Annotated in this window: 51 protein-coding genes (1 of these 51 only partly in view); 25 read left to right on the top strand and 26 right to left on the bottom strand. The window is 61.1% G+C overall.

Translation table 11 applies throughout. The features are described from left to right. Window positions 1-1,881, bottom strand: the 5' portion of a protein-coding gene (locus tag ACKLNA_RS08250; protein WP_408985596.1) for an EAL domain-containing protein. Its footprint begins 993 nt before the window's first position; 1,881 of the gene's 2,874 nt are visible here — the first part of the coding sequence; it begins with the start codon at window positions 1,879-1,881; its stop codon lies beyond the left edge, outside the window. 259 nt (window positions 1,882-2,140) lie between these two features. Here ACKLNA_RS08250 and uvrD point away from each other — a divergent pair, with 259 nt between their 5' ends. From uvrD to ACKLNA_RS08230, 4 genes are all read left to right on the top strand, one after another. Beyond that, on the top strand, window positions 2,141-4,324 hold the full coding sequence (gene uvrD, locus ACKLNA_RS08245) for a DNA helicase II (RefSeq protein ID WP_114886442.1): 2,184 nt from the start codon (window positions 2,141-2,143) through the stop codon (window positions 4,322-4,324). 71 nt (window positions 4,325-4,395) lie between these two features. Next, a complete protein-coding gene (locus ACKLNA_RS08240) occupies window positions 4,396-4,836 on the top strand; it encodes an EamA family transporter (protein ID WP_016984014.1) in 441 nt (146 codons plus the stop codon). 175 nt (window positions 4,837-5,011) lie between these two features. Then, window positions 5,012-5,887: a Tim44 domain-containing protein gene (locus ACKLNA_RS08235; protein ID WP_408985595.1), complete on the top strand. Its 876-nt coding sequence runs from the start codon at window positions 5,012-5,014 to the stop codon at window positions 5,885-5,887. A gap of 138 nt (window positions 5,888-6,025) precedes the next feature. After that, window positions 6,026-6,433: an SMI1/KNR4 family protein gene (locus ACKLNA_RS08230; protein ID WP_007995855.1), complete on the top strand. Its 408-nt coding sequence runs from the start codon at window positions 6,026-6,028 to the stop codon at window positions 6,431-6,433. 20 nt (window positions 6,434-6,453) lie between these two features. On the opposite strand, the gene ACKLNA_RS08225 is transcribed toward ACKLNA_RS08230, so the two are convergent. Further along, entirely contained in the window at window positions 6,454-8,217 is a 1,764-nt protein-coding gene (locus ACKLNA_RS08225; protein ID WP_085708788.1) for a cation:proton antiporter, read from the bottom strand. Window positions 8,218-8,500: 283 nt separating this feature from the next. Between ACKLNA_RS08225 and ACKLNA_RS08220 the strand changes: the two genes are divergently transcribed. After that, on the top strand, window positions 8,501-8,983 hold the full coding sequence (locus tag ACKLNA_RS08220) for an acyl-CoA thioesterase (RefSeq protein WP_003229693.1): 483 nt from the start codon (window positions 8,501-8,503) through the stop codon (window positions 8,981-8,983). A 102-nt stretch (window positions 8,984-9,085) separates the two neighbouring features. On the opposite strand, the gene pdxY is transcribed toward ACKLNA_RS08220, so the two are convergent. Further along, window positions 9,086-9,958 carry a pyridoxal kinase PdxY gene (gene pdxY / locus ACKLNA_RS08215; RefSeq protein ID WP_085708787.1) on the bottom strand — a complete coding sequence of 291 codons (873 nt, stop codon included), beginning with the start codon at window positions 9,956-9,958 and terminating at the stop codon, window positions 9,086-9,088. 117 nt (window positions 9,959-10,075) lie between these two features. On the opposite strand from pdxY, the gene ACKLNA_RS08210 reads away from it, so the two are divergent. Next, window positions 10,076-10,489, top strand: a complete 414-nt coding sequence (locus ACKLNA_RS08210) for a DUF3301 domain-containing protein (RefSeq protein ID WP_085708786.1) — start codon at window positions 10,076-10,078, stop codon at window positions 10,487-10,489. 1 nt (window position 10,490) lies between these two features. On the opposite strand, the gene ACKLNA_RS08205 is transcribed toward ACKLNA_RS08210, so the two are convergent. After that, entirely contained in the window at window positions 10,491-11,462 is a 972-nt protein-coding gene (locus ACKLNA_RS08205; RefSeq protein WP_408985594.1) for a CobW family GTP-binding protein, read from the bottom strand. A 25-nt stretch (window positions 11,463-11,487) separates the two neighbouring features. Here ACKLNA_RS08205 and ACKLNA_RS08200 point away from each other — a divergent pair, with 25 nt between their 5' ends. Next, complete coding sequence (locus ACKLNA_RS08200; protein WP_408985593.1) at window positions 11,488-11,844, top strand: NADH:ubiquinone oxidoreductase; 357 nt, start codon at window positions 11,488-11,490, stop codon at window positions 11,842-11,844. 4 nt (window positions 11,845-11,848) lie between these two features. On the opposite strand, the gene ACKLNA_RS08195 is transcribed toward ACKLNA_RS08200, so the two are convergent. Together ACKLNA_RS08195 and zigA are read right to left on the bottom strand one after the other, a co-directional pair. Next, window positions 11,849-12,499 carry a DUF1826 domain-containing protein gene (locus ACKLNA_RS08195; RefSeq protein ID WP_408985592.1) on the bottom strand — a complete coding sequence of 217 codons (651 nt, stop codon included), beginning with the start codon at window positions 12,497-12,499 and terminating at the stop codon, window positions 11,849-11,851. Continuing rightward, window positions 12,499-13,704 carry a zinc metallochaperone GTPase ZigA gene (gene zigA / locus ACKLNA_RS08190; RefSeq protein WP_408985591.1) on the bottom strand — a complete coding sequence of 402 codons (1,206 nt, stop codon included), beginning with the start codon at window positions 13,702-13,704 and terminating at the stop codon, window positions 12,499-12,501. The genes ACKLNA_RS08195 and zigA overlap by 1 nt, the downstream gene beginning before the upstream one ends. A gap of 224 nt (window positions 13,705-13,928) precedes the next feature. On the opposite strand from zigA, the gene ACKLNA_RS08185 reads away from it, so the two are divergent. Further along, window positions 13,929-14,303, top strand: coding sequence for a glutamine synthetase (locus tag ACKLNA_RS08185; RefSeq protein ID WP_408985590.1), 375 nt, complete (start codon window positions 13,929-13,931; stop codon window positions 14,301-14,303). Here ACKLNA_RS08185 and ACKLNA_RS08180 read toward each other — a convergent pair. After that, window positions 14,300-15,499 carry an N-acetylmuramoyl-L-alanine amidase gene (locus tag ACKLNA_RS08180; RefSeq protein ID WP_408985589.1) on the bottom strand — a complete coding sequence of 400 codons (1,200 nt, stop codon included), beginning with the start codon at window positions 15,497-15,499 and terminating at the stop codon, window positions 14,300-14,302. The genes ACKLNA_RS08185 and ACKLNA_RS08180 overlap by 4 nt on opposite strands. Before the next feature lie 84 nt (window positions 15,500-15,583). Between ACKLNA_RS08180 and folE2 the strand changes: the two genes are divergently transcribed. Genes folE2 through ACKLNA_RS08150 form a run of 6 tightly spaced genes read left to right on the top strand, consistent with a single transcriptional unit; the run spans window position 15,584 to window position 20,797 of the window. Continuing rightward, a complete protein-coding gene (gene folE2 / locus ACKLNA_RS08175; RefSeq protein WP_408985588.1) occupies window positions 15,584-16,480 on the top strand; it encodes a GTP cyclohydrolase FolE2 in 897 nt (298 codons plus the stop codon). After that, entirely contained in the window at window positions 16,477-17,145 is a 669-nt protein-coding gene (locus ACKLNA_RS08170) for a metal ABC transporter ATP-binding protein (protein ID WP_408985587.1), read from the top strand. The genes folE2 and ACKLNA_RS08170 overlap by 4 nt, the downstream gene beginning before the upstream one ends. Then, window positions 17,145-18,011 carry a metal ABC transporter permease gene (locus ACKLNA_RS08165; RefSeq protein ID WP_408985586.1) on the top strand — a complete coding sequence of 289 codons (867 nt, stop codon included), beginning with the start codon at window positions 17,145-17,147 and terminating at the stop codon, window positions 18,009-18,011. The genes ACKLNA_RS08170 and ACKLNA_RS08165 overlap by 1 nt, the downstream gene beginning before the upstream one ends. 11 nt (window positions 18,012-18,022) lie before the next feature. Next, window positions 18,023-18,898, top strand: a complete 876-nt coding sequence (locus tag ACKLNA_RS08160) for a metal ABC transporter substrate-binding protein (RefSeq protein ID WP_408985585.1) — start codon at window positions 18,023-18,025, stop codon at window positions 18,896-18,898. After that, complete coding sequence (locus ACKLNA_RS08155; protein ID WP_096817088.1) at window positions 18,895-19,455, top strand: carbonate dehydratase; 561 nt, start codon at window positions 18,895-18,897, stop codon at window positions 19,453-19,455. Before ACKLNA_RS08160 ends, ACKLNA_RS08155 begins: the two co-directional genes overlap by 4 nt. Window positions 19,456-19,459: 4 nt before the next feature. After that, the gene (locus ACKLNA_RS08150; protein WP_408985584.1) at window positions 19,460-20,797 is read left to right on the top strand and encodes a dihydroorotase; all 1,338 of its coding nucleotides are present in this window, start codon (window positions 19,460-19,462) and stop codon (window positions 20,795-20,797) included. A gap of 39 nt (window positions 20,798-20,836) precedes the next feature. Here ACKLNA_RS08150 and ACKLNA_RS08145 read toward each other — a convergent pair whose 3' ends face one another. Then, on the bottom strand, window positions 20,837-21,355 hold the full coding sequence (locus ACKLNA_RS08145) for a DUF3617 domain-containing protein (RefSeq protein WP_408985583.1): 519 nt from the start codon (window positions 21,353-21,355) through the stop codon (window positions 20,837-20,839). Window positions 21,356-21,501: 146 nt separating this feature from the next. Between ACKLNA_RS08145 and cls the strand changes: the two genes are divergently transcribed. Next, window positions 21,502-22,941, top strand: coding sequence for a cardiolipin synthase (cls, locus tag ACKLNA_RS08140; protein ID WP_408985582.1), 1,440 nt, complete (start codon window positions 21,502-21,504; stop codon window positions 22,939-22,941). Window position 22,942: 1 nt separating this feature from the next. Here cls and cfaB read toward each other — a convergent pair whose 3' ends face one another. The 5 genes from cfaB to hflK (ACKLNA_RS08115) form a co-directional block, all read right to left on the bottom strand. After that, window positions 22,943-24,130, bottom strand: coding sequence for a C17 cyclopropane fatty acid synthase CfaB (gene cfaB / locus ACKLNA_RS08135; protein WP_408985581.1), 1,188 nt, complete (start codon window positions 24,128-24,130; stop codon window positions 22,943-22,945). A gap of 177 nt (window positions 24,131-24,307) precedes the next feature. Continuing rightward, a complete protein-coding gene (locus ACKLNA_RS08130; protein WP_408985580.1) occupies window positions 24,308-26,215 on the bottom strand; it encodes a heavy metal translocating P-type ATPase in 1,908 nt (635 codons plus the stop codon). Further along, window positions 26,212-27,270 carry a protease modulator HflK gene (hflK, locus tag ACKLNA_RS08125; RefSeq protein ID WP_085708769.1) on the bottom strand — a complete coding sequence of 353 codons (1,059 nt, stop codon included), beginning with the start codon at window positions 27,268-27,270 and terminating at the stop codon, window positions 26,212-26,214. Before hflK (ACKLNA_RS08125) ends, ACKLNA_RS08130 begins: the two co-directional genes overlap by 4 nt. After that, complete coding sequence (gene hflC / locus ACKLNA_RS08120; RefSeq protein WP_408985579.1) at window positions 27,267-28,310, bottom strand: protease modulator HflC; 1,044 nt, start codon at window positions 28,308-28,310, stop codon at window positions 27,267-27,269. Before hflC ends, hflK (ACKLNA_RS08125) begins: the two co-directional genes overlap by 4 nt. Beyond that, on the bottom strand, window positions 28,307-30,265 hold the full coding sequence (gene hflK / locus ACKLNA_RS08115; protein WP_408985866.1) for a protease modulator HflK: 1,959 nt from the start codon (window positions 30,263-30,265) through the stop codon (window positions 28,307-28,309). The genes hflC and hflK (ACKLNA_RS08115) overlap by 4 nt, the downstream gene beginning before the upstream one ends. Window positions 30,266-30,459: 194 nt before the next feature. Here hflK (ACKLNA_RS08115) and lpdA point away from each other — a divergent pair, with 194 nt between their 5' ends. After that, entirely contained in the window at window positions 30,460-31,860 is a 1,401-nt protein-coding gene (gene lpdA, locus ACKLNA_RS08110) for a dihydrolipoyl dehydrogenase (RefSeq protein WP_408985578.1), read from the top strand. 7 nt (window positions 31,861-31,867) lie between these two features. Here the strand turns inward: lpdA and ACKLNA_RS08105 are convergent, their stop codons facing one another. Then, complete coding sequence (locus ACKLNA_RS08105) at window positions 31,868-32,341, bottom strand: Lrp/AsnC family transcriptional regulator (protein ID WP_007954205.1); 474 nt, start codon at window positions 32,339-32,341, stop codon at window positions 31,868-31,870. A gap of 144 nt (window positions 32,342-32,485) precedes the next feature. Between ACKLNA_RS08105 and ACKLNA_RS08100 the strand changes: the two genes are divergently transcribed. Further along, window positions 32,486-33,115, top strand: coding sequence for a LysE family translocator (locus ACKLNA_RS08100; RefSeq protein ID WP_408985577.1), 630 nt, complete (start codon window positions 32,486-32,488; stop codon window positions 33,113-33,115). On the opposite strand, the gene ACKLNA_RS08095 is transcribed toward ACKLNA_RS08100, so the two are convergent. Genes ACKLNA_RS08095 through ACKLNA_RS08065 form a run of 7 tightly spaced genes read right to left on the bottom strand, consistent with a single transcriptional unit; the run spans window position 33,112 to window position 42,225 of the window. Beyond that, on the bottom strand, window positions 33,112-35,247 hold the full coding sequence (locus ACKLNA_RS08095; protein ID WP_408985576.1) for a hypothetical protein: 2,136 nt from the start codon (window positions 35,245-35,247) through the stop codon (window positions 33,112-33,114). The genes ACKLNA_RS08100 and ACKLNA_RS08095 overlap by 4 nt on opposite strands. Beyond that, on the bottom strand, window positions 35,234-36,427 hold the full coding sequence (locus ACKLNA_RS08090; RefSeq protein WP_408985575.1) for a DUF3142 domain-containing protein: 1,194 nt from the start codon (window positions 36,425-36,427) through the stop codon (window positions 35,234-35,236). Before ACKLNA_RS08090 ends, ACKLNA_RS08095 begins: the two co-directional genes overlap by 14 nt. 48 nt (window positions 36,428-36,475) lie before the next feature. After that, a complete protein-coding gene (locus ACKLNA_RS08085) occupies window positions 36,476-37,294 on the bottom strand; it encodes a class I SAM-dependent methyltransferase (protein ID WP_408985574.1) in 819 nt (272 codons plus the stop codon). Continuing rightward, complete coding sequence (locus tag ACKLNA_RS08080; protein WP_408985573.1) at window positions 37,288-38,442, bottom strand: acyltransferase family protein; 1,155 nt, start codon at window positions 38,440-38,442, stop codon at window positions 37,288-37,290. The genes ACKLNA_RS08085 and ACKLNA_RS08080 overlap by 7 nt, the downstream gene beginning before the upstream one ends. Beyond that, a complete protein-coding gene (locus ACKLNA_RS08075; RefSeq protein WP_408985572.1) occupies window positions 38,439-39,350 on the bottom strand; it encodes a class I SAM-dependent methyltransferase in 912 nt (303 codons plus the stop codon). Before ACKLNA_RS08075 ends, ACKLNA_RS08080 begins: the two co-directional genes overlap by 4 nt. Next, window positions 39,347-40,651 (bottom strand): glycosyltransferase, encoded by a 1,305-nt coding sequence (locus ACKLNA_RS08070; protein ID WP_408985571.1) that lies wholly within the window; start codon window positions 40,649-40,651, stop codon window positions 39,347-39,349. The genes ACKLNA_RS08075 and ACKLNA_RS08070 overlap by 4 nt, the downstream gene beginning before the upstream one ends. Then, window positions 40,645-42,225, bottom strand: a complete 1,581-nt coding sequence (locus tag ACKLNA_RS08065; protein ID WP_408985570.1) for a glycosyltransferase — start codon at window positions 42,223-42,225, stop codon at window positions 40,645-40,647. The genes ACKLNA_RS08070 and ACKLNA_RS08065 overlap by 7 nt, the downstream gene beginning before the upstream one ends. 413 nt (window positions 42,226-42,638) lie before the next feature. On the opposite strand from ACKLNA_RS08065, the gene ACKLNA_RS08060 reads away from it, so the two are divergent. From ACKLNA_RS08060 to ACKLNA_RS08025, 8 genes are read left to right on the top strand one after another with little or no spacing between them, the layout of a single operon-like run. Continuing rightward, on the top strand, window positions 42,639-43,553 hold the full coding sequence (locus ACKLNA_RS08060; RefSeq protein ID WP_408985569.1) for a GDP-mannose 4,6-dehydratase: 915 nt from the start codon (window positions 42,639-42,641) through the stop codon (window positions 43,551-43,553). After that, window positions 43,550-44,521 (top strand): GDP-mannose 4,6-dehydratase, encoded by a 972-nt coding sequence (gene gmd / locus ACKLNA_RS08055; RefSeq protein WP_085708757.1) that lies wholly within the window; start codon window positions 43,550-43,552, stop codon window positions 44,519-44,521. Before ACKLNA_RS08060 ends, gmd begins: the two co-directional genes overlap by 4 nt. A 3-nt stretch (window positions 44,522-44,524) precedes the next feature. Further along, window positions 44,525-45,967 carry a mannose-1-phosphate guanylyltransferase/mannose-6-phosphate isomerase gene (locus tag ACKLNA_RS08050; RefSeq protein ID WP_134828579.1) on the top strand — a complete coding sequence of 481 codons (1,443 nt, stop codon included), beginning with the start codon at window positions 44,525-44,527 and terminating at the stop codon, window positions 45,965-45,967. Then, the gene (locus ACKLNA_RS08045) at window positions 45,968-46,765 is read left to right on the top strand and encodes an ABC transporter permease (protein ID WP_408985568.1); all 798 of its coding nucleotides are present in this window, start codon (window positions 45,968-45,970) and stop codon (window positions 46,763-46,765) included. It abuts the gene before it with no gap. Next, the gene (locus tag ACKLNA_RS08040; protein ID WP_408985567.1) at window positions 46,765-48,015 is read left to right on the top strand and encodes an ABC transporter ATP-binding protein; all 1,251 of its coding nucleotides are present in this window, start codon (window positions 46,765-46,767) and stop codon (window positions 48,013-48,015) included. The genes ACKLNA_RS08045 and ACKLNA_RS08040 overlap by 1 nt, the downstream gene beginning before the upstream one ends. Continuing rightward, entirely contained in the window at window positions 48,012-49,379 is a 1,368-nt protein-coding gene (locus ACKLNA_RS08035) for a glycosyltransferase family 4 protein (RefSeq protein WP_408985566.1), read from the top strand. The genes ACKLNA_RS08040 and ACKLNA_RS08035 overlap by 4 nt, the downstream gene beginning before the upstream one ends. Further along, complete coding sequence (locus ACKLNA_RS08030; RefSeq protein WP_408985565.1) at window positions 49,363-50,493, top strand: glycosyltransferase family 4 protein; 1,131 nt, start codon at window positions 49,363-49,365, stop codon at window positions 50,491-50,493. The genes ACKLNA_RS08035 and ACKLNA_RS08030 overlap by 17 nt, the downstream gene beginning before the upstream one ends. After that, entirely contained in the window at window positions 50,494-51,624 is a 1,131-nt protein-coding gene (locus tag ACKLNA_RS08025; RefSeq protein WP_408985564.1) for a glycosyltransferase family 4 protein, read from the top strand. It begins immediately after the preceding gene. Window positions 51,625-51,628: 4 nt separating this feature from the next. Here ACKLNA_RS08025 and ACKLNA_RS08020 read toward each other — a convergent pair whose 3' ends face one another. The 5 genes from ACKLNA_RS08020 to ACKLNA_RS08000 all read right to left on the bottom strand — a co-directional run. Next, on the bottom strand, window positions 51,629-53,653 hold the full coding sequence (locus tag ACKLNA_RS08020) for a pyridoxamine 5'-phosphate oxidase family protein (RefSeq protein ID WP_408985563.1): 2,025 nt from the start codon (window positions 53,651-53,653) through the stop codon (window positions 51,629-51,631). Window positions 53,654-53,698: 45 nt separating this feature from the next. Beyond that, window positions 53,699-54,325 carry a glutathione S-transferase family protein gene (locus ACKLNA_RS08015; protein ID WP_408985562.1) on the bottom strand — a complete coding sequence of 209 codons (627 nt, stop codon included), beginning with the start codon at window positions 54,323-54,325 and terminating at the stop codon, window positions 53,699-53,701. A gap of 104 nt (window positions 54,326-54,429) precedes the next feature. Beyond that, window positions 54,430-55,356: a LysR family transcriptional regulator gene (locus ACKLNA_RS08010; RefSeq protein ID WP_408985865.1), complete on the bottom strand. Its 927-nt coding sequence runs from the start codon at window positions 55,354-55,356 to the stop codon at window positions 54,430-54,432. A gap of 115 nt (window positions 55,357-55,471) precedes the next feature. Continuing rightward, window positions 55,472-56,878 carry an amino acid permease gene (locus tag ACKLNA_RS08005; RefSeq protein WP_085731279.1) on the bottom strand — a complete coding sequence of 469 codons (1,407 nt, stop codon included), beginning with the start codon at window positions 56,876-56,878 and terminating at the stop codon, window positions 55,472-55,474. A 97-nt stretch (window positions 56,879-56,975) separates the two neighbouring features. Next, the coding region (locus ACKLNA_RS08000) for a hypothetical protein (protein WP_408985864.1) at window positions 56,976-57,069 on the bottom strand (94 nt) is incomplete at its 5' end.

The following is a 57,069-nucleotide window of genomic DNA, read 5'->3' as shown; positions in this document are numbered from 1 at the left end:
AACCCGCGCCAGACTCGACAGGTTGCCGTAGGCATCGAACAGCACCGCGAATTCGTCGCCGGACAACCGGGCGATGGTGTCGGCTTCCGGCAAGGCACTCACCAGACGCCGCGACATTTTCTGCAGCAACTGGTCGGCTATCTCATGACCCAGACTGTCGTTGAGCAACTTGAAGCGATCCAGATTGATGTGCAGCAGCGCCAGACTCCGCCGCCCGCCCTGCCGTACACGCTGATGGGCTTCGTGCAGGCGTTCGCGGAACAGCGAACGGTTGGCCAGACCGGTAAGTTCGTCGTAGTGCGTCAAATAACGCATGCGCTCTTCGGATTCGCGCCTTGCCGACAGATCGGCGAAGAAGCCGACGATATGACTTACATTTCCCCGACTGTCGCGTACCGCATTCAATTGCAGCCACTGTGGATAGAGCTCGCCGTTCTTGCGGGTCTCCACCAGTTCGCCCTGCCAACTGCCGTGCTGCTCCAGCGCGTGGCGGATGGCGACGTAATGCCGCCGGGCGTCACGACTGCACGGCAATTCGACGACATTGCGCCCGAGCATGTCATCGATGTCATACCCGGTAACCCGGCTGAAGGCCTGATTGATGGCGATCAACGAATAGTTCGGGTCGAGAATCACGATGCCTTCGCTGGCGGCTTCGAATACCGTGGCCGCCAATTGCTGCTGGGCCTCCAGGCTTTTGCTGACACTGATGTCACGCCGGGTGCCGACCATGCGGATGACCCGCCCACTGTCGTCGCGCTCCACCGCACGGCCCCGATCCTCGATCCAGACCCAGTGGCCGTCGCCATGGCGCACGCGGTACTCGATCTGATAATCCTCGGTGCGCCCCTTCAGATGCTCGATCAACGCCCGTTTAAGCGGTGGGACATCTTCCGGGTGCAGCCGGGGCCGCAGATGCCTGAGCAACCCGGTGACGTATTCCGGGTCAAGGCCGAACAGTTCCTGAATCTGCGTGTGGTGAACTTCGTCGGTCTGCAGGTTCCAGTCCCACAGCCCCAGCTCACTGGCCTTCAACGCCAGGGCCAGACGCGCTTCGCTTTTGCTCAGTGCCTGGTTGGCGGCGTCCAGTTCGCGGCTGCGCTGGGCCACCCGGTCCTCCAGTTCGACCTGGGCTTCGCGTAACTTCGCTTCGGCACAGCGGCGCTGTTCGATTTCCTTCGCCAGCGCCTGGTTGAGCAGTTCGCTGCGAGATTGGGCTTGTTGCAAGTGTTCGATCAGGTGCTGGTTCTGGAAGCGCCGCAGCAAACCACGGTCGATCAGCCGGTTGACCTGCCACGCCACCACGCTCAGGGAACCGAGCAGGATCAGTCCGAGCCAGCCCCAGCCCCGCGCCAGTTCGTCACCACCCCAGAACAAATAGCCGATGGCCGGCAGCAGGCACGGCAAGGTAAAGGAAAGAAACGCCGGAATGCTCACGGCGTAGGCCACGCTGGCCGACAGGGTTGCGGCGCCGATCAGACCGAACACCCAGGCTTGTTGCATGAAATTGTCGGCCGGGACCAGGGCGATGCCGGCGCCGGCCAGGGTCAGGCCGGTCATGGTCGAACCGAGCAGGAACATCCGGCCCCAGATCGGCTGGGCCTGGCGGTCGGGGATCGCCGAATCGAACGCAGCGACCTGAATCACCCGCAGTGCCACCAGCGACAGCAGCCACACCAGCCAGACGCTGACCACGAAGTAACGCTGCGGACTCCAGAGCAGACCGGCGCAGACCAGACCATTGATCAACATGAACAGGGTGGGTAACAGCGAACCCTGATAAAGAAGGCGCGTGCGCTCGACCGCCATCTGGGTGGCGTAATGCTTGCGGATCACCCGGGGTTCCACAGAGGGGCCCGACAGGTCGAAGCTGAGGGTCATAGGCAACGTTCTTGTTCTTATAAGTGTGAGCATGCGCCCGGAAACGTGGACGGAGCATACACAAGCCCAACCACTTGCCAAACTGCTCCAGATCATAATTTCGCCGAAACTTTTCCACCTCCCGTCACCCGCAAAAGCCCCGACGCCAGGCGGGCCAACGCCTGTAGCCGGTGACCGACCGGTCGTCATCGGCAGCACTTTCATCGGCTAATGCAAAGCTCGGTTTGCCCGGGCCTGCGGCGCACCCTAGAATGCCCCGATGCGCGATGATCTCTCCCTTCTGCTGAACTCCCTCAACGATGCCCAACGCCAGGCCGTAGCGGCTCCCGTTGGTCGTCAATTGGTCCTGGCCGGTGCCGGCTCAGGCAAGACCCGAGTGCTGGTGCACCGTATCGCCTGGTTGATCCAGGTCGAAAACGCCTCGCCCCACTCGATCCTGTCGGTGACCTTCACCAACAAGGCCGCTGCCGAGATGCGTCACCGCATCGAACAATTGCTGGGAATCAACCCGGCCGGCATGTGGGTTGGCACGTTCCACGGCCTGGCGCACCGCCTGCTGCGGGCGCACTGGCAGGAAGCCGGGCTGAGCCAGACTTTCCAGATTCTCGACAGCGATGACCAGCAACGCCTGGTCAAACGGGTGATCCGCGAGCTGGGGCTGGACGAACAGCGCTGGCCGGCCCGTCAGGCCCAGTGGTTCATCAACGGGCAGAAAGACGAAGGCCTGCGTCCGCAGCACATTCAGGCCAGCGGCGATCTGTACCTGGCCACCATGCGCGGCATCTATGAGGCCTACGAGGCTGCCTGCCAGCGCGCCGGCGTCATCGACTTCTCCGAACTGCTGCTGCGTGCCCTTGACCTGTGGCGCGACCATCCGGGTCTGCTGGCCCACTACCAGAAGCGTTTCCGCCACATTCTGGTGGACGAGTTCCAGGACACCAACGCCGTGCAGTACGCCTGGCTGCGTCTGCTGGGCAAGGGCGGCGACAGCCTGATGGTGGTCGGCGACGACGACCAGTCGATCTACGGCTGGCGCGGCGCGAAAATCGAGAACATTCACCAGTATTCTTCCGACTTCCCGGATTCCGAGACCATCCGTCTGGAGCAGAACTACCGCTCCACCGCCGGCATCCTGAAAGCGGCCAACGCCCTGATCGCCAACAACACCGGGCGTCTGGGCAAGGAGCTGTGGACCGACGGTGGCGACGGCGAAGCGATCAACCTGTACGCCGCGTTCAACGAACACGATGAAGCACGCTACGTTGTCGAAACCATCGAAAGCGCGCTGAAAACCGGCCTGGCTCGCAGCGATATCGCGATTCTCTACCGCTCCAACGCCCAATCTCGCGTATTGGAAGAAGCCTTGCTGCGCGAGCGCATTCCTTACCGCATCTATGGCGGCCAGCGCTTCTTCGAGCGGGCGGAAATCAAGAACGCCATGGCCTACCTGCGTTTGCTGGAAGGTCGCGGCAACGATGCGGCGCTGGAACGGGTCATCAACGTCCCGGCTCGTGGTATCGGCGAGAAGACCGTCGAAGCCATTCGTGAGCATGCGCGCCACAGCGATGTGTCGATGTGGGAAGCCATGCGCCAACTGGTGGCCAATAAAGGTCTGACCGGTCGTGCGGCCGGCGCCCTCGGCGCGTTTATCGAGCTGATCGAGAACCTCGCCGCCAAGTGCGCCGAGATGCCGTTGCACCTGATGACCCAGACCGTCATCGAGCAATCCGGGCTGATCGCCTACCACGAAGCGGAAAAAGGCGAGAAAGGCCAGGCCCGGGTGGAAAACCTTGAGGAACTGGTCAGCGCCGCGCGCAACTTCGAGAACACCGAAGAAGACGAAGACCTGACGCCGCTGGCGGCGTTCCTCGGCCACGCGTCGCTGGAAGCCGGTGACACTCAGGCTGACGAGCACGAAGACAGCATTCAGTTGATGACCCTGCACAGTGCCAAGGGCCTGGAATTCCCTTACGTGTTCCTGGTGGGCATGGAAGAAGGCCTGTTCCCACACAAGATGAGCCTGGAAGAACCGGGACGTCTTGAAGAAGAACGTCGTCTGGCTTACGTCGGCATCACCCGGGCCATGCAGAACCTGGTGATGACCTACGCTGAAACCCGACGCCTGTACGGCAGCGAAACCTACAACAAGGTGTCGCGATTCGTACGGGAAGTGCCGAAGGGTCTGATCCAGGAAGTGCGCCTGTCGAACAGCGTCAGCCGACCGTTCGGCGGCAACCAGTCGATGAGCGGCAGCAACCTGTTCAGCGGCAGCGAGATCCCGGATACCGGCCTGAGCCTCGGCCAGGCTGTGCGGCACTCGATCTTTGGCGACGGCGTGATCCTCAACTTCGAGGGCGCCGGGGCTCAGGCCCGGGTGCAGGTGAACTTCAGCGAAGGCAGCAAGTGGCTGATGCTGGGTTACGCGAAGCTGGAAGCCATTTAAGGCCGCCAGCTGTTGCTCATCGTTCCCTCGCTCTGCCGGGGAACGATCAAACATCCTGAAAGGTACGAGACATGGGCTCTGGCTTCTTTTCCTCCTGGACTTTCTGGGCCCTGCTCTCGGCCACCTTCGCCGCGCTGACGGCGATCTTCGCCAAGGTCGGCATCGAAAACGTCAACTCCGACTTCGCTACCCTGCTGCGCACCATCGTGGTGCTCGTCAGCCTGGCCTTGATTTTGTACGCCACGGGCCAATATCAGTCCCTGGGATCGATCTCTGCCAAAAGCTACCTGTTCCTGCTGTTGTCGGGGCTGGGTACCGGGGCTTCCTGGCTGTGCTACTTCCGGGCATTGAAAGTCGGACCTGCCTCGCTGGTCGCTCCGGTGGACAAGCTCAGTGTGGTGCTGGTGGCGGTGCTCGGCGTGATTCTGCTGGGCGAAAAACTCGACCTGCGCCAGTGGGGCGGCATCGGTCTGATCACCGCAGGCGTGGTGATGTTGGCGTTTCGTCGCTGATCCATTTCCCACTGAACCTACATCCTTTTCCTACAGACAAAAGTACATAGCCTTATTGCCTGGATCGAGCTGAACGTAACCTGTCAGGCAAAAGCCCGAAACACTCTCTCGCTAGCCAGTGACACTTCAGCTGTGCAACATGGCGCGCGTGTCTCCACAAACGGGAATTCCCTTTATGAAACGTTTTCTTAGCATCGCCATGGCGTTGTGCATCGGCCTGACGATGAGCCTCGACGCCAACGCCAAGCGCTTCGGTGGTGGCAAAAGCGCCGGCGCTGCGCCGACGCACCAGACCAGCCAGATGGCTCCTTCTTCCCCAGGCATGGGCGGCGCGGCTGCGACCGCTGGTGCTGCCGGTGCCGCGGGCGCTGCTGCCAAGGCTGGCGGCGCTTCGAAGTGGCTCGGCCCTCTGGCCGGCATCGCTGCCGGTGGCCTGCTCGCCTCCATGTTCATGGGCGGCGGCTTCCAGGGCATGCAGATCTTCGACATCCTGATCATGGCCGTGATCGCGTTCGTGATCTTCCGCTTCATCGCCGCTCGTCGTCGCAAGCAGCAGGAGCAGTTCGCTCCGGCCGGTGCGCCGATGCAGCGTGAAGTGTTCGAGCAGAAACCTGCCGCCATGGGTTCGATCTTCGGTGGTTCGGCCGCTCCGGCTGCCGCCCGTCCGGTGATCAACGCACCGGCCTGGTTCAACGAGCAGCGCTTCCTCGAAGCCGCCCGCAGCCACTTCCAGGCGCTGCAGCAGCACTGGGACGCCAACGAAATGGACAAGATCGCCGAGTTCGTGACCCCGCAAATGCTCGACTTCCTCAAGCGTGAGCGAGCGGATCTGGGCGACGGCTTCCAGTCCACCTACATCGACAATCTTCAGGTGCAACTGGATGGCGTGGATGACCGTGCGGACAAGACCATCGCGACCCTGACCTTCACCGGCGTGTCGAAAACCTCGCGTTTCGACCAGGGCGAAGTGTTCAGCGAAAGCTGGAACATGGAACGTCCACAGGGCGATAACCAGCCTTGGCTGGTAGCCGGTATCCGCCAGAACGGCTGATCACCTCCGACGTTTTACCCGCAGCAATAAAAACCCCGGCCTCGGCCGGGGTTTTCTATTTCGCGGTTGCATCTATAGCGAGCTACTGTATAAACCGGCCCATATAAACCGCGCCATTCAAGCAAGAGGATCCCGGACGTGGAAGAAATCATCGAACAACTGCGCGAAGCCAACGAACCCGTGCCGGTTCCCCTGGAGTTGCCCGACGAAGACCAGTTGGTGGAGGTCGAAGAAGAACTCTTCATCAACATCCCGTTCGTCTTCAAAGAATTTCTGCTGACCGTCAGCGACGTGGTTTACGGCAGCCTGGAGCCGGTGACCGTCACCGACCCGCAGTCCCACACCTATCTGCCGGACGTAGCGGCCAATGCCTGGGACGCCGGTGTGCCGCGCGACCTGATCCCGATCTGCCAGGACGGCGACAACTACTACTGCGTCGAAGAAGACGGCACCGTGGTGCTGTGGTCCGGCGAAGAAGAGCTGATCACCGAAGAGTCCTGGGAGTCGGTCTGGCACTGGGCACGGGACGTCTGGCTGGAGAGCTGATCCGCCAGCGCCCCACCGGGTCAATGCCCCGACGACTCCTTGTGATTGTCGAGGGTCTCAAGCAAGGCTACCTGCATCCGCGTGTGTACCCGGATGAACCAGCGCCAGAGCAGCGCCGCCACGGCGGCCGCGACCACGGCGACCAGCACCAGCAACTTGTTGGTCGGCAGGATACTGGCCGACAAGGCTGCCAGCAGCAGGAAAATCACCAGCAGCGAGAGGATCGGGATCACTTCGGCGATCACCCGGCGCACTCGCTGTGTGTGACGCCCCGCCATCTCCGGCTTCACGCCCATCTCCGCCAGCAGCATCGACAGCGCCTTGAGCTTGCGATAGGCCGCGATCAGGAACGGCAGCGACAACAGCAACGCCCCACCCCAGATCAACGCCTTCTGCCAGCTCGGATCGCTGATCCAGTCCTGCAGCCACGTCGAGAGTCGCCCGGCAAAGAACGCGCCGGCAAAGAAGATCGCAATCACCAGCGCCAGATTGACCCCGACCTGCAGCAGAATCCGCCGGATCATCGACGCCAGCATCGCGCCCTCGCCCTGCGGCTGAATGCTGCGCAGCCATTCGCCATACATCCCGAACACCCGACCCAGGCGCTGCGGCATGGCGGCGGACAGCTTGATCGACAGCGGATCGGCGGCGCGGATCAGGTATGGCGTCAGCAACGTGGTGATGACCGAGACGGCCACAGCCACCGGATAGAGGAAGTTGCTGGTCACCTGCAGCGTCATGCCCAGCGCAGCGATGATGAAGGAGAACTCGCCAATCTGCGAAAGACCCATCCCGACCCGCAGTGAGGTGCGTCCGTCATTGCCGGCGATAAAGGCACCGAGGCCGCAGGACAACATCTTGCCCAGCACCACGGCGACGGTGATCACCGCAATCGGCCACGCGTATTGCAGAAGGATCATCGGATCGAGCATCAGGCCAATGGCAACGAAGAAGATCGCACTGAACAGGTCGCGAACCGGCTCGATCAGGCGCTCGATCTTCAGCAATTGCCGCGACTCGGCCATGATCGCGCCGATCAAAAATGCGCCAAGCACCATGCTGTACTCAAGCTTGACCACCAGCAGGCAGAAGCCGAAACACAGGCCCAGCACGGTGATCAGCAGCATCTCGTTGCTTTCGAACTTCGCCACATAGGCCAGCAATCGCGGTACCAGCAGAATGCCGATGACCAGCGCGACGATCATGAAGAGCGACAGCTTGCCGACCGTGGAAAACACTTCGCCGGAGCTGACCGTGCCGCTGACGGCGATGCTTGAAAGCAGCGCAATGATGCCGATGCCGAGAATGTCCTCGACGATCAGCACGCCGAAGATCAACTGGGCGAAGCGCTCGTTCTTCATCTTCAGATCGTTGAGCGCCTTGACGATGATGGTGGTCGAGGAAATCGCCAGAATCGCGCCGAGGAACAGCGAATCCATGGTGTTCCAGTCAAACCAGCGGCCGATTTCGTAGCCGATCCAGATCATCAGGATTATTTCCAGGAACGCCGCGATAAACGCCGTGGCGCCGACCTTGAACAGCTTGCGCAGGCTGAACTCCAGGCCCAGGCAGAACATCAGGAAAATCACCCCCAACTCGGCGAGGGTCTTGATGGTTTCTTCGTCGTGGATCAGGCCGAACGGCGGGGTGTGCGGGCCGATGATGAAACCGGCGACGATATAGCCGAGCACCACCGGCTGCTTGAAGCGGTGAAACAGCACGGTCACCACACCTGCGACCAACATGATCACTGCCAGATCCTGAATAAAGCTGATGGCATGCATGGCGTGGGCTCCTTGAATGACGATGCTCGCGGCAGGCGTCTGAAAACGTCTGGGCGAGCTGAGTAAAAATCCGCTTTAGGTGTAGGAATCGCCCTTGGGGTGGGCTTTTGCAGGGTAACACCGCGACTTCCGGCTGAAAGGCGGTGCAATATATGGAAACAGATCGATCAGGGCGTGACGGCGGCCAGTTGCCCGGCGTCCCGATAACGGTGGTTTTGAAAAGCGACCAGGCACCCGCAGAGGTGCTTCTTCCAGCAACCCTGCCTTGACCCGTGAGAACGTTATGGAACCCGGAAACGCCCAGCTGTCGATGACGGTACTGATGACCCCCGACATGGCCAACTTCTCTGGCAATGTCCACGGCGGCACCCTGCTCAAATACCTCGACGAAGTGGCCTACGCCTGCGCGAGCCGCTATGCCGGCCGCTACGTGGTGACTCTGTCGGTGGATCAGGTGATTTTCCGCGAGCCGATCCACGTCGGCGAACTGGTGACCTTCCTGGCATCGGTCAACTACACCGGCAACACCTCGATGGAAGTCGGCATCAAAGTGGTGACCGAGAACATCCGCGAGCGCTCGGTGCGCCATACCAACAGCTGCTTCTTCACCATGGTTGCCGTGGACGATCAGCGCAAACCGGCCGCCGTGCCTCCGCTGCAACCGCAGAACAGTGAAGACAAGCGCCGCTATATGCAGGCCCAGCAGCGCCGGCAGATTCGCCAGGAGCTGGAAAAGCGCTATCAGGAAATCAAGGGCGACGCCTGAGATTTGTAGCGATCTGACGACCGCTATCGCGAGCAGGCTCGCTCCCACAGTTGATGTTTTCTCTGTGGGAGCGAGCCTGCTCGCAATTGAAGCCGACGCGTATCAGAGGCTGATCGCCGTTGCCTCGAACTTCACTCGCGGATGCGCAATCCGGTCCTGCGCCCGCACTAGTTGCAGCTCGTAACTGGCACAGGCCTGGGTTTCCAGCAGCACCTCATGCACCGCCGCTGCGGTGAATTCAAACGCCGCCACCAGACTGTCGCCGAGCAGCACTCGCGCCAGGAACAGGCCGGACGTCAAATCGCCTACTCCGACCGGCTGCCGTGGGAACGCCAGCAGCGGACGCCGCAGATGCCAACTGCCCTCGGCAGTCACCAGCAACATCTCGAAGCCATCCGCTGGTTTCCCCGGGTAATCCAGATGCTTGACCAGCACCGCTTTCGGCCCACGCGCCAGCAGCGCCCGCGCCATCGCCAGGCAATCGAACAGCGACTGCGGCTTGCGCCCCGAGAAGCTGTCCAGTTCGAGCTGGTTCGGGCACATGAAGTCCGCCACCGCCGCCGCTTCGTCGAGCAGGAAGTCGCTGACTTCGGCCGGCACGCTGCAACCCTTCTCCGGATGCCCCATCACCGGATCGCACAGATACAGGGCTTTCGGATTGACCGCCTTGATCCGCTCGATGCCACTGAGAATTGCCCGGCCCTGGGCCGCACTGCCGAGGTAGCCGGACAGCACCGCGTCGCAATTGCCCAGCTCACCGATGGCGGCGATGCCCTCGACCAGTTCCGGGATCCGCTGCGGCGCCAGCACTTCTCCGGCCCACTGGCCGTACTGAGTGTGGTTGGAGAACTGCACGGTGTTGAGCGGCCAGACATTGACCCCGACCCGCTGCATCGGAAAAACCGCAGCGCTGTTGCCGGCATGGCCGAACACCACATGGGACTGGATGGCGAGCAGATGAGGCGTACGTTTCATTCGGGTTTTTCCGTAAAACGATTGAAATTCAAGCCGCGCAGTATGCGACGAAACACAGTCTGTACGACAGACCGGCGACGCAGTTAAGCTGACGCCAACTTTTGGAGTTACTTGTTGATGCTGACCCTGGAAAACATTTTCGTGCTGATGCTGTTCGCCGTTGCTGGCGCGTGGCTTTGGCACAACCACGGCCTGCGTGAGCGGGCGCTGGAACGGGTCAAGCAGCATTGTGTGAATGTCGGCGTCGAATTGCTTGACGGCAACGTGGCGCTAAAGAAGATCGGTCTTATCAAGGATGCCAGCGGGCGTCGACGTCTGGCCCGGGTCTACAACTTCGAGTTCACCGTGACCGGCGAAACCCGTCACAACGGCACCATCACCCAGTTCGGCCCCCATAGCGCGCAGATCGAACTGGCGCCCTACCCGGCACCGTTCGACGACACCCCGCCTGTGGTGGAAGTGGCCAGGCCGAGCGCGCAAGTCATCGAACTGAGCCAGTGGCGCCAGGAACACACCAAGTGGAAGCCTTGAGTCAGGCCGCTTGAATCCGACAGCCGGCCAATCCTGCCTGCAAATCATCGATTACTTGCAATTGGTCGAATATCAGCTCGATCCGCGAATCCTTGCGCCATTCGCTGGGCTGCCAGTCCAGCTTGGCGCTATCCAGGGCATTGGCTGATTCCCAGCCAGTCTGACTGTGGATAACCAGCTTTGCCCGGCGCCAGTTCAGGGATTCCAGCCACTGAGTGATGCGCGTCAGGTCAAACGTCTGGCTTGGGTGCCAGCGCCAGCCGATGCTCCAGCCGCCTTCCTGCGCCTGACTCAGGCAAATCGGCGAAGCCGGATCGCTCCAGATGGCCGGCATCTGCGCCAGCCCCTTGGGCGCAATCAACTTATCCACACCCGCTTGCGCTTGCGCTGTCGCACCCGGCAATTCGCTCAGGGGCAACGATGCCTGCTGCGTCCAGATCAGCCTGACGGACGGCAACTGACGGGCAATCTGCTCTCGCCGGGACTCATCGATGGTTTCTGCTTTGTTCAACACCAGCAGACCGGCATTCGGAATCGCCTCCCGCTGCGCTGGCGGTAGCGCATTACCCGCCGCCAATGCCTGGGCGTCCAGAACCAGCACGCAGGGCTGAACCGCGAGAACACCTTGCCATGGCGCTTCGCTCAGTTGTTGCAGCAACTGTGCCGGATGCCCCAATCCGGAAGGCTCGATGAACAGGCGATCCGGCCGGGCCTTGCGCAATAAACGTCCCAGCCCGATCTGAAACGGCGCACCGTTCACACAACACAAACAGCCCCCGGCCACTTCGCCCAGTGCGATACCATCAGCGTCCCGGGTCAGCAGCGCTGCGTCGAGGCCGATCTGGCCAAACTCGTTGATCAGCACCGCCCAGCGCTCACCGGCCGGTCGTTGCGCCATGAGCTGGCGAATCAGGCTGGTCTTGCCGGCGCCCAAGGGGCCTGCGATGACGTGGGTAGGAATGCTCTGCAACATGATCAAGGTTTTCTGGAGGTCAGGAATGCGGTGGATGAGATGGACGTTGCTGTTGGCGCTGGTCTCGGGCGAGGCGCTGGCCAAGGCCTGCGTGGTGCACAGCCAGGCAGAACGCCTCGACGTGAAGGTCTGCCAGCAGAACCGCAACATCCCGGAGAAACTGTTCAACGACGGCTTCTGCCAACCCACGCTGGCAGGGCAAAAAGTCGACGTGCAGTACGTCGATCAGTGCCCTGCCGGGGCGTTTGGCGTGTGCAGCAACGCACAGGTCGCCAATATGCCTTATCGCCAGGATATCCACTATTACGGCGTAGCCACCGATGCGGCGTATTTGAAGCCGTACTGCGAGAGCCAGAGCCAGGGCACCTGGCTCAAGCCTTGAGGCGTCAGCCGAGCCAGTCGAGGGTCAGCATCAGACGCCGTTCGCCCGGCGCCGGTTGTGGAGAGCGATGGATCAGCCCGAAGCCTTCGTTGCCGTGCCACTTCTCCCCTTTGAGCAGCGCCACTTCACCGCTGACCAGTTGCTGAATCCGCGATTTTTCCTGCGGCTCGGCCAGCGGTTTTCCCAGTTGCTGACGATCCATTTCCCCCTCCCTCAGCCACTCGCTACCAATGCCGGCGTAGGTGGTGATCAGTCGTACGGGCACATGATCGACGTGAAAACGCGGGCACATCGCCTTGTCCAGCACCCGCAAGCGCAGGCCGATCCGCCGTGCTCCGAGCAGGCAGGCGAAGGCGCTGACCAGCCATTTCAGGTCGGCGATAAAACCTTCGTAGCCTTCCAGATCGCGGAATCCGCTGGCCAGTCCCGTCAGGTCTGGTTCGGCGTCTTCGTCGTGTAATTCGAGGCTCAGCGCTTCGGCATAAGGCTCGTTGAGTGACAGCAACAACTTCGCAAAATCGGCGACATGCAGCGGTAGTTGCCGCTGCCAGACAGCGAGGTTTATTTCATCTTCCAGGATGCTCGCCAGCGCTTGCGGGGTCGGGCCGAGGACTTGATGACGTGTTTTGCTTTGCAGCGGTTTAAGGGCAAGCATCACGCGGCCTCGTCATGCCAGGGGCCGAACGGATCAGCCAGCAATCGCCAGCCTTCGACACCGAGCGCCATCTCGGCATCGGTGAGCAGGCAGTCGTCGAGGGCGGACTTGAGTTGTGCGAAATCGATGTTCTGGCCAATAAACACCAGCTCCTGGCGGCAGTCTCCTACGCTCACGGTCCAGTTTTCCATGATCGCAGCGGTGCTTTCCTGATCCTGTGGCCATTGATTCTTCGGCACAAAACGCCACCAGCGCCCGGCGAAACCGTGGCGCATCAAACCGCCCGCCTGGGACCAACTGCCGGCATCCGTGGGTTTGCTCGCGAGCCAGAAGAAGCCTTTCGAGCGCAGCAGTTTGCCGTTCACCCAGGGTCGATCGATGAAGTCGAAAAAACGCTGAGGGTGAAAGGGTCGGCGCGCGCGGTAAGCCGTGGACGCGATGCCGTATTCCTCGGTTTCCGGCACGTGTTCGCCACGCAACTCCTGAAGCCAGCCCGGGGCTGTCGCAGCCCTGTCGAAGTCGAAACGGTGGGTGTTGAGGATCTTCTCCAGCGGAACTTCGCCCATCACCATCGGGATAATCTCGGCGTTCGCGTTGAGCCGCTTGAGGATCGCCATCAGCTCTTCCCGTTCTCGGCTGCTGATCAGATCGATCTTGCTGATCAACAGAACGTCGGCGAACTCGATCTGTTCGATCAACAGATCGGTGATCGAGCGCTCATCTTCTTCACCAAGGATTTCGCCACGGGAAGCCAGACTTTCGGCAGCCTGGAAATCAGGCAGGAAATTCAGGCCGTCGACTACAGTGACCATGGTGTCGAGGCGAGCGATGTCCGCGAGGCTTTGGCCCTGCTCATCGCGGAAGGTGAAGGTCTCGGCAATCGGCAGTGGCTCGGAAATCCCGGTGGATTCGATGAGCAGATAATCGAATCGGCCTTCCCGGGACAGTTTGGCGACTTCTTCCAGAAGGTCTTCGCGTAACGTACAGCAGATACAGCCGTTGCTCATTTCCACGAGTTTTTCTTCTGCGCGGTTCAGGTCGACATCACGCTGAACTTCGCTGCCATCAATGTTGATTTCGCTCATATCATTGACGATCACCGCCACACGCAAATCGTCTCTGTTACGTAGTACGTAATTCAAAAGTGTACTTTTTCCGGCGCCGAGAAAGCCGGATAAAACGGTCACGGGAAGCGGGGAAGACATGGGGTAAACCTCATCAAACGGTAGCTAAACGCAAGAAACGCTCTCGGCGGCAGGCGTTCTTGGGCTTCTATGAGACAGTCAGAGAAGCAGACGCTTGAAAACAGGAGCCACGGAAAGCCCGATCTAATTTATGTTATAGTATAACAATATTAAAGATCCACTTTCTTCTTGCCGGAAACGACAAAGGGCCGGAAGCTGGAAACACTTTGCCGTCGAGTGATCTCATGAAAACTGCGCTGAAATGCTCACTCTTTGGCCTCGCCTTGCTGACCTTCGATGCATGGGCACAAGTCCCGGGGCTCGCCACCTGCACGCGCAGCGCCAACCTGCTGGCGTGCGTGGATGCCAATGGCAACGCCTATAGCGTCAACACCACCGGCAAGACGATTTACCTGCGGGGCTTCGAGAAGATCGGCCAACGTTATTGGGCGCAAACCAACAGCATTTACGGACAGCTGACGTTCTTCACGGGAATCGCCTCCGACGGCGAGGCCTGGGTCGGTTACAACCGCCGGGTGGGCTGGACAACGATCAACCGTTTCTCCAGCTCCGGCGGAAGCACCGGGAAGTTCACTTGCAGCCGACTCACGGGCTGCTAGACACGCGCTTGTTGCTGCCCCTGCTGCCAGGCGATGTAGCTGTCAGCCGGTGGATTTTTCTGGAAATAGCGCTGCAATCCTTCAAACAATCCGTCAGCAACCGCCTGCTGATGGCGTGCAGTGACCAATCGCTGACTGTCCCGTGCGTTGGAAATGAACCCGGTTTCCACCAGAATCGACGGCACATCGGGTGACTTCAGCACCGCAAATCCTGCTTGCTCCACACGCTTTTGATGCAACGTGGTGATGCCCGCCAGACTTCCCAGGACCGTGCTGCCCAGCTGCAAACTGGCGGCGATGGTGGCATTCATCGACATATCGAGGATCACCCCGGCAAGCATCGGGTCCTTGTCCTTCAGATTCAGCAAGCTGGTTGCACCGAGCAGATCCGCGCCGTTTTCCCGTTGCGCCATGAAGCGTGCAGTGGCTGAAGTCGCGCCACCTTCAGACAGGCAATACACCGAGGCGCCCGAAGCGGTCAGACGCGGCGCAGCATCTGCGTGCACCGAAATGAACATGTCGGCCTTGTGCTGGCGGGCAATATCGACTCGCTTGCGAAGCGGCACGAAGAAATCGTCATTGCGTACAAGCTTCACATCGAAGCCTTTTTCCCGTTTCAAGCGACGTGCGAGCAGCTGTGAAATCGAGAGCACAACATCCTTCTCACGCTCGCCTTTGGCACCCACTGCACCGGGATCTTTACCGCCATGACCAGGGTCGACCACGACAATAATGTCTCGTTTTGGATGATTGGTTTTCCCCGGTGTTTCACGTGGAACGCTTTGCGTTGCCACTTTTGAATCGCTTAAAAGATCCAGAACCAGGCGATGTCCTTGTCCATCCTGAGGCGCCAGCAGGAAGGTATTGAGCTGAACCGGGCGATTCAAATCCAGAACGATTCGGGTATCACCCTTCCCAAAATGTCCGGAACGGATGCTGCGAATAACAGTTTCGCCAAGCGCCAATTGACTGAAATCACCACTCAAACTGGCACCACTCAGATCGATGATCAGACGATCCGGTGCACTCAACGTAAACGTCTTGTAGCTCACTGGCCCGCTCAAATCGAAGACCAACCGAAGCTTGTCATCCGACCGCCAGAGGCGTGCATTGCGGATTTGTGTGGCGCTGACACTGAAAGGAAAAGCCAACGCAGCGCTGGCCAACATCAGGTTAAGCAAATGGCGTCTGTGCATATGAAAGCCCGTTCATGAAAAAGGCATCGTGATTTGAATTGTTATAATGTAACATCAAATTCAATCAACACGATGGTACTGAACATGAATGCGCTGACGCTGCCGGATATCGCCGCGCAAGCCGCCCGCCAAGCCTTGCCGCTTGATTGGGTGGGAATGCGTGGTATCGCTCTGCCTGTCTTTATAGAGGGCCAACGCCTGGCTGCAAAAGCCGATGCGGGTGTCAGTCTGGATGACGGCGAAGCCCGTGGGATTCATATGTCACGGCTATACCTCGCGCTGGAAATGCTGGAACAGCAAAACCTCACTCCCGCACTCTTGCAGCAGGTTTTGCAGCGTTTTCTCGACAGCCACGAAGGCCTGGCTAACTCCGCCTATTTGAATATCCATACCGATTTGCTGCTCAGAAGACCCGCACTGGTCAGCCCATTGGCAGGATGGAAAACCTATCCGGTGACCATTGCAGCCACTCTGAAAAACACAGTGTTCCACGTGGAACTCAAAATCGAAGTGGCTTATTCCTCGACCTGCCCGTGCTCTGCCGCGCTGGCGAGGCAATTGATCCAGCAGCAATTCGTCGATGATTTCGCCAACAAGCCGCTGCAACATGCCGAGGTTCTGGCCTGGCTAGGCTCGACTCAAGGGATCATCGCAACTCCCCACAGCCAGCGCAGCACCGCACAACTGCATCTTCACCTGGATGAATTCGTCGATGGTTTACCGCTGACCTCGACCATCAACGACGCCGAAGCTGCCCTCGGCACAGCCGTACAAACCGCTGTGAAACGCGCAGACGAACAAGCCTTCGCCCTCGCCAATGGCCAGAACCTGATGTTCTGCGAAGACGCCGCTCGCCGTCTGAACCTGGCACTGCGCCGCTCACCCGGCATTCGCGAATTCCACCTGCGGGTGATCCATGCCGAAAGCCTCCACGCCCACGATGCAGTCGCTGAAAGTCATTGGCGCCGGGAGACCACATGATCCGCCTGCAGTCTTTGAGTTGGGGCGCCCCCGGCCAACCGCTCACGCCACCGCTTAGCCTTCAACTGGAACGCGGTAGCCTGACCGCCATTATCGGCGTGAACGGCAGCGGCAAAAGCAGCCTGCTGAAAGTTATCGCCGGACTACAGAGGCCTTTGGCCGGCGCTGTCGCATTAGGCGTCCCTCGCCAAAGCGGTTTGTCATTCCTCCCCCAGCAACAGCACCTGGATCGACAATTCCCGATCAGCCTTCAGGAACTGGTCGCCGCCGGTTTCTGGGGACGTCGACTTTCGACCCAGCTGCGCGCGCAACGGCTGACTCAGGCGCTTGAAGACTGGCACTTGAGCGGCCTGGAACAGCGCCCGTTGATGGCCCTCTCCGGCGGAGAACTGCAACGTGCCCTGCTCGCTCGACTGAGTCTGGCCGACACGCCTTTGCTGCTGCTCGACGAACCCCATGCCGCCCTCGATGAACTGGGTCAGGCATTGCTCTGGCAACACCTGCACACCTGGCATGCGCAAGGACGGACGCTGGTGATGGTTTGCCACGACCTCGCTGCCGTCCGCCAACACACTCCACAAACGCTGCTGATCAAAAACAATGGCTGTGTGTTCGGCCCCAGTGCCGAACTGATCCAGCAAACACCCAACGTGCAGGTGGCCTGATGCTCAGCGCTGCGCATTTCTGGCAACCGTTCCTTGAGTTCCTTTTCATGCGCCGGGCGCTGCTCGGCGGTTTGCTGCTGGCGTGCAGTACTGCGCCATTAGGCGTGTTCCTGATCCTGCGACGCATGAGCCTGATCGGCGACGCCGTCGCCCACGGCATCCTTCCCGGAGCCGCACTCGGTTTCTGGTTTGCCGGCTTGAGTCTTCCCGCGCTGACCCTCGGCGGCCTCGGCGCCGGCCTGAGCATGGCCGGACTCGCCGCATGGATCACCCGCCGAACCGGCCTGCGCGAGGACGCCAGTCTCGCCGCGATCTACCCGATCTCCCTGGCCAGTGGCGTGCTGATTCTGGGCATCGCCGGCAAACGGCTCGACCTGCTCCACTTGCTGTTCGGTTCAGCACTGGCCGTCGACGGGCCGACCCTCAATGGCATGTTGGGCGTTTCGCTGCTGAGCCTGATGGCCATGGTACTGATCTATCGCCCGCTCCTGCTCGACACCCTCGATCCACTGTTCCTGCGCACCGTCAGCCGACTCGGCCCGATCGCCCATGGGGTATTTCTGACTCTGGTGGTGCTCAACCTGGTCATCGGTTTTCAGGCCATCGGCGCGCTGATGGTGGTCGGACTGATGATGCTGCCCGCCGCCGCTTCACGTTTCTGGAGCCGGCGCCTGCCGATCCTGATCGCCATCGCTGCCGTGATCGGTTGCCTTTCGGTATGGCTCGGTCTGTTGCTGTCGTTCTACTACTCGCTGCCCAGTGGTCCGGCCATCGTGCTGGTCGCAGGCATCGGTTACCTGTTGTCCGTCGTGCTCGGGCCGGTTCATGGCCTGCTGCGCCGCCCGCCTTTGCTCACATCCCAATGAGGTGTTTCCCGATGCGCGCTCTACTTGTGTTGTTCAGCCTGATGCTGTCGATGTCATTGTCGGCGGCGGAGAAACTGCCGGTGGTCACGAGTTTCAGCATCCTTGCCGACATGGTGCATCAGGTCGGCGGCGAGCATATCCAGATCACCAACATGGTCGGCCCGGACACCGACGCCCACACCTACGAACCGACGCCCGACGATGCCAAGGCACTTCTGAAAGCGAAACTGATCGTGAAAAACGGGCTGGGTTTTGAACCCTGGCTGGATCGACTGGTGACCAGCACCGACACCAAAGCCACCGTCATCAGCGCCAGCCACGGAGTGATTCCCCGCTCTCTGGATGAAGACGGCGAGACCGTTCCCGATCCTCACGCCTGGCACAACCTGGCCAACACCGAGCTGTATGTCGCCAATATCACCAAGGCACTGATCGCCGCCGACCCGGCGAACAAAGCCGACTACGAACGCAACAGCAAAGCCTACCTGAAACAGATCTACGCCCTCCTCGCCGAAGCCAAGGCCAAGCTCGGTTCGCTGCCGCCGGGCAATCGCAAGATCGTCACCAGCCACGATGCCTTCGGTTATCTGGGGCAAGCCTACGGAATCGATTTCATGGCACCGCAAGGTCTGTCCACCGAACGCGAACCTTCCGCCGCTGAAGTTGCTGCACTGATCACCCAGATCCGTCAGGCCAAGGTCAAAGCGGTGTTCATGGAAAACATCAAGGACGCACGCCTGCTCAAACAGATCGCCGACGAAAGCGGCGCGCACATCGGCGGCACGCTGTACTCCGACGCGCTCGCCGCTTCGGGTCCGGCCAGCACCTTCACCGGCCTGTTCGAATACAACCTCAACACTCTTTACGACGCCCTGAGCCAACCATGATCCGCAAAAATCCTTCCGGCGATCTGCCACAAATTGCCGAGTCTGCCTACGTCGATAAAACCGCGATCATCTGCGGCAAAGTAGTGATCGGCGAAAACGTGTTTGTCGGCCCCTACGCGGTCATCCGCGCCGATGAAGTGGACGCCTCGGGTGAGATGGAGCCGATCACCATCGGCGCCAATTCGAACATCCAGGACGGCGTGGTGATCCACTCCAAGTCCGGCGCGGCGGTGACCATCGGCGAGTTCAGCTCCATCGCCCACCGCTCGATCGTGCATGGCCCCTGCAAGGTCGGCGACCGAGTGTTCATCGGCTTCAACAGCGTGCTGTTCAATTGCGTGGTCGGCAACGGTTGCGTGGTGCGGCACAACTCGGTGGTCGATGGCCGGGATTTGCCGGACGCGTTCTACGTGCCCTCCACCACCCGCATCGGGCCGAACACCGATCTGTCGCAATTCCCGCCGGTGAGTGTCAGCGCTTCGGAGTTTTCCGAAGACGTGGCGCGCACCAACGTCGATCTGGTGCGCGGCTACAAAGCCCTGCAGAACGAGTTCTGAACCCATGAACAGTGTGCTGATTCGCAATGCGCGCCTGGTTGATGACGGGCATGAGTTCTACGCCGATCTGCTGGTCAGCCACGGTCGTATCGTCAAGATCGGCCGCAGCATTGAAGGTGAAAACGCCACGCTGGAAATCGACGCCAACGGCCAATGGCTGCTGCCGGGAATGATCGACGACCAAGTGCATTTCCGTGAACCGGGTTCGCCAACCAAAGGCAGCATCTACACCGAATCCCGCGCGGCGGTGGCTGGTGGCATTACCAGTTTTATGGACATGCCCAACACCAACCCGGCCACCCTCACCCTCGAAGCGCTGGCTGACAAAAAGCGTCGGGCAGCGATCAACTCGGTGGCCAACTACGGCTTTCACTTTGGCGTCAGTCACGACAACCTGGACACCGTCGCGGCACTCAACCCGAGTGAGGTGGCCGGGGTCAAAGTGTTCATGGGCGCGTCGACCGGCAATATGCTGGTGGATGATCCCAAGACGCTGGAGCGATTGTTCGCCGAGGTGCCGACAATCCTCCTGGCCCATTGCGAACATACGCCGAGCATCGAGGCCAACACCGCCAGATTGCGCGAGCAGTTCGGCGAACATCTTCCTCCCGACGCTCATGCGCTGATCCGCAATGCCGACGCCTGTTATCGCTCTTCTTCACTGGCGGTAGATCTCGCCAAACGCCATGGCACTCGCCTGCACGTGCTGCACCTGACCACCGCCCGGGAGCTGGAGCTGTTCGAGGACAAACCGCTGGCGCACAAACGCATCACAGCGGAAGTCTGCCTGCACCACCTGCTGTTCGATGATCGCGACTACCCGGACTTCGGCAACCAGATCAAATGCAACCCGGCGATCAAAAGCCAGGCTGATCGCGATGCCCTGCGTCTGGCCTTGTTGAGCAATCGACTGGACGTGATCGGCAGCGACCACGCCCCGCATACCTGGGCGGAGAAACAGCTGTCATATGCCCAGGCACCGTCCGGCCTGCCACTGGTGCAACATGCGTTGCCGGCGTTGTTGGAACTGGTGGCGGATGGCGTGCTGCCGATCACCACGCTGGTGGCGAAGACCAGTCACCGGGTGGCGGATCTGTTTGCCATTCCGGATCGCGGTTATCTGAGGGAAGGTTATTGGGCGGATCTGGTATTGATTCAACCGGAGCCCGAAGGTGTCGCGGTATCACGCCAACCGGTCCTGTCGCAGTGCGGATGGACCCCGTTTGCCCGTCACAGCTTCCGCCATCGGGTGAGTACGACGCTGGTGTCGGGACAGGTTGCGTGGCACGACAATCGGCTGCATGACGGGTGTCAGGGATTGCCGTTGCGCTTCATGCGCTAGAAAAAACCCGCCCCACAATGTTGTGGGGCGGTTCTATTTTCAGGCTCTAGGTTTGACGGTGCCGCAATCCTGACCCAGCCACACCGCGCGGGTTTCCAGGCTGCCCTTCTGGTTGATCCCGATGGCATTGAACGTGCCATTGGCGACGGTGGTGAACTCGCGATCACTGACGAACGTAGCCACACCGGTGCCCGAGGCTCGCGGGCAGCTGAAACGGAATTTCCATTGGTTGCCGTTGCGCTCGGTGATCTGCTGCTTGCAGCCCGACTGCGGGTCCGCCAGCGGAATATCGTTGGTCGCCACTTGCTGCGGGGTCAGACAGGCACGGATCCCTTTGCCGCCAATGTTGATCCCCTGCTTCTCCAGCTGCGCCCGCTGTTGTGGGGTGATCTGGCCCTGAATCTGGCCGAGAATCGATTGCACGTCCATCGCCTGATCATCGACCTTCACATTGCTCGATGTCATTTCCCACAACCCCGGCTGCAGCATTTGCGCCTGAGCCACCAACGGCAAGGCCAACCCCAGACCCAGCGCCAAACCCAGCAGACGAACGTTCATTGCAAAACTCCTGATCAGTAGTGGCCGTTAGACGCCGGCCGCTTGTTTCGGTTCATGGCCTGCTTTCATGGCTAAAAAGAAAATAGCGACAACCGCAAAGGAACATGGTCTGTTAAGCATTGAATCTTCAGGAGCAAGGTTGCCCCATGGATTATTTTGGACCGCACATCTTCGGTTATCTGATCGCGCTGATACATAGCCTGGGCACAATTGCCGCCATCCATGCGGTGCTGACCGTCCGAACCGCACAAGGCGCGATCGCCTGGGCGCTGTCGCTGATCTTCATTCCCTATCTCACCCTCATCCCCTATCTGGTGTTCGGTCGCAGCACCTTCGACGGTTATATCAAGGCCCGACGTCAGGCCAACGAACAAATGCGCCAGGCCGTTTCCGAACTGAACTGGCGGCCCTGGGTAGAAGAAGCCCTGACCGCTCGCGCCTCGAATGCCTACGACTCGCTGCGGGCGATGCCGAAGCTGGGCCGCATGCCGTGCCTGGCCAACAATGAAGTGCAATTGCTGATCAACGGCACCGCCACCTTCGACGCGATTTTCCACGCAATCGAGCAGGCACGGGAAGCCGTACTGATCCAGTTTTTCATCATTCACGACGATCGCCTCGGCCAGCGCCTGCGCGAACTGCTGCTGAAGAAAGCCGCCGAGGGTGTCGCGATTCATCTGCTGTACGACCGCATCGGCAGCCACGCCCTGCCCCACAGCTACGTGCAGGCGTTGCGCGATGGCGGGGTCGAGGTCAAGGCGTTCGCCACCCGCAGCGGCTGGCTCAATCGCTTCCAGGTGAATTTCCGCAACCACCGCAAAATCGTCGTGGTCGACGGGTTGATCGGCTTTGTTGGCGGGCACAACGTCGGCGACGAATACATGGGGGAAAAACCACCATTGGCGCCATGGCGCGACACCCACGTGCAGGTGCGCGGGCCAGTGGTCGCCTGCATGCAAGAGTCATTTGCCGAAGACTGGTTCTGGGCCGCACGCACGCTGCCTCCGCTGATCCTGCCGGAGGTTTACCCGGAAGACGGCGTGCTCTGCCAACTGCTGGCCAGCGGCCCGGCGGATGCCTACGAGACCTGCTCGCTATTCTTCGTCGAAGCCATCCATGCCGCCACCGAACGCGTATGGATCACCAGCCCCTACTTCATTCCCGACGAAGCGGTGTTCGCCGCATTGCGTCTCGCGGTCCTGCGAGGTGTCGACGTGCGACTGCTGCTGCCGTCGCGCCCCGATCACCGTATCGTTTACGCCGCATCGAGCCTTTACGCGTTCGAAGCGGTGCGCGCCGGGGTGCGGGTGTTCCGCTACGCACCGGGTTTCCTGCATCAGAAAGTGGTGTTGGTCGACAGCGAAATCAGCGCCATCGGCAGCGCCAATCTGGACAACCGTTCGTTCCGGCTGAATTTCGAGGTGATGTTGCTGACGGTCGACAGTGAATTCGCCGGCCACGTAGAACAGATGCTCAACGACGACTTCGCCCAGGCCTACGAAATCGCCAAGGAAGAAGGCCGGGAGATCCACCGCCTACAACAACTCGGCATGCGGATCGCCCGGCTGATTTCACCGATTCTCTAGCTCAAGGGTTGTAGATGTCGTCACGGGTCCACGGCAGTTCATGGCTGCCATCGGCGTGGGCCTTCACCGCGAGAATCTGGTGCAGATTGATCCAGCCCCGGGCAAACGCGTAGGCGCAACCGGCGAGGTACAGGCGCCAGATACGCAGAGCCTGATCCGGCACCAGTTTGCCGGCGGCTTCGAGGTTGTCCTCCAGTCGTTCGCTCCAGTGGTCCAGCGTGCGTGCATAGTGCAGACGCAGGCTCTCGACATCGACGATCTCCAGACCAGCCTCACTGATCTCGGCCGAGATCATCGCCAGGTGTGGCAGCTCACCGTTGGGGAACACGTATTTCTCGATGAAGTCGCCGGCACCGCGTCCCACCGGACGGCCATCGGTGTGCTTGGCGGTGATGCCGTGGTTCATCACCAGACCGCCCTCTTTCACCGCGCCGAACAAGGTCTTGCAGTACTCGGCCAGATTGGCGTGGCCCACGTGCTCGAACATGCCGACGCTCACCACTTTGTCGAACCGCCCGTCCTGCGGCAGATCACGGTAGTCGAGCAGTTGCAGTTCGACCTGGTCTTCCAGGCCTTCCGCCTTGACCCTCTCACGAGCCAGCGCCAATTGCTCCTTGCTCAGGGTGATACCTAACACCTTGGCACCGAACTCACGGGCAGCGTAACGCGCCAGACCGCCCCAGCCGCAGCCAACATCCAGCAGGTAATCGCCCGGCTGCAGACGCAGCTTGCGACACAGGTGCCGAAACTTGGCCTGTTGCGCCTGCTCAAGGGTTTCGCTGCCGGTTTCGAAATAGGCGCAGGAATACGCCATGTCACTGTCCAGCCACAGCTGATAGAACGCGTTGGACAGGTCGTAGTGATAGGAAATGGCTTTGGCGTCGGTTTCCTTGTCGTGCACGGTTCGCACCGGCTGACTGTCTTCATCTTCATCGAGCAGCGCCGTGCTCAATTCGTCGCAAACCCGGATGACCTCGCTGATCGAGCCCTCGAGTTCGAGTTTGCCCTCGACGAACGCCGCCCCCAGCGCGTCGAGACTTGGATGGGTCAACTGGGACACCATCAACGGGTCCTTGACCACGATGGTGACGCTGGGCGTCGGGCCCAGATTGAATTCATGGCCGTCCCAGAGTCGCAGGCGAAGCGGAAGCTGCAGATTCTGTAAGGCCGGTGGAAGTTGCGCGAGCATGGAATATCCCCCTGGTTTCAGACGTCTGATCTGAGGGTAGACCATCCTTGAAAATTAGCAGGCTATCGATTCGATAGTCGCCACCTATCAGCCATTTCGGCCGTAATGGCACCGATCTCCGTGCTTCAGTGCGCCTTCTCTGAAGACTTCAAGTCCGGCGCACAGTTCGAAAAATGATCAGTTCTGCTCGTTCAGCTTCAGCAACGGCTCCTGGAATCGCAACAAGCGACCGGCATTGCCCAACACCAGCAACGTACTGAGGTTGTGCAGCAACGCAGCAATCATTGCCCCGGCCGCGCCCAGCCAGCCGAACGCGGCGAACACCACGATGGCCAGCGTCCAGCCCAGACCGATGATCACGTTCACTTGCAGCGTGCGCCGGCATTGGCGACTCAGACGCACACAGGTGCCGAGCCGGCGCAGATCGCTGCCGATCAGCACGATGTCGGCGGACGCCAATGCAATGTCCGCACCGCCCGCACCCATCGCTACACCCACCACACCGGCCTTGAGTGCCAGCGAATCGTTGATGCCGTCGCCAACCACCATCGGCCGGAAACCGTTGTCGATTTCCTTCAACACGCGATTGAGTTTGTCTTCAGGCAACGCCTGGGCTTCGACTTCATGCAGGCCGACATCCCGCGCGAGTGTTTGCGCCACACTCTGACGGTCGCCGGTCAGCAGCAGTTGCCGACCGAGGCCCAGCTCTCGCAGTTCGCTCAACGCGAATTTCGCTTCCGGTTTGACACTGTCGGCCAGCAACAGCCAGGCGAGGAATTCACCGTTCAACGCCAGGCCGGCAATCGGGCCGTCGTGCTCGGGAATCGAAGTGGTCGGGATGCCCAGTTGCGCAAACAGCTCCGGACGACCCAGCGCTGCTTCGCCCTGCTCGGTTCTGGCGACCACACCCAGACCCTGGCGTTCGTGAATGTCGGTCAGCACCAGCACGTTGTCCGCGTGAACCAGTCCGGCCAGTGCACGACTGACCGGGTGACTGCTCGCAGCACCAAGACTGGCGGCCAGTGCCATCACCGAATCGTGATCCGCCTGCGCGCTGTTGATCGACTGCAAACGCAATGTGCCGTAAGTCAGGGTGCCGGTCTTGTCCACCACCAGGGACGTGAGATCAGCCAACTCTTCAAGGAAGGCCGAACTGCGGATCAGAATCCCGTGCCGCGCCGCGACGGCCACACCGGCAATCGCCGTGGCCGGTGCCGACAACACCAGCGCACAAGGACAGGCTGCAACCAGCACCGCCAACATCGCCTGCGCATCGTTGGTCACAAACCAGGTTACCGCCGCCAGCAGCAACACCAGCACCATGTAGCTGCCCGCATAACGCTCCAGCAGCCGGGTGATCGGTGGTTTGGAACGCTCGGCGTTCTGCATCAGGGCGATGACCTTGCCCAGGGTCGACTCATCTCCGGTGCGGGTTACCTCGATACGCAGCAAACCATCCAGGTTGATCGCCCCGCCGAACACAGTCATTCCGACGCCCGCCTCAACCGGCACCGACTCACCGGTGATCGACGCTGTGTCGAGGCTGGCCTGACCGAACAACACACGACCGTCCGCTGGCACCCGATCGCCAGCCCGCACTTCAACGGTATCGCCGGCCTTGAGCGTGCCGTTATCGACTTCGATCACGCTACCGTCCGCCTGAATTTTCCGCGCATGGCTGCGAGTGAGCTGGCCCAACGCGTGAATCGCCTCTTGCGAGCCGATCACGCTGCGCTCCTCCAGCACATGGCCGAAGATCATGATGATCGGCAACAGTGCGGCGGTCAGCAGATCACCAGTCGCCCAGGCACCGAGCATCGCCAATGCGATCAACTGGTCGGTGATGCCGTGCAGGCTCGGATAACGCAGGCTGAACCACGCCGAACGCATCACCGGTACCGCTACCAATAAAGATGCAAAACCGAGCAGCAACTGACTGACCCCGGTTTGCTCCGGCATCAACCAGCGCCAGATCAGACCGAGCCCGAGCAGGCCGAGGGCGAGCATCGCCAGGGTCAACTGGCGCGCAGCGCGACGTTGTTCGGCCGAGGACAACAGGCTCGGTGCGGCAGTAGTGGCAGTCATTTACTGGCTCCCTGAATGATCAGGCGGGAATCGTCTTTCGGATCGACCGTGGTGACCGATCCGGCCTGGCCGAGAATCTTCGGTATCCGTTCGCGGTACAGACGCAGCAGCATTTGCGGGTCAGTGCCCTGCTGTCGGGCCTGAGCCAGACTCAGAACGGTGGCGGTATCCGCGGAGGCTTTCGCCAGACGCTCACCGGCCTGGGCGTGAGCCACCTGCAAGGTACGGTCGGCCAGTTCGTTGGCGGTCTGGGTGATTTTTTCTGCGTCAGTGCGGGCGTTGGCCACGGCCTTGTCAGCCTGTTGGCTGGCCGTCAGCACGGCATTGAATGCACCGACAGCCGGCTCGGGCAGACTCGATTGCACATCGACCCGGGCCACTTCAATACCGATGCCCTGCCCGCTCGCCTTCAATTCAGCCAAGCGACGATTGATGCCTTGCACCAGATCGCCACGTAGCCGTTCACGTCGTTCGGCGGCTTGATTGTCGGCGCCGATCAGTTCCGGTCGCGCTACCAGAATGGTGTCCAGATCCCGCGCTGCTGTCAGGGCCACCGCGCTGCGAGTCACAAGTCGATCCAGTGCCGGCAACACATGATCGCCTTGCAGCACGAAGTCATAGGGATCGGTGACCTTGTAGAACACCCGCACATCCAGCTGCACCACACCGGCGTCACCGGTGAGCAAATAGCCGGAACCGGCCAGCGCATCGCTTATCGGCGTGGCGAATGTCGCGACGCGATCTGCCTGTATTGCAGCCGGACTGCGCAGCAGATTTTCCACGCGACGCTCGATAACCCGGTCTGCCGCCGGCAGCAAAACAACCTGTTCGAACGGCTGCGGCCAGGCCAACAACAACCCGGCATTCTGGATGCGATCCAGTGCGCCGAAATGCATGACCACCGCGCGATTCTGCGGATCGATCTGCCGCACATTGGAAAACGCCCAGGCCAACGCCGCCAGCACCGTCACCGCGTACAGGGCAAAAAATGCCAGACGCCCCGCCTGAATCCACGGACTGTTCAACGAATTTGTTCCACGTGGAACTTCACTCATGGCTGCGTTCCGCTCTTGCTGTCCATATTCGGCGGCCCGTCCACCAGCACGCGGAACGGCGCGGCGTCGGTGCGCAGGATCAACTTGGTGTCCGGCGTCACGATAGTGCCGAGGGTGTCCAGTGAGCGCAGCAGGTTATACAGTTGTGGCGATCCGGCGTAGGCACGTCCATAAATCTGCGCGGCTTCGACTCGTGATTGCGCTTCGATTTCAGCCGCTTTCACGGTCGCATCAGCCTGCACAATTCGGGCATCACGCTCGGCGCCGGAACGAATCTGCGCCGCTTCACGTTTGCCGATGGCAGTGCGTTCAGTCGCGATGGTTTCACGCTCGGCGCGCATCCGGTCAACCGTTGCGGTGAGTGTCACCGACGGCAAGGTCAGCCGCTCGATACCCACTTGCACCACGCGCACGCCGTAAGTGGCGAGCAATTGCTGATCGATCTGCTGACGCAACTGCGCTTCGAAATCGGCGATGTGCACCTGACTGGCATCGGTGTTCACCAGATTGGCCAGATCGAAACTGCTGGCGGTGGTTTCCAGCGCCGAGCCGACAAAGGTGCGAATCTGCCGCGCCGCTTCGTCCGGCTGATTCTGCACCGCGCGCATGAAACGCTGGACGTTGTCCGCATCACCCTGCACCTGCCACGCGACATACGCTTGCACAATGATCCGCAAACCGTCGCGGGTGCCGACGTCCTGCAATCCGCTCGATGTCGTACGCAAACGCAGGTCCACCGGGATTGCCGCTTCGAACGGCGCCGGCCAGCGCCAGCTCAAACCCGGATCCAGCAACACCCGAGACGGATTGCCAAAACGGGTAATAACCGTAGCTTCGCCCGAGCGCACCTGCACCAGACTTGCCGCTGCGATGGCAAACGCCGCCAGCAACACGGCCCAGCCCATGCGTCGCCACGGAAAAGGCCCCGCCTCTTCCGGCGCGCCGTGATGGTGGTGGTGATGCCCGTGATGGTGGTGGCCGCCATGAGCATGGTCGTGACCGCTGTGGTCATGGTGATCGTGAGTATGCGACTGGCTCAATGGGTGGCTCCTGGTTGAGCGGTGGTGCGCGCCGGCGACGGGTCAGCCGGCAGCGTGAACGTACGCAGGTCAATGGTCGGCGCGTTGCTGCTGCCGCCCAGACGATGGTCGAGAACCAACAATTTGGCTTTGCCCAGCCCCTGGCTGAGCTGGCTGAGGTATTGCTCCAGCACGAAGGCCTGACCGGCGCTGGCGTAGGCTTTTTGCTCGGCGCTGAATTTCAAGTCTGCCGCGCGGGCGGTCGAGCTGGTTTCGTGGGCATTGGCGGTGGCTTGGTCGCGGGCTAGGCTGGCCTGCAACTGCGCCTGATTGCTCGCTTCGGCTGCCGCACCGCGTTCGCGAGAGATCAACGCCTGGGCGCCAATCTGCGCTGCTTGTACGCTGTGATAAGCGTTGGCGGCGCCGGCGGGTGGATGAATTGCTTCCACCACAGTGGCGAGAATCTCTACACCGCTATCGAGTTTCTGCAGATCGCTTTGCACGGCGCGGCCGATCTCGTCAGCCAGCCCTACCCTGTCCTGCCCCAGCAAACCGTCGAGGGTGCGCGATGCGAAATCGTGGACCAGAATCCGGCTCGCAGTGCTGCGGATCAGCGTCGGCACATCCGCACTGTTGTAAGTCGCGGCCAATGCCGCTTGATCGCTGAGGCCGATGCGATAGACGAAACGCACATCCATGTTGACGATCTGGAAGCTCTGTTGCTGGCCACGGCTGCTGGCAATGACCTGGGATTTGTCGTTGACGTGGCTGGCATCCCACAAGCGGTTGGCGGTAATCGGGGCCGGACCTTCTGCCGGATCCAGCTGAACCGGCGCGGGGTTCTCGCCGACGCTGGTCGCCAGTTCGTGCACCACGCCGTTCTCCACGCTCAACACCCGGCCCAATGGCCATGGCAGACCGGCATGCAAACCGGGGCCGAACACCTGTACCGGTTTGCCGAAACGCTCGTAGATGCCACGGCTTTGCAGCGGAATTTCATGAATGCCGGTGAGCAACCAGCCGACTGCCGCCACCAGCACCAACACCGGCAAAAACGCGCGACGCATATAGCTGAAAGCCCAGATCTGCCGCAGGTCGATACCGAAGCGATTGTGCAATTCGTGCTGCAACGCGAGCAGCGGTTGTGGTGGCCAGCGCAGCAGATCGGCGACGAAACTGCGGGCCAGCAGCACCGGTTCGAGCTGTTCGCGACGTGGACTGAACAACGACAGCACCGCACGCAGCAGCAACTCCGCCGCGACCAGCCCCGGCAGGATGCCGATCAGCACCGCCAGTCGCACGGGCCAGACCGAATTCTCGCTGGCGAACAACAAGCACAATGCGCCCAGCACCAGGCTGATGATGGTCACGCGCGTCAGTTGCGCCAGCGCACCGGCCTCGGGCCATTGCGCCGGGTTTTCCTGAGCCAGTTGCCGCTCCAGCACCAGCAGACCGAACGCCAGCAGCAGCGCAATCGCCGCGCTGACAGAAGCGGACAAGCCCACGGCTGTCGGTTGCAGCGTGAGATTCCACACCTGCTCGATGCCAAGTAACGCCAGCAGCGCCAGACCGCCCAGCCATAATGTCGCTACACCGATCTGCCCCAGCACATGCAGGCTGCGGCGGCTCAGCCGATCCAGCAGTCGCTCGTACCAGCCGTCCGGCCCGGGCGTTTCTTCATCGACGGTAACCGGCACCACCGGGTTGATCACCCGCGCTCGCCAATCGGTCACCCACCACGCCGATTGCAACCCGGCGACCAACACCAGCAACGCCGCACTCAGATTGACCAACAGCGCCGGCCACAACGATTGCGAGGCGAACAGGCCAACAAAAAACGCAAGCACCACTCCGGCCACGGCCAACCCGCCGAGACCGATGGCCAACCGGCGCAATCGGCGACCCTGAGCCGCCGCTTGCTGAAAGCGCGGCAAACCGGTCACTTGCGTGCCATCAACATCCAGATCGACTTGCATATCCCCCCAAAACCCTTGGCTCACTGCATAACTCGTTACGATATAACGAAAGCAGTGAAATATTTGTACTCATTTGCGCCATTCAAAGTCGCTCAACCTGTCGCGTTCCTGAAGCCTTGACCGAAATGTCCGGAAACGCACATATTACGTACGTAATTTTTAGCGATCCGCATTCTTCAGCCAGGAGTAAGCGCATGAGCAACTATGACGTAGTGATTCTGGGCGGTGGACCCGGCGGTTATAACGCAGCGATCCGCGCCGGCCAGTTGGGCCTCAAGGCGGCTTGCGTGGAAGGCCGCGCCACGCTGGGCGGCACCTGCCTCAACGTCGGTTGCATGCCGTCCAAGGCGTTGTTGCATGCGTCCGAACTGTACGATGCCGCAATGGGCGCGGAATTCGCCAACCTCGGCATCGAGGTCAAACCGACTCTCAACCTCGCGCAAATGATGAAGCAGAAGGACGAAAGCGTCGCCGGCCTGACCAAAGGCATCGAATTTCTGTTCCGCAAGAACAAGGTCGACTGGATCAAGGGCTGGGGCCATATCGACGGTCCCGGCAAAGTCAGCGTGACCGGCGATCAGGGCAGCCGGATCGAACTGACCGCCACCGACATCATCATCGCCACCGGTTCCGAGCCCACTCCCCTGCCCGGCGTGGCGATCGACAACCAACGCATTCTCGACTCCACCGGCGCGTTGTCCTTGAGTGAGGTGCCCAAACATCTGGTGGTGATCGGTGCCGGCGTGATCGGTCTCGAACTCGGCTCGGTCTGGCGGAGGCTCGGCGCGCAGGTGACGGTGGTGGAATACCTAGACCGCATCTGCCCGGGGGTGGACGGCGAAGCCGGCAAGACCCTGCAGCGCTCGCTGAGCAAACAGGGCATCAGCTTCAAACTGAGTTCGAAAGTCACCAGCGCTACGTCCTCGGCCAGCGGCGTGCAACTGAGCATCGAACCGGCAGCCGGCGGCAGCGCCGAACTGCTGGAAGCCGATTACGTGCTGGTCGCCATTGGCCGCCGCCCTTACACCAAGGGTCTGGGACTGGAGAACGTCGGCCTCGGCACCGACAAACGCGGCATGCTCGCCAACAAAAACCATCGCACCGAGGCTCCTGGCGTCTGGGTGGTCGGCGATGTCACCTCCGGGCCGATGCTGGCGCACAAGGCCGAAGACGAAGCCATGGCCTGCATCGAGCAGATCGTCGGCAAGGCAGGCGAGGTCAATTACGACCTGATCCCGAACGTGATCTACACCAAACCGGAGCTGGCCAGCGTCGGCAAGACCGAGGAGCAGCTCAAAGCCGAAGGCCGGGCCTACAAGGTCGGTAAATTCCCGTTCACCGCCAACAGCCGGGCGAAGATCAATCACGAAACCGAAGGCTTTGCCAAAGTCCTCGCCGACGCGCACACGGACGAAGTCCTCGGCGTGCATCTGGTCGGCCCGAGTGTCAGCGAGATGATCGGCGAGTATTGCGTGGCCATGGAATTCAGCGCGTCAGCCGAAGACATTGCGCTGACTTGCCACCCTCACCCGACCCGTTCCGAGGCGCTGCGTCAGGCGGCCATGAATGTCGAGGGCCTGGCGACACAGATGTAGGCAAGTATCAGGACGGCAAATGCCCCAGGGGCAGCGCTCCTGGGGTCTTCACCGTGTGAATCGCAAAGTTGCTGCGGATGTCGCTTACCCCCGGCAACTTCAACAGACAACCGGTTAAAAAACGGTCATAGGCGCGCAGATCCGGCACCACCACTTGCAGCAAAAAGTCCGATTCCCCGGACACCAGAAACGCTGAAATAACCTCCGGCAACGCCGTCACCGCCCGGTGAAACGCCTCGGCCTGTTCATCGTTGTGCCGCTCGACTTTGACTCCGACAAACACCGTCAGCCCCAGCCCCACTTCATCGCGATCCAGGTTCGCCTGGTACCCGCGAATCACCCCGGCCTCCTCCAGCATCCGCACCCGACGCAGACAAGGCGATGCGGACAAACCGATTTCATCCGCCAGTTGCACATTGCTCAAGCGCCCGTCCCGTTGCAGCGCGGCGAGAATCTTGCGATCGAAGGCGTCGAGTTTCATGGTTGGCAGATCCTGATGGTGTAATCGTAAAAAGAAAGCAGGTTATGCCAATTCACGCGCTTAAAGAAGCGAACTACGCAAGCACCTGCCCTGCCCCTCAGTCATAGACTGGTTGCACCGAATCGACAACGAAAGGGGTGCGACATGGCAAGTCTCTGGCTGTTTTTCCTGGCTTTGGCGGTGGTCTATCTGCTGCCCGGTCCGGACATGATCCTGCTGTTGCAAACCGGTGCTCGCCAGGGTCGCGGTGCAGCGCTGGCCACGGCGGTGGGTCTGGCGGTTGCCCGAGGTTGCCATGTAGCGCTCGCAGCGCTGGGGCTGGCGGCGCTGTTCAAGGCGGCGCCGTGGACGTTCGATGCGGTGCGGATGGCCGGGGCGGCGTACTTGCTGTGGATCGGCGTCCAATGCCTGCGCACCACGCTGCTGCCGGATCTGAACGCCGGCACCGTAACGGCGAGCCATGGCCAGTGGCGCGCTGCAATCCGCCGTGGCCTGCTGACCAACCTGCTCAACCCGAAAGCCTTGCTGTTCTGCTCGGTGCTGCTGCCGCAGTTCATCGTGGCGGATGGCGCACCGGTGCTGACGCAGTTTGCGGCGCTCGGCGCGATGCTGGTGGCCGCAGGATTGCTGTTCGACAGCGCCTATGCCTTGCTCGGCACGGCGTTGGGCCGCTGGCTGAAACACAGCCCGACGGCCCAACGGGTGCAGCAGTGGTTATTCGGCAGCCTGTTGATCGGCTTTGCCGTGCGCCTGACGTTCGTGCAGCAGGCTTAGGCTTTGCGGGCCTTGCGCTGACGGCGGCTGATCAGCAACAGCGCAACAGCCGTGAACGCGACAATCGCACCGATCACCGGCCACTTGTAGGGCCGCAGAGTCGAACGCACCGAGTCGGTCACCTGGGTGACATAGCGCTTGTCGGCATTTTCGAAGTCCGGATACGGGCACTGATGACCGAAGTCCACAGCCCATGGAACGTAAGGCCCTTCATCGACATAGCGCTTGTACAACGCACTTTGCTCTTCCAGGCTGCTGTTCCAGCCGGCGGCCGAACACAGCACGGCGGCGAACGCCTGGCTGGTATGCGGCAGGTTATCCGCCGCACGACTGGCCAGCGCAGTTGCAACGAACCGGTAGTGATAACGCTCATCCGGCTGCGCTTCACTGGCCTTCTGTCTTTGCACCTCGGCTTCGCTCACCAGTGGCCCGACTTTCAGCTCGGGGGTTTCCAGGCTGTAGTTGCCGCCGAAGGTCGCGTAATCCGGGGCCATTTCGTAGCCCAGGATGTCCATGCCCCACTCGCGGGCCGTCCACGCGGCATTGAACAGCGCACTGGCACGCTTGGTTGGCCACCACGCCGAATCGGCTTTCATCCGTTGCTGGCCGTAGAGCCGGGCCTTGTGCTGCAGATCGGGATTGTCGAAATAGCCAACCGCCTCTTCGTAGTGCCCCTCACGCAACAAGCGTCGACCCAGCAGATTGCGCAGGCTCGCGGCCACCGGCAGCGGCACGTAATTGTCGCGATCCTTCTGACTCAGCACGGGCGGCGCCGGAACCTTGGCATCGACATACTGCTTGAGCTCATCAAGCGTCAGCACCCGCTCGGCCACGGTCGCAGCGTCGAACCAGTAAATGCTCTGGCTGCGATACAACTGATCGAACGCCTGCAGATACTCGCCACGTTGCAGCGCCAGAATCGCGCTTTCACCTTCGACCCGGCATTTGGGCTGAAGGGATTCCAGATTCCAGTCGGCGGTACGCCGTTCACCCCAGGATTCGTCCTGCGGGAAGGCTTGCGCGGCTTTGGCATAAGCCGCTGCAGCGGCGTTTTTATCGCCGTCGCGCACCGCCAGTTTCGCCCGCAGCCACCACGCCAGGCCGCTGTCGCCGGCGTGTTCGAGGAACGCCTTGGCGCTGGCGTAATCGCCCTGTTGATAATTCATGGCCGCCAGGCGATCCGCGTTATCGAGGCTGCCGCGAGTGCTGTCCTGCAAGGCCTTGATCAGTTTTTTCTCGTTCGGCGGCTCATCGCCGAACGACCAGCCGATCCGGCTGATCAGCGAGGCGGTGACCAATTGCTGCACCGCTTTGCCACGCAGCAACTTTTCCAGTCGAACCTCGGGTTCTTCGGCCAGATCGTTCATCAACAACTTCAACGAGGTGTAGCCGACGTTCGAGCCGTGCAGGTTCTGCGTGGCATAGAGTTCGATGGCCTTGTCCCAACTGCCCGCCGTGCGCAGCGCTCGTGCTTCTTCGCCGAGGCTGGCCACACCCAGCTCCAGCGGATCGCTGAAACCGTCGATGCTCAGTTGTCGTGTCTGGCGGAAGGCTTCGATGGCGTTTTCCAACGACTCGAGCGCATCGCCCGCTTCACTGCTCATGGCATAGAACGCCCGGCCCAGCGAGTAAGCGGCCCAGGTGCTGCGCAGCGCGCGTTGATCGGCCGGCAGCGCCAGCAACTGGCGGAAATACTCGACGGCCAGTTGATGATCGCCAGCGCCGAACGCCACGGCGCCCGCCACATACAGACGCAGTTCCGCCGGCAGGCTCGCGCCCTGTTCTTCGACCTGACGCGCATCGGTGAGGCTGCGCAGTTGTTTGACCAGCGCCTGCTGCTCCGCACTCAGGCCCTGTTGCTCGGCCTTCTCGCGCAGTTCAGCGGGCTCCTTCGGTTCGCCATAGATGTCGTCCGGGTTGTACGTGACCGCCGTAACGTTCTTCAACCCGGCAATGGTTTTGCCGAGGCGACCGATCTCGAACCTGAAGTTGCCCTCCGGCAGCTCCGCCAGGGATTGCCCGCGATCGTCGAGCAGACGCATCGGGAAATCCGGGCCGCAGGCCAGCGCCGAGCCCAGCGGCAGGCTGAGGCTCAGGCAAAGCAGATGGCGGGGCCAGTTACGGGTCAACATGCGAACCTCCTTGATCAATATTTGCGCAACGTGCCCAACCGATCGCACGCTGCCCGCCCGCCGGCAATCGGCCGTCGCGCAAGCGGGTGAAGGTAAGCAGATCCGCTGACTGTTGCAATGCATAACCGGCGAGCGCGTCGGCGCCGTCGCAGCCCCGAGCCTTGACCGTGATGCGGGCGGGCCAGGCGCTGTCGAGGTTGCCGACGTTACGCAGGGCGATGTCTTGCAGGCCGTTGTGTTCGGTGAACGTCAGGCCGAGCTGGCTGCTCAATGCATCGCCTCGGGCGACCGCCCGCAGCGTGCTCAGACTCCAGGCCCGGCGGTCGTTGGCCAGCGGCAGGCGAAACCAGATCAGACCGGCCAGATGCGCCGGGCGATCCTCGCGTAATTCAATGGCCAGCCGGCTCAGTTGCTGAGGATCGGCGAGCAACTCGCGCCGCTCTCCGCTGCGTTCCAGTGTGACTTCACTCTCCACCACCGGGGCGCCACCGGCGTCCGGCAACAGCGCAACGCCGTAGGCGGGCAGCGCCAGGTAGAACGGTCTGTCGGTCACCCTCCCCCAGGCGCTGGCCCAGCGCCGGGCCTGCTCGGGATCGAACAGACCTCGACGGGGATCACTGACGGCGTGCACCTGCAACACACTGCTGTCGACAGCCGCCAACAGCGTCGGCAATTGCGGGCTGTCGAGCCAGGCGGGTAACGCGGTGATGCTCAAGGGCAGGTTGGCCGGCAATGCGCCGCGTAAATGAATGAGGAAATCGGTGTAGCCCGGCAATCGGGCATTGCCGGCATCATGGTCGATCTCGATGCCGCGCAGGGTCAGTCCCTGTCCTTGCCAGTCGGCGAGCACCTGAAGGATCTGCGCCGTGACGGCCTGCTGGTCGAGTGCCTGGAGCTGGCCGTCGAGACGAATCACCGCAATCAGTGGCCGGGCATCTTGCTTCAGCAGTGCGGAATCGACTCGCGCCCGACTCCATCCGGCATTCGGGAAGGCTTGCAACGCCAGCACCCGAAGCGTCGAGAAGTCGCCATGACTGTCCTTCAGCGCGAGTTCATGGGCCGGCGTCCATTGCCGTTGCCAGACGTAGAGTTGCTGATCGAGCGGTACGGCGTCCTGGCGTTCACAGGCACACAGCAGCAACACCGCCACCACGGCTGACCACCCGATAAAAAAGCGCATACCTTGCAGATCCCTGAGACATCAGGCTGCAAGGTTACACAAAAGCGCTCAGGGCTTGCGGGCGATGATCACCTGACTTTTCGCCACCACCGCATCCAGCGCCTGCTTGATCTGCGTGCCGCGCGGCGAGTCGAGCACCGCTTGCCATGTCTCGGCCCAGTGATTGAGCAGCGGATGATCCGGGTTGCTGAAGTCGACCTTGGCCTCCCAGAACAGCAACATCCACAACGACCAGTAAAACCCGTACTGGCTATGGCTGATGATCTCCAGCCCTGCCTCGCTGACCATCGCCTTGAACTGCTCTTCACTGATGATGCGAATGTGGTTGGGCTTCTGGAAATACTCTTTCGCTGCGATGTCTTTCTGCAATTCTTCGGAGCTGGGGTGCGGCACGCTCAGCAAATACAGCGCACCCGACTGGCCGACACGTACCAGTTCGGCAAGGAACTGTGCCGGGTCATCGACGTGTTCGATGACTTCGGTGGAGACCACGCGCGTGGCGGTGCCATCGGCGATCGGCAGCGGGTTGCAGTCGGTGACATGGCATTCGATGCTGCGCGCCGGTGTATCACTCAGGCGCTGTCGGGTCGCTTCAACCTTGGCGGCATCAATGTCGGCAATAATGATCTTCGCCCCGCGCATGCCACAGAAATGCACGTTGCCACCGTCGCCGCAGCCAACGTCCAGCAAGGTGTCATCCGCGCTCACATGAAAGCCCGTGAACAGCTCATCCGTTTCCTGATTGAACCAGCCGCTGAGCACTGCATCGTGCAGGCCGAGCATGTAGGGATCCACCTTGTCGGCGACTGGTGCGACAGCTTGCGCGGGGGCCGGAGCCGCCGTGAGTTTTTTCAGAAGGCTCAGCATGAGGTGGCTCCAGAGGACGAGGCGACGGTTCGCGAGGTTCCGAGGCGCTTCACCAGAATGGCGCCTCGATTGCGCATGGGCATTTCGACAAAACGGTAATTGAGTTCGCTGAGCAGCACGATCAGCCCACCGGCAATCAGCAGCGTCAGGATCGGATGCCCCGCCGGGCTCGGCAGACCGGCGCCCTGCAAACGGAAGATCAGTTCCCGCACCAACTGATAGGCCGGGATGTGAATCAGGTAAATGCCGTAGGAACGACTACCGATCCATGCCATCAGACGTTGCAGAGCACCGGGCGGCAGCAGGTAATCGCGATCATACGAGGCGATCCACACCAGTACGGCACTGAGCACGGCAATAGAGCCGATGCGGTAACCGGCAAAGGTGAAACGGTCGGTAGCCATGAAACTCAACAGTGCTCCGAGGCCGATCAGCGCGGACAAACCGGCCCATGGCCGACGCAGGAATACAGGCTCCCAACGACGATAACCCGGCTGCACGCTCCACATTGCCAGCAGCACGCCCAATGCCAGCGCATCGGTACGAATCACCATCAGCAACGGCGTACGCACAGTAAACAGCTGCACCGCCACCAGCACCAGCAACGCCCACACCAGATGCTTGCGGCACAGCATGATCAATAACGGGAACAGCAGGTAGAACTGCTCTTCCAGCGCCAGACTCCAGTAGACGAAACTGCTGCCGTATTCGTAATGAAAGAACGCATCGGCAAAGCGGAAATTGGCGTATTGCAATACCCCGGCCAAGGTGGCCTGGACGTTCGCGGACAGCGTGCCGAACGCGCCCGATCGATTCAGAAACACGCACGCCAGTAACATCAACGCCAGCCATAGCCAGGCAGACGGCAATAGTCGAAAGACGCGGCGCAACCAAAAGTTTCGCGTCTGCTCCCAATATTCCTGACGGGTCGAACAGCCTCGCAGCGCCGGGATCAGGCTGCGGGCGATGACAAACCCGGAGATGGCAAAAAACAGGTCAACGCCCCACCACGGCTGCGCCCAGGCATGGACCCTTTCAAGCAGCGGCACCGGGTCGGTGAACAGGCTGCCCTGCAGGTGATGGAACAGCACGCCAAGCACGGCGACCGCACGCAGGACTTCGATGTCCATGATCCGCCTGCCGCTCATGACACACGTCCTGAATCGAGTGGTTTGCGGGCAATGATTACCTGACTCTTGGGCATGAACTGGTCGAGCACCTGCTTGATCGCAAGGCCGTCGGGCTGTTGAAGCATCTCATGCCAGGTTCTGGCCCAACCCTGCATCAAAGGATGGAACGGTGCCTGAATACGATCGCGCACCGCACCGCCCGGGTCTTGACCAGCAGCCTTTTCGCTGGCCCAGAAGAAGATCATTCCCATCACCCAGAAAAATCCGGACGCCTGCCGATGTTCGATGACCAGACCGGCGTCTTCGACCATTGCAGCGAAACGTTCCGGGGTAAAAATCTGTATGTGGTTAGGCACCTGGTAGTAATTCGCGGGAGCGATGCCTTTCTGCAAATGCTCACCAACCGGCGCTGGCACACTGAGCAGATACAAGGCGCCGGGACGCCCCATGCGTACCAGTTCGGCCATGAATGGCTCAGGCTGATCCACGTGTTCCAGCACCTCCATGCACATCACTTTGCTTGCACACCCATCAGCCAATGGCAATGGCAGACTGTCACTGACCAGCCCCAGACTCGGCCTGGTGCACTGAGCCTCGACCTGGCGGGCCAGATCGCGCACTTTGTCGTGCTCGCTGTCCGTGAAGATCACCGATGCGCCTTGACGTACCGCAAACATCGTCGCGCCACCCTCGCCACAACCTACGTCGAGCACCGTGTCCTCGGGTGTGATCGCAAAGCCTTTGAGCAATTCGCCGCTGTCGTTGAGGAACCAGCCATCGAGGACTGCATCGTGGAAACCGACATCGCGCGGCGACCAGGTGAATGGCGGTTCAGGCGCCGACTCAACGACCGGCCCGGCTTCAGGCTGAGCAATCTGCGGCGGTTGTGCGGCAGCCATAAAACGCTTTATCAATCGACGAATCATGCTCCGGTAACCTCCAGAGCGGAGGCAGCGCGCGCCTCGAACAGTTGAGCAAAGAATGCCTGCAGCCGCTGCTCGGCTACGGCCTGACTGCAAAAACCTTTCAGACTTTCCACGGCCTGCGCCGACATCGATGCATAACGCTGCGGATGGTTCCTGGCGACCTCGTAGCTGGCTCGATAAGCCGCGCAGATCGAGGCCCAATCGGTTGCATGGCGCAGGGTTCGGTAAGCCGAGCGCGGATCGTGCGGCCAGGCCGTAAACTCTTCAGTCGAGTCGATCAGGAACGCGTTGTCGGCATTCAGATAATCGATCATTGCCGTCGTGCAGGGTGCCACTGCCGGCTTGCCACAGGACATGAACTCCATCAGCGGCAGGCACTGGCCCTCGCCGTAGGACGTATTGACGACATAGCGCGTCGCCTGCACCAGACGTTCGTAATCCGCGTCTGCCAGATAGCCATAAACCAGCACGATACGGCAGCGATAAGGCTGATTCTTGTAAAGGTGATGAAGGATGTCGGTAAGCGCTTCTTCGGCATCGTGGTGAGTGAGCTTGAGCAACAGCGTGACGTCATCGTTCTCACGGAACGCCGCGCAGTAAGCGCTGATCATGTCCTCCCAGTTCTTGCGTCCGTCACGAGGATTGAACACCGAGGTGTAAACCACACCCTCAAGCAGCAGCACCTGTTCAGTGACCGGCGCGCGAAAATCGATTCCCCGGCCTCGTCGCAGATATACCGGGCCGAAGTCGTTCAGATCGAGCTGGCGACTGTCGACCACCAGACCCTTGATCTTCAATCGTACCGAATCGCCTGCAGGTTGCCCCTGCAACTGGACGCCGCGCGCCGCAAACCGGTCCCAGACGGGGGCCGGTACGGCAACAATCGGGTAATCGGCGCTCATTGCCTCGCGCACAGCGTTGACCGTGTAGCTGGAATGAGTGATCGCAGCACCGCAGGCATTGAGTACCGTACGCCAGTCGTTCAACGGATCGCCGGCAAACGGCTCATCGGGAATGGTGCTGAACTCCCAGGCGAATACCGGCAGCGTCGGGCAGGCCAGGTGCACCGGTGTGCGGTGTGGTGGCGAAAACGAGAGAAACACACAAGGCTCGCCACGGGACTGGCAGTCGGCATATAACGCATCGACTTCAGTGTCCGGCTCAGTGACCTCGATTACCCGCCCAAGGCGCTCCAGCACCGGCCGATACTCCTTGAGCACGAAGTAGTAGCTGTATTCCGAACGCCCGAGGTTGCGACTGATGGTGTGCTGGTTTGTTTCAGAATGGATGATGATCAGCATGAGGCGTTATCCGTAACCTGGGCAATATTGCCGGCCTGTGGCTGCAGTCCGAAAAAAGTGGCGACACGCTTTTGCAGCGCCGACATCTCGCAGCAATCGTGCATGCGTTCAGCTGCCGCCAGCGACATGCGCTGATAATCCTCTGGCCGGGTCGTCGCCATCCGGTAACTGCTTTCATACGCCTTTTTCAACGATCCCCAGTCCGGACGATAACGCTGCGTGCGAAAGAGCATGCGGGGGTCATGTGGCCAGGTACTCGCCTCTACACCGGAGCCGACCACAAAGGCCACTGATTCGTCGATGTAATCCTGCATCGCGGTGTGATCGGGAGCGATTGCCGGTTTGCCGCACGCCATGAACTCCATGAGCGGCAAGCACAGACCTTCACTATGCGAAGCGTTGACGTAAAAACTCGCCGCCTGGCACAGCCGTGCATATTCGAGATCCTCCAGATGGCCCTGGATCATCACTACCCGGCAGGAAAACGGTGCCAGTTGCGCCAGTGGTGTCATCAAGTGCGCGTACACCGCAGCAATATCACTGTGGGTAAATTTCATCACCAGTGTGGCATCGGGCGTGTCACGAAACGCCGCGCAGAATGCCGTCAGAATCTGCAACCAGTTCTTGTGTCCGTCGGTAGGTCTGAACACCGAAACGTAGACCACGCCGTCGACCGTGGTCCGGGCTTGCGGTGAAGATTCCGGCATATCCTTCGGAGGGGGCTGGATCACCAGAGGAACAGGCAGCGGGCCGGCGATATCGGGCAAATGTTTGCCGAGCCACTCATGCACGGCTCCCGGAACCAGATCGTGAATCCCTTCCCAGTACCAGTTCTGCAGGAACCTCACTCGTGACACGGGTGACGCCGGATTTTGATCAGGGTTCAGGAGCCACAGTCGCAAATAATGCCGGGCAATTACAAAGCGTCGCTTCAAGGTCAGTGGTGGCGGGCGCGAAGCCTCCAGCCGGGCCTCGAGCTCGGCTTGCTCCTGTGGGGTGAGCGGCTTGGGCAGCAGATTATCCGGGTGCAGGTTCAGGAGACGCGAATCAAATATGCAACCATTGACCGTCAACGTCGTACCGGCATTGACCGGCGCGTTGACGTGTTGTCCGCGAAGCGTCGTGAAACGTTCCCAGACCGGTGCCGGCAATTCCAGAACAGGGAAGTCCTCTCCCATGGCCCGATGGATTGCTCGGGACGTGTGGCTGGACAGCGTAATGGCTCGGCGATGCGCGGCCAGCATCCGCGTCCAGTCCTGACGCGGGTCGTCGTTCCACTGCTCATCGGGAATCGAATCGTACTCCCACACGACAACGCAAACAGTCGGGCATTCGAGATCGATCGGGGTCTTCTGCGGCCGGGTGAACGAAAGAAAGACACTCTCCTGGCCGGCAGCGAGCAACTGGCGGTAGACAGGATCAACCTCTGCGACTGAATGCACCACGTGGACTTGCCCGAGAGTGCCGAACAGCGGAAGACAGGCCTTCAGCACAAAATAGTAACTGGAATCAGGCAGCTCCGGGGTCTGGTGGATGGAACTGTCGTTGATGTCCGAGTAAAGAATGAAATTCATGGCATTCCACGATGAAACTGCCTTCCCGGCAGCCTCACACTATGACGGCCAAGCATCGGGTCGGATTGCTACCCGCCCTTCCTCTACGGTCACGTCTTGTTGTTGTTTTAGTGGTCACATTCACCTTTTCGCACAACGATCCCGACTAGTCCTGGCAATCGTGGCGAGGGGCATTCTAAACACATCCACTCAGGATTCGTGAACCGCCCGGCGAGAAAAAACGGGCTACGCTGACGAGAACTGACCGGTCACGGTTTGGCCGGTTGAAATTGCCGAACAATTGGCACAGATTGGCAACCAAACAACTACAACAACGACATCACCAGTCTTCCTGCCGAGCTTTACACACGGTCCGACAGACATCCCTCCAGGCCTGCGGGGAAGGTGAGAGTTAAAGACCAAGGGGTCGCTGTTTGAAAAGAAGTCTGTTCATCACGGGTCTCAGTGGATTCGTGGGACAACATATCCAGTCGCGTCTCATGCTCGACGACTCGACATGGAATCTGCTGCCTGCCGCTTCGCCCTATGACCTGACGAAACCGCACAGTCTCGTCGACCTCTGGCCACAACTGCCTGACGCCGTCATTCACCTGGCCGGCCAGACATTCGTGCCTGAAGCCTTTCGCGATCCGGCCCGCACTTTCGAGATCAACCTGCTCGGCACCCTGAACCTGCTGCAAGCCCTCAAGGCGAGAGGCTTCAACGGCCCGTTCCTGTACGTCAGCTCCGGTGACGTGTACGGCCAGGTCGACGAAGCTGCGCTGCCGATCACCGAACAACAACCGCCCTGCCCGCGCAATCCCTACGCCGTGAGCAAACTGTCCGCCGAGCACCTCTGCCTGCAATGGGGCCTCAGTGAAGACTGGCCGGTGCTGGTGGCGCGTCCGTTCAACCACATCGGCACCGGGCAGAAAGACAGCTTCGTGATCGCCAGTGCCGCACGCCAGATCAGTCGCATCAAACAGGGGCTGCAAGGGCCGCAACTGGAAGTCGGCGACATCGATGTCACCCGGGACTTCCTCGACGTCGACGATGTGGTTTCGGCCTATTTCGCGCTGCTGGAAAAAGGCACGCCGGGACAGGTGTACAACATTTGCTCAGGCCATGAGCAAAGCATTCGCAGCCTCATCGAACAGATGGGCGATCTGGCCGAGGTCGAGCTGCAACTGGTTCAGGATCCGGCGCGCATGCGTCGCGCCGATCAGCGTCGCGTCTGCGGCAGCCATCAACGGCTCGCCCGGACCACAGGATGGACGCCGCAAATCTCTATACAACAATCCCTGCGGGCGATCCTGTCCGACTGGGAGAAGCGAGTACGACAAGAATGACAAAAAGTGCATTGATCACAGGGATCACCGGTCAGGATGGCGCCTATCTGGCCAGACTGTTGCTCGACAAGGGCTACAAGGTTCACGGCCTGGTGGCGCGACGCAGCAGCGACTCGCGCTGGCGCCTGCGGGAAATGGGCGTTGAAGGCGACATCGTGTACCTGGACGGCGACATGGCCGACGCCTGCTCGGTGCAGCGCGCAGTCATCAAGTCGGCGCCGGACGAGGTGTATAACCTCGCCGCACAGAGCTTCGTCGCCGCGTCCTGGGATCAACCGGTGACCACCGGCATCGTCGATGGCCTGGGCGTGACTCACCTGCTCGAAGCCATTCGCCAGTTCAGCCCGCACACGCGCTTCTATCAGGCATCGACCAGCGAAATGTTCGGTCTGATCCAGGCCGAACAACAGGACGAGAACACCCCGTTCTACCCGCGCAGCCCGTACGGCGTGGCCAAACTCTATGGCCACTGGATCACCGTCAACTACCGCGAAAGTTTCAACCTGCACGCCAGCAGCGGCATCCTGTTCAACCATGAATCGCCACTGCGCGGCATCGAGTTCGTGACCCGCAAGGTCACCGACGCGGCCGCCCGGATCAAGCAGGGCAAACAGCAGGAACTGGCCCTGGGCAACATCGACGCCAAGCGCGACTGGGGTTTTGCCGGCGATTACGTCGAAGCCATGTGGCTGATGCTGCAACAGGACAAGCCTGACGACTTCGTGGTCGCCACCGGGGTGACCACTACCGTGCGCGAGATGTGCCGCATCGCCTTCGATCACGTGGGCCTCAACTACCGCGACTACGTGAAGATCGACCCGGCGTTCTTCCGCCCGGCCGAAGTCGAAGTACTGCTCGGCAACCCGGCCAAGGCTCAGCGCGTGCTGGGCTGGAAACCGAAGACCGACCTGGACACCCTGATCCGCATGATGATGGATGCGGACATGAAACGCGTCGCCAAGGAGTAGGCCATGCTGATTCCCGTGATTCTGTCCGGCGGTGCCGGTACCCGTTTGTGGCCGGTGTCCCGCGAGGGCCATCCCAAGCCATTCATGACCCTGCCCGACGGCCAGTCGCTGCTGGGCAAGACCTATCGGCGCGCCGCCGGCCTGCTGGACGGCTGGGGCGACATCGTCACGGTGACCAACCGCGAGTACTACTTCCAGAGCAAGGATCACTATCAGGCCGCGCGCCTGTCCCGGCATCGCGGGCACTTCCTGCTCGAGCCCACCGGGCGCAACACCGCCCCGGCCATCGCGGCAGCGGCACTGTCGCTGCAAGCCCTGCATGGTGATGCGGCCATCATGGTGGTGATGCCCGCCGACCATTTGATCGTCGACGAAGACGCACTCAAGCGTGCAGTCGAACACGCAGTCAACCTGGCGAAGGACGGTTATCTTGTGACCTTCGGCGTGGTGCCGACCGCCCCGGAAACCGGCTTCGGCTACATCGAGACCGGCGCCCCGCTGGATGCAAAAGGCGCAGCCAAGGTGCAGCGCTTCGTGGAAAAACCCGACCTGCAAACCGCCACTCACTACCTGGAAAGCGGCAACTTCCTGTGGAATTCGGGGATGTTCTGTTTCTCCATTGCGACCCTGATCGCCGAATTGCAACTGCACGCCCCCGAGCTGCTGGAACAAACCCGCGCCTGCATGGCGGCGAGTGAGCCGCTGGAAACCACCGGTTACCTGCAACAGGAACTCTCTGCGGCGTTGTTCGCCGAAATCACCGACATTTCCATTGATTACGCCCTGATGGAGCGCTCGGAAAAAGTCGCGGTCGTGCCCGCCGGTTTCGACTGGAGCGATATCGGTTCGTGGGGCGCGGTCGCCGCGCTGGTGCCGGCCGACGCCGACAACAACCGCGCCAGCGGTGAGGCCATCTTCATCGACAGCCGCAACAACTTCGTCCAGAGCGAAGGCCGATTGGTGGCCGCTGTGGGCGTGGAAGACCTGATCGTCATCGATACCGCCGACGCCGTACTGGTGGCCCACGCCGACCGCGCCCAGGATGTGCGGCGCGTGGCCAAGCAGCTCAAGGACAAATCCCACGAAGCCTATCGCCTGCACCGTACGGTCAGCCGTCCGTGGGGCACCTACACCGTGCTCGAGGAAGGCCCGCGCTTCAAGATCAAGCGCATCGTGGTCAAGCCTGGCGGCAAGCTGTCGTTGCAGATGCACCATCACCGCAATGAACACTGGGTAGTGGTCGAAGGCATGGCCAAGGTCACCAACAACGGCAGCGGCACGACCCTGGTGGCGAAGAACGAATCGACGTTCATCGCCGCCGGCCACAAGCACCGTCTGGAAAACCCCGGCGTGATCGATCTGGTGATCATCGAAGTGCAAAGCGGTGAATATCTGGGAGAGGACGACATCGTCCGCTTCGAAGACCAATATGGCAGGACGGTTTAAATGCTGCTTTCCCTGTATCGCTCGCTGCAAGGCTATCGAGGTTTCATCCTCGGCAGCGTGCAGCGAGAATTTCAATCGCGCTACCGCAACTCGCTGCTCGGCGCTCTGTGGCCAGTGTTCAACCCGCTGTCGATGATCATCGTTTACACCGTGATCTTTTCCCACATCATGCGCGCCCGCTTGCCGGGCGTGGATGACAGCATGGCCTACAGTGTTTACCTCTGCGCCGGTCTGCTGGCCTGGGGTCTGTTTTCTGAAATCACCCTGCGCAGCCAGACCATGTTTCTGGATAACGCCAACCTGCTGAAAAAGATCAGCTTCCCCAGAATCTGCCTGCCGGTGATTGTGCTCTGCAATGCCGCCATCAACTTTGCCATCATCATCGGGCTGTTCCTCGGGTTTCTGCTGATCACCGGACGTTGGCCGGGCATGGCGCTGCTGGCGCTGATTCCCCTGATTGCGCTGCAAATGTTGTTCTGCGCCGGACTGGGCATGATTCTCGGCGTGTTGAATGTGTTCTTTCGAGACGTCGGTCAGCTCTTCGCCATCTGCCTGCAGTTCTGGTTCTGGCTGACGCCGATCGTGTACCCGATGAGCATTCTCCCGGAGTGGGTCCAGCGCCTGCTCCAGCTCAACCCCTTGACCAATCTGATCGGCAGCTATCAAAACCTGTTCTTGTATGGGCAATGGCCCGTCTGGAGTTCCCTGCTGCCAGTGTTCATTGCCACGTTGGGAATGTGCCTGATCGGCCTGCGCCTGTTTCGCAGGCGCGTTGGTGAAATGGTGGATGAACTCTGATGGGGCATATTCGCGTAACCGGCCTGGGCAAGGCTTACAAGCTGTATCCGACACGCTGGAGTCGACTGACGGAGTGGCTGATTCCGTTTTCCGCTCCGCGCCACCGCCAGCACTGGGTGCTGCAGGATGTCGCATTCGAGATCGCCTCCGGTGAGGCGGTGGGTATCGTCGGCGCCAACGGTGCGGGCAAAAGCACTTTGCTGAAGATGATCACCGGCACAACTCAACCTACCTGCGGCAAGATCGAGATCAAGGGTCGCGTGGCCGCATTGCTGGAGTTGGGCATGGGGTTTCACCCCGACTTTACCGGTCGCCAGAATGCGATCATGGCCGGACAGTTGCTGGGCATGCAGGTTGACGAAATCGAAGCGTTGATGCCCGACATCGAACATTTCGCAGAAATCGGCGAGGCCATCGACCATCCTGTCCGCACCTACTCCAGCGGCATGCAAATGCGCCTGGCCTTCAGTGTGGCCACTGCGCGGCGTCCCGACATTCTGATCGTCGATGAAGCCCTGTCGGTGGGTGACGCTTATTTCCAGCACAAGAGCTTTGAACGCATTCGCAGCTTCCGCAAGGCTGGCACCACATTGCTGATCGTGTCCCACGACCGCTCGGCGATCCAGTCGATCTGCGACTCGGCGATCCTGCTCAAGGATGGCCATATGGCCATGTACGATAAACCGGAGGTGGTGCTCGACTATTACAACGCCCTGATGGCTGAGCGCGAGGGCCAGGTCGTGCGCCAGGAAATGCTCTCCAGTGGTGAAGTGCAGACCGTGTCCGGCACCGGTGAGGCTGGCATCCTGTGCGTACGCTTGCTGGACGAATGCGAACGCTCCATTGAGGCAGCCGAAGTCGGCCAGCCCGTCGTATTGGAAGTGGACGTCGAGGTTCGCAAGGACATCGAACGGCTGGTGCTCGGTTTCATGATCAAGGATCGCCTCGGCCAACCCATGTACGGCATCAACACCCATCGCCAGAATCTTGCACTGGAAGACCTGCATGCGGGCGAGCGGATTACCTATCGCTTCGCCTTCGTGATGGGGCTGGGAAAGGGCAATTACTCTGTGGCCCTGAGCCTCTCACGACTGGACTCGCATCTGGACCGCAATTTCGAATGGCGCGATTACGGACTGGTATTCCACGTGATCAACAACCGCCAGGAAGATTTCGTGGGCTGTTCATGGCTGGCTGCCAGGACATCGATCGCCCGGCATCCTGAAGTTCTTGTAGAGCGTGCGCCTTGAATCGTCTGCTGGTGGAATGCACCCACGTGTTCCAGCATCCGAAAGTCAATTCGGGGATTCAGCGGGTCGTCCGCAACGTCATCAAACAGTTACCACCAAGTGCCGAAGGAGTCGAATGCGTACCGGTGGTCATGCTCAAGGGCAAGCTGTACCGCGTGAAACGCCTGGCACCGTCGGACTCACCGCTGCTCAACGCTCTTGTCACGTTTGGCACACGGCTGGAACGCCTGACCCATCGTTTCTGGCAACTGCATCAACGCCTCGACAGCCATTGCCGCAACAAAACGATACGGCGGGTCCTGTATGTCGGCTATCGTCTGGCTTCGTTCGGCCTGTTCAGTATCCCGCTGCGGCTGATCGAACGCGTCAATCGTTATCAGTTGCCCAAACGCTGCGAGCCACTGGAGCACCAACCCGGCGATCAACTGGTGTTGCTGGATTCGTCCTGGCATTCGGACTTTTTCCTGAATGCCGAACGGCTCAAACGCGAAGGCGTGGGCATCGTCGCAGTGATCTACGACCTGATTCCCCTGACCCACCCGCAGTTTTACGACACGCGGCTGGTGCAGGTTTTCAGCGAATGGTTCGACTGGATTACCCGTACCGCCGACGGCTATCTGGCGATTTCCGCCACGGTGCGCGATCAGGTTCGCGAGGAAGTGCAGCGCCGCCTCGGTCCGGCACAAGTCGAAAAGCGCTGGTTCGACTATTTCCACCTCGGCTCCGAGCTGGATCTGCAGAGCGTCGATGCCGCCGTCGAACCGCAGCTGGAGCGTGTGTTCACAACACCAGAGCCAGTGTTTCTGATGGTCAGCACCATCGAACCACGCAAGAACCACGACTACCTGCTGGATGCCTTCGAGCGCGCCTGGGCAGCCGGTTCGAACGCACGCCTGTGCATCGCCGGACGCATCGGCTGGAAGTGCGACGCCCTGCTTGCCCGGGTGCGCAACCACGCCGAACTGAACCGGCGCCTGTTCATGTTCAACGACCTGAGCGACACCAGCCTGGAGCACGCCTATGCCCATTCCAGCGCCTTGGTGTTCCCGTCCTTTGTCGAAGGCTTCGGTCTGCCGCTGGTGGAAGCCATGCAGCGCGGATTGCCGGCGATGGGCAGCGACATCGCGGTGTTCCGCGAGATCGGCGGCGAATTCATGGCCTATTTCGATCTGCACGATCCGCAACAGCTCGCCGAGCTGGTCATGGCCTTCGAGCGCAGCGGCCGATTCCCCGCCGCCCGTGATGTAACCGACTGGCAATGGATCGGCTGGCGCGAAGCCAGTCAGCAACTGGCTGAACGCACCGCACGCCATGTGCTGCAGGCGCCTGCGGCGCAAGCGAGGTCCCATGCGCATAGCCCTTAACGCGCGGATTCTCCAGGCGCCGCGCACTGGAATCGGCCATTACGTCGCCGAACTGGTGAACGCCCTGCACACCGAGACCGATATCGACGTGGCGCTGTTCCACGGTTGGGGCTGGAGTTCGCAGTTGCCGGAAGCGGCGATGCCCGGTTACTCGCGTCTGACCCCGATGCTGCGCAAGATCCCCGGCGCCTACCAGGCACGCCGCTGGCTGGAACAGAAGCGCTTCGATCAGGGGCGCGCAACCGACATCGACCTGTACCACGAACCGAGCCTGTGGCCGCTGGCCTTCGACGGCCCGACCGTGATCACCCTGCACGACCTGACGCACCTGCATTTCCCGGAAACGCAGCCGCAGGCACGACTAAAGGAAATCGAGCGGCGACTGGCCGACGGCATCCGGCAGGCGCGGGTGATTCTGACCGACTCGCAAGCCATCGCTGACGAAGCCCAACGCTATTTCGGACTGCCCGCCGAGCGCTTTGTGGTCGCGCCCCTGGGTGTCGCCGAGCGCTTTCATCCGCGCGAACCGCAAGCCATCGACACGGTGCTCAAGGCGCATGCCGTGGAGGCACGGGAGTATTTCCTGTGCGTCGGCACGCTGGAGCCGCGCAAGAACCTGAGCCTGGCCCTGCGCGCCCACGCGCTATTGCCCGAAGCCGTGCGCCAGCGCTTCCCGCTGTTGATCGTCGGCATGGCCGGCTGGCAGCGCGAACAGTTCAGTGACGAATTGCGTCAGGCCCTGGCCAGCGGTCATGTGTGCCTGCTCGGCTACTTGCCGGATGAGCAGGTCGCACAATTGCTGGCCGGCGCCCGGGCGCTGGTTTTTCCCTCGTTGTATGAGGGTTTTGGCCTGCCGGTACTGGAAGCGATGGCCAGTGGCACGCCGGTGGTGGTCACTCGCTCTTCGGCAATGCCGGAAGTGGCGGGCCCCGCCGGTAACTATATTGAAGCTGACGATGCAGACGGCCTGCGCGATGCGCTGAGCCGCCTGATAGACGATCAAGCGCATTGGCAGGCATGCCGGGAAGCCGGATTGCAGCAGGCACGGCTTTTTTCCTGGAAGCGTTGCGCGCAGGCCACGGCCTGCGCCTACCGCCAGGCTTTGGGAGGTTGAATGCGAGTTCTTCATTTTTTCAAGACGTACCTGCCTGACTCGGTCGGTGGCATCGAGCAAGTGATCTTCCAGCTCTGCGAAAGCGGCACCCAGCACGGTATCGAAGGCCAGGTGCTGACCCTCAGCGCCAATCCCGAGCCTGCGGTGCTGCAACTGGGCCAGCACGAAGTGCATCGCGCCAGGCTCGACATCCAGTTCGCCTCCACCGGGTTTTCCTGGAGTGTGTTCAAACAGTTTCGCGAACTGGCCGCCGAAGCCGACGTGATCAACTATCACTTCCCGTGGCCGTTCATGGACCTGGTGCATTTCGCCAGCGGCATGAACAAACCGTGTGTGGTGACCTACCACTCGGACATCATTCGCCAGAAGAACCTGCTCAAACTCTACCGTCCGCTGATGAACCGCTTCCTCGCCAGCGCCGACCGGATTGTCGCGGCCTCGCCGAACTACCTGCACACCAGCGATGTGTTGCAGCAGTTCCAGGACAAGACCCGCGTTATCCCCTACGGTCTGAACAAGGCCGGTTATCCACAGCCCGACGTCGAGCGCATGAACCGCTGGCGCCAGCAGCTTGGGGATAAGTTTTTCCTGTTCGTCGGGGTGATGCGCTACTACAAGGGCCTGCACATCCTGCTCGATGCCTTGAAAGACGTGGACTACCCGGTGGTGATCGTCGGCGCCGGCCCGCTGGAACAGGAACTGCACGCCCAGGCGGCTGCGCTGGGGCTGCGCAACATCCATTTCCTCGGGCGGGTGAGCGATGAAGACAAGGTCGCCCTGCTGCAATTGAGCTATGCCATCGTCTTTCCGTCGCACCTGCGTTCGGAAGCGTTCGGCATTTCCCTGCTGGAAGGTGCGATGTACGGCAAGCCGATGATCTCCAGCGAGATCGGCACCGGCACCAGCTACATCAATATCCACAACGAAACCGGGCTGGTGGTGCCGCCAAGTCATCCACAGGCGTTTCGCGAAGCGATGCGTACCCTGTGGGAAAACCCGGCCCGCGCCGCCGAAATGGGCATCAAGGCTGAAGCCCGTTACCGGCAGTTATTCACAGCCGAGGAAATGGGCCGCAAGTGGACGGAGCTGTATCAGGAACTGCTGGAGGAAAAGGCGTTGTCCTACGCCTGATCCTCTACAGATCCAGCACCAGCGGCAGGGCGCTTTGCGCCGGCACCGCACAGCAGATCAGCACTTGTCCTTCCTCCGGCACTTCGGCCGGTGGCTGTGGATAATTCACCGCGCCGCTGATCAGCCGCGTCTTGCAGGTGCCGCATGATCCTCCGCGACAGCTGAATTCGGGACGCAGGCCACGGCTCTCGGCCAGCTCCAGCAGACTGCCGCCCTCGGGCTGCCACCGCGCTTCCTTGGCCGAACGTTCGAAGACCACCGGCACCGAAGTGGTGGCGGCCGGCAATTGTTCGATCACCATGGCGTCCGGATCGGCCTGGCGCTTGAGGGTCGAAGGACCAAAAGTCTCGGCGTGTATCTGGTCGTCGCGCACGTCCAGTTCGCGCAGGCTGTCGTACAGACCTTGGGTAAAAGCGCCGGGGCCGCAGAGAACAAAGTCGATCTGATCGAATTCGTCGATAAGGCTCCTCAACAAGGCACCGTCGATGCGCCCGTGCAGGTCGTAATCCTCGCCTTCCACCAGATCGGGCTCAGGCTGACTGAGCAAGCGCAATACCCGCACCGCATCGCCGGTGTCCTCCAGCAAGCGGTCCAGCTCCGCGCGAAACGGCTGGTCGGCAAGGCTGCGGGAACTCTGGATCAGCCAGGTCGGACGAATCCGCCGGGTGCGCAGGCCCTGATACACCACCTCGCGCAGCATCGACAGCAACGGCGTAATGCCAACCCCGGCCGCCAGCAACACCAATGGCCTGCGCTCCAGCGGCGCCACGGTGAAATGCCCTTGGGGCGAGCGCGCCTCCAGTACATCACCGACGCGCACCTGATCGTGCAGGTGTGTCGATATCCGCCCTTCACGTTTCACGCTGATCCGGAAGAAGTCGTCCGACGGAGCGCCAGACAAACTGTAAGTGCGAATGAACACCTCGTCATCGAGATTGAAACGCAGCGGCAGATGCTGCCCGGCCTGAAACACCGGCAAACCGGCGCCGTCCACGGGTTCGAGGTAGAACGAACGAATGTGTTGGCTCTGCGCCTCAATCCGCGTAACCCGCAGCGGCCGCCAGCTATCGCCCAGAGCCTGCGCCTGCAAACGCGCGTCGGCCTGGGCCCAGGTGCCGGTCAGCAGACTGGTCGGCGACATGCCGTCGAAGCGCCAGCGCAGGGCCAGCGCCCCCGGACGCCGCACCGCTTTTTCCACCTCGAACGTCCACAACCGCTCGGCGCCCTGGAAGGCTGCGATTTGCGGTCCTTCGAGAATGACCTCGGTACGGCCACTGAGCTGCAGCACGTCACCTGTGGAAAAGTCGATGAACAGCAAGCCGGCCCGGGGATTGAGCAGCAAGTTACCGAGAGTGTTGAAATGCAGGTTACCGGCAAAATCCGGGATGGTCAGGCGATTGCCCTCCACCCGCACGAAACCGGCCTGGCCGCCACGGTGGGAAACATCTACCGAGCGCTCGCCATCGACATCGACATAACTGGCGACGAAGAAGGTGTCGGCCGTTTCGATCAGCGCGACCGCCGCGTCATCAAGCCCATCGAAATGTTCGGCGCGCCGGGTCTGCGGATCCGTCAGCGGGACCCGCTGGAACTGGCGCAACTGAATGTACTGCGGGCAGTTGCCGAAGGACTGATCCACCGTCAAATCGAAACCGCTCGTGCCAAGATTGCCGATGCGGCCATTGAGGCGATTGCGCCGACGGGTGTGCAACTCGATGCCGAGCAGACCGATCGCCGCGCCGTCCTGCAACTGCGCCGGGTCATCGGCAGCAGGCAGGCTGTCGAAGTGCAACTGCGTCGGCTCGGGAGAGTGAGCGAAACCCGGCTCGCCCTCCAGCACGCTGGCCCACGGACGGCCATCGGCGTCCACCGCGCCGAACAGCATGAAGGGCAATTGCTGATAGAACTGACGGTGCTGATCCGGCATCCAGGTGCGAATCACCTTGCGACCGAATTCTTCCATGCGCTCGGCAACACCGACCTGCGCTTGCAGTTGCCGCTCGCCGGCGTGCCAGGGTGAACGTTCCATGACGACCTCTCCCCCACGCCAGCGGCGCAGTCTGGACGATGAACCTCAAGCCGTGGCTTGCAGACCGGCAACGGTGCGTGGCATCGCGACGAAACCTGGCAATGCTTCAATCCGCGCCAGCCAGGCGCGCACATTGGCGTAGTCGTCCAGCGACACATTGCCTTCCGGCGCATGGGCGATGTAGCTGTAGGCCGAAACGTCGGCGATGGTCGGTTCGCTGCCGACCAGGAACGGAGTCTTGCCCAGTTCCAGATCCATCACCCTGAGCAGGTTGTGCGCACGGGTGATCGCTTCATCGGCGTCGAGTTTTGCCCCGAACACCGTGACCAGCCGCGCTGCCGCCGGACCAAAGGCAATCGGCCCGGCCGCCGCCGACAACCAGCGCTGGACGCGCGCTGCGCCGACCGGATCGTCCGGCAGCCAGCGACCGTTGCCGTACTTCTGCGCCAGATACACCAGAATCGCGTTGGAATCGGCCAGCACCACGCCGTTGTCATCAATGGCCGGTACTTGTCCGAAGCTGTTGATCGCCAGGTATTCGGGTTGTTTGTGCTCGCCCTTGGCCAGATCGACGAAGATCAGTTCAGTCGGCAATTGCAGCAGTGACAGCATCAGCTCGACCCGGTGGGCGTGGCCGGAACGCGGGAAGTTGTAGAGTTTGATCGCTTGCATGGTCGACTCCGCTGGACGTTTGCGCCGCCCGGAATGGGCGACAACCGTGGCAGCCATCTTCCGCCTATCGCGAAAACAACAGAATCACCAGCAAACGCAATCCATTATTTCACTGGATGAAATAACGCCGCGTTTTTCAGGGCCGGATGCCCGCGCAAGGCGTTCACGGTGTAGTCGACAAAACTGCGCACCCGAGTCGGCGCCTTGCGCCCGCCCTGATACACCACGTGGATTGGCAGCGGCGGCAACTCGTACTCGGCGAGGACGATTTCCAGCTCCCCGGAAGCGATCTTGCCGGCGACCTGATAAGACAACACCCGGGTCAGCCCGAGCCCCAGGCAAGCGGCAGTAATTGCCGCCTGATTGCCGGTGACCACCAGTCTCGGCTCGGGGCGGACGACCAGGGGTTCACCGTCCTCCAGAAACGGCCAGTTGCGCAGTTGCCCGATGGACGAGGTCGCCACCACGGGCGCGCCGGCCAGATCCTGTGGATGGGTTGGTCGCCCATGCGCTGCAAAATAATCCGGCGAGCCGCAGATCACCCGCCGCACCTCACCGACCCGAATCGCATGCTGATTGCTGTCCGGCAACTCACCGATACGGATCGCTACATCGACCCCTTCCTCGACCATGCTCACCACGCGATCCAGCAGCAAGGCGTTGATGGAAACGTCCGGGTATTGCGTCAGATAACCCGCCATCACCGGTGTGACAAACAGCTCGCCGAACAGCACCGGCGCCGTCACCGTCAATTGCCCACGGGGCTGGGTGTGGCTGCCGGCGGCGGAGTCTTCCGCTTCCTGCACCTCGGCAAGAATCCTCCGACAGTCTTCCAGGTAACGCTGGCCCGCCTCGCTCAGATGCACGCTGCGGGTGGTGCGAATCAGCAATTGCGTACCGATCCGCTGCTCCAGCGCCGCCACCGCCCGGGTGACGCTGGCCGCCGACAGCCCCAAGCGCCGCGCGGCAGCGGAAAAGCCCTGTTCCTGAGCAACGGCCGCGAAGATGTGCATTTCCTGGAAGCGATCCATGGTGTCCCCGAAGTGGATAAAAAAATCGCAGCAACTGCTGCGATTCATCTGTGATTCGATTCCGGTGTCTGCATCCCGACAACGCGATGCAGACCCGGAATGTTTCCCGATCAGGTCAGGACTGAGAAACCGGCTGATCGCCGGTCACCCGTGCAGCCTGTCCGGCCGCCGGTTTGACCCACGTCAGATACGCCAGCACCAGCAATCCGATCCAGACCACGCCGACAATCAACGCTGCCTGAGTATCCGGAAAATAACCCAGCACGCCGAACACGAACAGCATGAAAGCAATCGCTGCCATCGGTGCGTACGGCCAGAACGGTACCGGGAATTTCAGTTGCGCCACCTGCTCGGCCGTCATCGAGCGACGCATGGCCACCTGGGTGAACAGAATCATCAGCCAGACCCACACCGTGGCGAAGGTTGCGATGGACGCGATCAGCAGGAACACGTTTTCCGGGATCAGGTAGTTCAGCAACACGCCCAGCAACAGCGCGCAGCTCATCACGATCACCGTCAGCCACGGCACGCCATTGCGCGACAGGCGCGCAAAACCTTTCGGTGCATGCCCTTGCTGAGCCAGGCCGTACATCATCCGGCCTGCACCGAAGATGTCGCTGTTGATCGCGGACACCGCCGCCGAAATCACCACGATGTTCAGAATGGTGGCCGCCGAGCTGATGCCCAGATGGTCAAAAATCTGCACGAACGGGCTGCCCTGGCTGCCGATCTGCTGCCACGGGAAGATCGACATCAGCACCAGCATCGTCAGCACGTAGAACAGCAGGATGCGCATCGGCACGGCATTGATCGCCTTGGGCAGCACGCGGTGCGGGTCCTTGGCTTCACCGGCAGTCACGCCGATGATTTCGATGCCGCCGAAAGCAAACATCACCACCGCAAACGAGGCGATCAGGCCGCCCACGCCGTTGGGCATGAAGCCACCCTGGGTCCACAGGTTGCTGATATCGGTGGCCTGCCCGGGGGCGGTGCTGATGCCGAACAGCATGATGCCGAAGCCGCCGAGGATCATCGCGACGATGGCCGCGACCTTGAGCAACGACAGCCAGAACTCCATTTCACCGAAGACTTTGACGTTGCACAGGTTCAGGCCGCCGACCACCGAAACGATGCCGAGTACCCAGATCCAGCGCGAGACTTCCGGAAACCAGAAGCCCATGTAGATGCCGAACGCCGTCACGTCGGCCATGCCGACGATGACCATTTCGAACGCGTAGGTCCAACCGAGAATGAAGCCCGCCATGGGGCCGAGGTAGGTGCTTGCGTACTGCCCGAACGAGCCGGCGACCGGGTTGTGCACCGCCATCTCGCCGAGGGCGCGCATGACCATGAACACCGCTGCGCCACCGATCAGGTAAGCGAGCAGAACCGCAGGACCGGCCATCTGGATGGCCGACGCAGAACCGTAGAACAGCCCGGTACCGATTGCCGATCCCAGGGCCATGAAGCGAATGTGTCGGGCCGAGAGCCCGCGTTTCAAACCTTTTGCTGACTGCTGCATTTTTCGTCCTTATTTATTTTTATTCGACGCAAAAATCGAAACGCCAACAGGCCGGCCTCCACGCAAAGTGGAAGACAGCCTGTTGGCGATGAGGCACTTACAGACTCGGCAGCAGGTTCGCCGGCACCAGATCATTCAGCGTGCGCGACGCCAGCAGTTCAGTCGCCGCATTAATGTCCGGCGCAAAGAAG

This window comes from Pseudomonas sp. UV AK001 (genome assembly GCF_046097675.1).
Lineage (GTDB): Bacteria > Pseudomonadota > Gammaproteobacteria > Pseudomonadales > Pseudomonadaceae > Aquipseudomonas > Aquipseudomonas kribbensis.
The sequence above is the reverse complement of the archived record's forward strand: the minus strand, read 5'-3'. Positions and strand labels throughout refer to the sequence as shown.

Excerpts from the sequence above, each read along its gene's own strand:
- uvrD (WP_114886442.1), top strand. The coding sequence starts at position 2,141 with ATGCGCGATGATCTCTCCCTTCTGCTGAACTCCCTCAACGATGCCCAA.
- ACKLNA_RS08240 (WP_016984014.1), top strand. The coding sequence starts at position 4,396 with ATGGGCTCTGGCTTCTTTTCCTCCTGGACTTTCTGGGCCCTGCTCTCG.
- ACKLNA_RS08235 (WP_408985595.1), top strand. The coding sequence starts at position 5,012 with ATGAAACGTTTTCTTAGCATCGCCATGGCGTTGTGCATCGGCCTGACG.
- ACKLNA_RS08225 (WP_085708788.1), bottom strand. The coding sequence starts at position 8,217 with ATGCATGCCATCAGCTTTATTCAGGATCTGGCAGTGATCATGTTGGTC.
- ACKLNA_RS08220 (WP_003229693.1), top strand. The coding sequence starts at position 8,501 with ATGGAACCCGGAAACGCCCAGCTGTCGATGACGGTACTGATGACCCCC.
- pdxY (WP_085708787.1), bottom strand. The coding sequence starts at position 9,958 with ATGAAACGTACGCCTCATCTGCTCGCCATCCAGTCCCATGTGGTGTTC.
- ACKLNA_RS08210 (WP_085708786.1), top strand. The coding sequence starts at position 10,076 with ATGCTGACCCTGGAAAACATTTTCGTGCTGATGCTGTTCGCCGTTGCT.
- ACKLNA_RS08205 (WP_408985594.1), bottom strand. The coding sequence starts at position 11,462 with ATGTTGCAGAGCATTCCTACCCACGTCATCGCAGGCCCCTTGGGCGCC.
- ACKLNA_RS08200 (WP_408985593.1), top strand. The coding sequence starts at position 11,488 with ATGCGGTGGATGAGATGGACGTTGCTGTTGGCGCTGGTCTCGGGCGAG.
- ACKLNA_RS08195 (WP_408985592.1), bottom strand. The coding sequence starts at position 12,499 with ATGCTTGCCCTTAAACCGCTGCAAAGCAAAACACGTCATCAAGTCCTC.
- zigA (WP_408985591.1), bottom strand. The coding sequence starts at position 13,704 with ATGTCTTCCCCGCTTCCCGTGACCGTTTTATCCGGCTTTCTCGGCGCC.
- ACKLNA_RS08185 (WP_408985590.1), top strand. The coding sequence starts at position 13,929 with ATGAAAACTGCGCTGAAATGCTCACTCTTTGGCCTCGCCTTGCTGACC.
- ACKLNA_RS08180 (WP_408985589.1), bottom strand. The coding sequence starts at position 15,499 with ATGCACAGACGCCATTTGCTTAACCTGATGTTGGCCAGCGCTGCGTTG.
- folE2 (WP_408985588.1), top strand. The coding sequence starts at position 15,584 with ATGAATGCGCTGACGCTGCCGGATATCGCCGCGCAAGCCGCCCGCCAA.
- ACKLNA_RS08170 (WP_408985587.1), top strand. The coding sequence starts at position 16,477 with ATGATCCGCCTGCAGTCTTTGAGTTGGGGCGCCCCCGGCCAACCGCTC.
- ACKLNA_RS08165 (WP_408985586.1), top strand. The coding sequence starts at position 17,145 with ATGCTCAGCGCTGCGCATTTCTGGCAACCGTTCCTTGAGTTCCTTTTC.
- ACKLNA_RS08160 (WP_408985585.1), top strand. The coding sequence starts at position 18,023 with ATGCGCGCTCTACTTGTGTTGTTCAGCCTGATGCTGTCGATGTCATTG.
- ACKLNA_RS08155 (WP_096817088.1), top strand. The coding sequence starts at position 18,895 with ATGATCCGCAAAAATCCTTCCGGCGATCTGCCACAAATTGCCGAGTCT.
- ACKLNA_RS08150 (WP_408985584.1), top strand. The coding sequence starts at position 19,460 with ATGAACAGTGTGCTGATTCGCAATGCGCGCCTGGTTGATGACGGGCAT.
- ACKLNA_RS08145 (WP_408985583.1), bottom strand. The coding sequence starts at position 21,355 with ATGAACGTTCGTCTGCTGGGTTTGGCGCTGGGTCTGGGGTTGGCCTTG.
- cls (WP_408985582.1), top strand. The coding sequence starts at position 21,502 with ATGGATTATTTTGGACCGCACATCTTCGGTTATCTGATCGCGCTGATA.
- cfaB (WP_408985581.1), bottom strand. The coding sequence starts at position 24,130 with ATGCTCGCGCAACTTCCACCGGCCTTACAGAATCTGCAGCTTCCGCTT.
- ACKLNA_RS08130 (WP_408985580.1), bottom strand. The coding sequence starts at position 26,215 with ATGACTGCCACTACTGCCGCACCGAGCCTGTTGTCCTCGGCCGAACAA.
- hflK (WP_085708769.1), bottom strand. The coding sequence starts at position 27,270 with ATGAGTGAAGTTCCACGTGGAACAAATTCGTTGAACAGTCCGTGGATT.
- hflK (WP_408985866.1), bottom strand. The coding sequence starts at position 30,265 with ATGCAAGTCGATCTGGATGTTGATGGCACGCAAGTGACCGGTTTGCCG.
- lpdA (WP_408985578.1), top strand. The coding sequence starts at position 30,460 with ATGAGCAACTATGACGTAGTGATTCTGGGCGGTGGACCCGGCGGTTAT.
- ACKLNA_RS08105 (WP_007954205.1), bottom strand. The coding sequence starts at position 32,341 with ATGAAACTCGACGCCTTCGATCGCAAGATTCTCGCCGCGCTGCAACGG.
- ACKLNA_RS08100 (WP_408985577.1), top strand. The coding sequence starts at position 32,486 with ATGGCAAGTCTCTGGCTGTTTTTCCTGGCTTTGGCGGTGGTCTATCTG.
- ACKLNA_RS08095 (WP_408985576.1), bottom strand. The coding sequence starts at position 35,247 with ATGTTGACCCGTAACTGGCCCCGCCATCTGCTTTGCCTGAGCCTCAGC.
- ACKLNA_RS08090 (WP_408985575.1), bottom strand. The coding sequence starts at position 36,427 with ATGCGCTTTTTTATCGGGTGGTCAGCCGTGGTGGCGGTGTTGCTGCTG.
- ACKLNA_RS08085 (WP_408985574.1), bottom strand. The coding sequence starts at position 37,294 with ATGCTGAGCCTTCTGAAAAAACTCACGGCGGCTCCGGCCCCCGCGCAA.
- ACKLNA_RS08080 (WP_408985573.1), bottom strand. The coding sequence starts at position 38,442 with ATGAGCGGCAGGCGGATCATGGACATCGAAGTCCTGCGTGCGGTCGCC.
- ACKLNA_RS08075 (WP_408985572.1), bottom strand. The coding sequence starts at position 39,350 with ATGATTCGTCGATTGATAAAGCGTTTTATGGCTGCCGCACAACCGCCG.
- ACKLNA_RS08070 (WP_408985571.1), bottom strand. The coding sequence starts at position 40,651 with ATGCTGATCATCATCCATTCTGAAACAAACCAGCACACCATCAGTCGC.
- ACKLNA_RS08065 (WP_408985570.1), bottom strand. The coding sequence starts at position 42,225 with ATGAATTTCATTCTTTACTCGGACATCAACGACAGTTCCATCCACCAG.
- gmd (WP_085708757.1), top strand. The coding sequence starts at position 43,550 with ATGACAAAAAGTGCATTGATCACAGGGATCACCGGTCAGGATGGCGCC.
- ACKLNA_RS08050 (WP_134828579.1), top strand. The coding sequence starts at position 44,525 with ATGCTGATTCCCGTGATTCTGTCCGGCGGTGCCGGTACCCGTTTGTGG.
- ACKLNA_RS08045 (WP_408985568.1), top strand. The coding sequence starts at position 45,968 with ATGCTGCTTTCCCTGTATCGCTCGCTGCAAGGCTATCGAGGTTTCATC.
- ACKLNA_RS08040 (WP_408985567.1), top strand. The coding sequence starts at position 46,765 with ATGGGGCATATTCGCGTAACCGGCCTGGGCAAGGCTTACAAGCTGTAT.
- ACKLNA_RS08030 (WP_408985565.1), top strand. The coding sequence starts at position 49,363 with ATGCGCATAGCCCTTAACGCGCGGATTCTCCAGGCGCCGCGCACTGGA.
- ACKLNA_RS08025 (WP_408985564.1), top strand. The coding sequence starts at position 50,494 with ATGCGAGTTCTTCATTTTTTCAAGACGTACCTGCCTGACTCGGTCGGT.
- ACKLNA_RS08020 (WP_408985563.1), bottom strand. The coding sequence starts at position 53,653 with ATGGAACGTTCACCCTGGCACGCCGGCGAGCGGCAACTGCAAGCGCAG.
- ACKLNA_RS08015 (WP_408985562.1), bottom strand. The coding sequence starts at position 54,325 with ATGCAAGCGATCAAACTCTACAACTTCCCGCGTTCCGGCCACGCCCAC.
- ACKLNA_RS08010 (WP_408985865.1), bottom strand. The coding sequence starts at position 55,356 with ATGGATCGCTTCCAGGAAATGCACATCTTCGCGGCCGTTGCTCAGGAA.
- ACKLNA_RS08005 (WP_085731279.1), bottom strand. The coding sequence starts at position 56,878 with ATGCAGCAGTCAGCAAAAGGTTTGAAACGCGGGCTCTCGGCCCGACAC.